Genomic DNA, 55668 nt, shown 5'->3' with positions numbered 1-55668 from the left:
GACCGACGCGGCAGCCGCATCGAAGAACGACGCGAGGAACGCCGGCGCCTGTGCCTTGTTGTCCGGATCGAGCCAGTAGTTCGCTTCGATCTCGTTCACGCGCACCACCGCGTTCGGGAAGGTCATCCTGCCGTTCGTCACGATGCCGCCGACATGATCCTTGTGCAGGTGGGTGAGCAGCACCTCGTCGATCTGCTCCGGCGCATAACCGGCCGCACGCAGGTTCGCGAGCAGCTTGCCGCAGCAATCGCCGTACAGCACGCCGGCCCCCGAATCGACGAGGATCCGCTTCGTGCCGGTATCGACCAGGAACGCGTTGATCGAGCCCTGCACGGGCGGTTCGAGAAACGCGCGGTCGAGATCGCGCCGGATGTCGTCCTTCGAGATGTCGCGGAACACCGTATCGACCGGAAACGGATGCGTGCCGTCGGACAGCGCGACGATCCGCAGGCCGCCGAGCTGCTGCCGATAGAAGCCGGGCGCCTGATCCGCACCGCCCGGTTCGGCGGCACACGCGGCCGATGCGAGGATGCCGAAGCACCATGCGATGACCAGCATGCCGCCGGTACGCCAGTTCAGGTTCCTCATGTCCGCTCCCCGGTTGCGTATCGAGATATCGCGCGCGTTGCCGGCCCGGCCGGTCAGGCGCGCGACACCGAGCTTACCGGCCGGTTTCGCAATAATCCTGAGCACGACATGAATCGTTCTGAAAGCCGGCGCGGCTTACGCGGCCCGATCCCGCACGCGCTGCGCGTCGAGCAACGCGGCGCGAAACACGTCGGCCGGCTGCGCGCCGCTGACGACCGTCGTACCGATGCGCGTCGACGGCACCGACGTGATGCCGTCGCGCACCGCCGCCTCCTCGAGCGCGACCACCGCGTCGAGCCCTTCGCCGGATGCGAGGAAGGCACGCACCGCATCGCCAACCAGGCCGGCGCCGGCCGCGACCTCGACCAGCACGTCCGCATCGCCGATATCGCGGCCGTCGCGGAAATACGCGGCAAACAGCGCATCGACGAGCGCGACCGCGCTGCCGTGCTGCTGCGCGAACCAGACGAGCCGGTGCGCGAGCCGCGTGTTCGGCGTGCGCGCGATCCGTGCGTGGTCGAACACGAGGCCCGCCGCGCGGCCGGCGTCGGCCACGTGCGCATCGAGCGCCTGCGAACGCGCCCAGCTGCCGAACTTCGCGCTCCGGTACGCCTTGCGGTCGATGCCGCCGGCCGGCATCGTCGGGTTCAGCTCGAACGGCACGAACCGCACGTTCACGGCGCCGGCCAGGCCGGCTGCCTCGATCGCCTCCGCGAGCCGGTGCTCCGCGATCCAGCACCACGGGCAGATCAGGTCGTAGGTCACGGTTACTTCGACGGGTTTCATCGTCATCTCCTGTACATTGCAGTCCGGAAGATAACGCTTGCGCGGCGACGTTAGAATGCGAACGGCACGCAATGCATCGTTGCGGCCTGCACAAAGGCACGAAGACTCGAAGAGCACGACATGGACAAATTCTCCGCGCTGCGCGCGTTCGTCGAAGTAGCGGAAGCCGGCGGTTTCTCGAGCGCGGGGCGCCGCCTCGACCTCGCGGCATCGTCGGTGGTACGCGCGGTGGATGCGCTCGAGGCGTCGCTCGGCACCGTGCTGCTGAACCGCACGACGCGCCAGGTCACGCTCTCCGATGCGGGCGCCATGTACTACGCGCGCGCGAAGCAGCTGCTCGAGGAACTCGCGGAAGCCGACGCGCTGGTGTCCGATCGCGGCGACGAGCCGTCCGGGCCGCTGCGCGTGTCGGTGCCGGTCGCGTACGGCGTGCGCCGCATCGCGCCGCACGTCGCGGCGTTCCTCGCGCGCCATCCGAAACTCGACCTCGACCTGCAGCTCACCGACGAACGCGTCGATCTCGTCGCGAGCCGCATCGACGTCGCGATCCGGCTCGGCGAAGCGGCGCCGTCCGCCGAAGTCGTCGCGCGAACGCTCGGCACGTTCCAGCGCTACGTCGTCGCGAGCCACGACTACCTCGCCGCGCACGGCACACCGGCCGCGCCGGGCGAACTCGTCGATCACGCGTGCCTGCGCTTTCACTTCGGCGGCGACCAGCAGGCGTGGTCGTTCGTCGACGCGCACGGCACGGCGCAGGTGCGCGTTGCCGGGCGCCTGAAATCGAACCACAGCGAAGTGCTTCGCGATGCGGCGCTCGACGGCGCCGGCATCGCGCTGCTGCCCGACTGGCTGGTCGAGGCCGACGTCCAGTCGGGCCGCCTGCGCCGCCTCTTCGAGCAATACGACGTGACGCCCGGCACGGCCCGCTCGGTCGTCACCGCGCTCTACCTGCCGACCCAGCGCGGCTCGAAACGCGTGACCGCGTTCATCGATTTCGTCGAAACGCTGGTGCGCGCGGCGCACTGAGCCGTCCGGCGGCGTGCCGCGCGGCGCGCGGCGCCGCGCTACCAGCCGAACTTCGCTTCGACGCCTACGTAGTCGGCATTACGCGCGCCGAGCGCGCGGATCGAATCGGCGATCTGGAAGTGCACGGCCTCGACGGCCAGCGCCATGTTCGGATTGACGAGCCAGTCCACGCGGGCCTGCGCATACATCCCCGTGTACGAACCGCCCTTGCCTGCGGTGCCGGGCACCGCCGACATCCCCTGCCCGTAGATCGCGTCGGCCGTCGTCTCGCGCCACTGGAAACCGACTGCGGTCAGCACCGTCACGCTGCTCGACGGCTTGAACGTCAGCGACGGCTTCACGTGAATCAGGTTGCTGTAGCCGGTGTAGCCCGCGAGCGTGAAGTAATAGCCGTTCGGGAACAGCGGGTTGAAGGTGCCCATGCGTCCGTCGCCGGGATGCTTGTCGCCCGATGCGCCGTCGACCTGGATGCCGACGCGCGGCGTACCCGGCGTCTTCGCGAACGTGTAGCCGCCCAGCGCGCCGAATGCCCACGCGCCGATCGTGTCCTGGCCGATGTGCCCGGTCTGGAGCATCGCCTCGACGTCCCAGTCGAACCCGCTGGACTTGCCCGCGTAGCGCATGTCGAACACGTCGCGCCGCTCGGTGCCGGCCCCCGCGATGTAGCGCGCGTTGTCGCGCGTATAACGCGACCAGTACGCCGACAGGTCGCCGGGGCCCGTGTTGGTGCGCTCGACACGCACGCCGTCGAACCGCAGGTGCCGGTTCGACACGTCGTCGAACGACGCGTCGTTGCGATACTGCACCGGGCGCGTCACATAGCCGATCAGCCGCCACTTGCCGATTTCGTAATCCGCCCACAGCGCGTCGAACGCCTGGCGCACGTTCGGGCCGTCGCGCACCGACACGAACCGCTGCAGGTCATATGCCATCTCCTGCCGGCCGATCCGCGCCTTGAACGTGCCGCCGCCGATCTGGTCGACATACGCGACGAACGCCTGCTCGATGTCGAGCTGATCCTTGTCGACGGGCGACACCGTGTCCTTGCCGAACGGCCGCGCATCGACGAACTGGACGAACGCCTGGACATGCCCGGCGTAACGCAGGTCCGCATGCACCGTCGCACGCTGGATCACGTAGTTGTCGTCGTGCGCAGCGCCGAGCCCGAACAGCGGCGCGTTGTTCAGCTCGAAGCGCTCGCGCAGGTTCGCGCCGAGCGACAGGTAGGTCGACGGGTCGCCGCCGAGCGGGATGTACTTCAGCGCATCGCCCGGCTGGCGCGGCACGCACGGGTTCGCGAGCACCGACCAGTCTTCCTGCCAGCGGTTGAACAACACCGTGGGCCGCTTCGCGGTACACGTCGTGCCGGCGGCCGTGGCCGGCGAAGCTGTCGAAGCCGCCGAAGCGGCATCCTCGGCCCCGGCAGCCGTACCCGCATAACCCGCGACGCCGCCGGCCAGCACGGCGGCCGGCAGCACGCGCCGCCATGCCCGCCCCATCGACCCGCGCTCCATCACTTCGACCGCGCGTGGATTTCGGCGACGTAGCCGCCCGGGAACTGCACGAGCGCCGCGTCGCGCCCGTCCGACGTGAACGTCGGCACCAGCACGGTCACGCCCGCGGCCTGCGCCTGCTTCAGCGTCGCGGCCAGGTCCGGCACTTCGTAGCCCGTCATCTCGCGGCCGAACGGGTAAGGCAGATGGCCGTCGGTGGCGAGCACGGTCATCTTGCCGAAACCCGATTCGATGCGGATGCGGCGATACGTATCGTTCGGCCGGCCGATCTCGATGCCCGGCGCCTTGCGCACGTCGGACACCACCTTGCCGCGCGAGAACGCGACGAAGTCGTGCACCAGCTTGCTCGCGCTTTCCGGCGACACGTACACGCGGTTTTCCGGCACCGTCTGCAGCGGGTCGTATTTCGGCGCCTGCGTGTGCCAGTAGAGCTGCATGTTCACGCCGCCCGGCCAGCGGATGATCGCGTCGCGGCCGATCGGGTCGGGGAACGTGTCGACGACCACGTCCGCGCCGTGCGCACGCGCCGATTTCATCGCGACGTCCATGTCGGTGACGAGGTAACCGGTGCGCTCCTGGCAGAACGGATAAGGGATCGGCGTCTTGAAGCCGAACACCGAGATCGTGCCGGCCGGCGTGAACACGAGCTGCGACATCGTCTGGCTCGGCGTCGGCGTGACCTGGAACACGCCCTGCTGCGATTTCTTGCCGCCGAACGTCGCGACGAAGCTGTCGGTGAAGCGGTCGAAATCTTCCGGCGCGACGCACACGTGCGTCGTGTCGTACTGCGGGCCGACCGCGACGGCCGGCACCTTCGCGGACGACGTGTCGAGCAGGCGCGTCTCGTCGGCATGGGCCGGCGCGGTTGCCAGCAATGCGCCGAGCACGGCCGCCGACGCGGCCGTCAGCCGCCATGCCTGTTGCAATTTCAGTGCGATCATCGGGTTCTCCTTGAAAGTGGCACGCGCGGCCACATGCCGCGCGCGCATTCAGCGTGACGTCGGCCGCTCGTCGGGCCGACCGGATTGATAGGCGAGGAAGCACAGCACCGCGAGCGGCAGCGCGAGCGCCCAGAACGCCGCGAACAGATAAGCCATCGCGCCCGCGCCGGCGCCGAGCGCGAAGCCCGCGACCGGCGGCAGCGTGCGCCGCAGCCGCACGCGCGCGGCTGCGCGTTCGGCCGGCGCGGCGAGCGGCACCAGCCAGTCGAATGCATCGATCACCGCTTGCGTGACGTTGCCCGTCATCACCGTGTTGGCGACGACCGAACGGGCCGTCAGCCGCGCGTGCGCGTTCTGGACGCCCATCGCCGCGGCGCCGAGGAGGCCGCACAGGATCGTTCTCGGCGCGTCGGCATCGGCGATCGGCGAGGCCATCACGCCGGCCAGCATGAACCCGGCCAGCAGCACGGCCTGCAGCGCATACAGCGAACGCGCGCGCACGCCGTGGCCCCGCTGGCGCATCCGGTGGTCGAGCACGCGCGCGACGACGATCCCCGCGATGAAGGCCGGAAACGCGAGCCACTTGATCGCGAGCCCTTGCCCGACGCCGGCCAGGCCCGAGCCGATCAGGATGAAGTTGCCGGTGACGTGCGCTGTGAACAGGCCGAACAGCGCGACGAAGCCGAGCGTGTCGACATATCCCGCGATCGACGCGAGAAACACGTCCTCGCCGCGCACGCGGTCGGGCACGGCGCCCGCGGTTACCGGCTGCGACGGCATGACCGGGTTTCCTGGATGGTGGCGCCGGCCCCCGGCGAGATCTGATAACGCATGTTCCGCTCCGGTTGCGCCGACCGGCCCGGCCTGCCGACTGGCATCCGGCCCGTGCGGCGGTTCGGAAGCCAGACTAGTGAAGGCCGACCTTAATGTCATGGCGCCCGCCTGAATTTTTCTGAATCGGCGGCGGGCTCACGTGGCCGGGGAGCCGGGCCGGCACGACGCGGATTGCGCCCCGCACCGGCCCCGCAGCGCGCCGAAAGCCGCGCCGCGCACGGCATGCGGCGCGTCAATCGTGCTATTTTTCGATCGATAGTTAACGCAGGCGCACCATCGGGAGCCGATGCATGACCGAAAGAAAACGCAGCACGCCGGCCCGCGAGCGCGGGACGGACGCCGACGGCAACGCCGTCACGCCGGGCCGCCGGCTCGCGCCGGAAGCGCGCGAACGGCAGATCGTCGAGAAGGCGATCGAGCACTTCGCGACGCACGGCTTTTCCGGCAGCACGCGCGAGCTCGCGCGGCAGATCGGCGTCACCCAGCCGCTGCTGTACCGGTACTTCCCGAGCAAGGAAGCGCTGATCGACCGCGTGTACGACGAGATCTACACGTGGAACCCCGACTGGGAAAAGCTGATCGCCGACCGCACGGTGTCGCTGCAGGAGCGGCTCGTCGCGTTCTATCGCGACTATGCGCAAACCATCCTGCGGCGCGAATGGATCCGCACGTTCATCTTCGCGGGGCTCAGCCGCGAGGGGTTCAACACGCGTTACCTGTCGCGGCTGCGCGAACGCGTGTTCCTGCCGGTGCTGCGCGAGCTGCGGCACGAATACGACCTCGCGACACCCACCACCGAGGCCCAGCGCAATGCGGAAGTCGAGCTGGTCTGGAGCCTGCACGCGAGCATCTTCTATTTCGGCGTGCGCAAGTGGGTCTACGGCCTGCCGGTGCCCGACGATCTCGACACCGAGATCGAACGGCTGATCGACGCGTTCCTGCACGGCACGCCCGCCGCGCTGAAGCAGCTCACGTCGGACGCACCCGCGCGGCGGCGCCGGCGCGGCTGACACCGGTGGCAGGCATGCCGGACGACGACGGTCGAATCGTCGTCCGTCATGTTCACGCTCGCGCGTCTTCGTCAAGCCCGCACGCGACGGGACGCCACCGGCCGGGCGAATCACACGGGGATCGGGAACCGCCTGCCACGACCGGCCCGTGACCCGGCGGCCCGGTTCCGGCCGTGCGCGCAATCACGCGAATTCAGAACAATTTATCCGGCGCGCCGCACGATTCGCCTATCCTCGAAAGGCATTTGCGGCCGCGCCGGTTTCGCGCGGGCCGAACCGAACAGCGATCGCCCCATGACCCACTCCATGCCTTCGATCACCCATCACACCGTCACCGCGAACGGCATCCGCCAGCACTACATCGACGCCGGCAGCGGGCCTGCCGTCGTGCTGCTGCACGGCTTCCCCGAGACCAGCTTCGCGTGGCGCTTCCAGATTCCCGCGCTCGCGCAGCGCTACCGCGTGATCGCGCCCGACCTGCGCGGTTACGGCGAAACCGACAAGCCGGCCGCCGGTTACGACAAGCGCAACATGGCGCGCGACGTCGCCGGGCTGCTCGACGCGCTCGGCATCGGCCGCATCGCGCTCGTCGGGCACGACCGCGGTGCGCGCGTCGCGACGCGTTTCGCGAAGGACTTCCCCGAGCGCGTCGACCGGCTCGTCGTGATGGACAACGTGCCGACGCGCATCGTCGCGCAGAACATGACCGCGCAAACGGCGCGCGCGTACTGGTTCTTCCTGTTCCACCAGGTGCCGGATCTGCCCGAGGCGCTGATCGCCGGCAAGGAAGCCGAGTGGCTCAGCCACTTCTTCTCCGACTGGTGCTACAACCCGCACGCGATCTCCGGCGACGCGTTCGACACTTACGTGCGCGCGTACCGGCGCCCGGGCGCCGTGCGCGGCGCGCTGGCCGACTACCGCGCGAACGCCGAGGACGTGCAGCAGGATCTCGTCGACGCGGACGTCAAGATCGCATGCCCGACGATGGCGCTCTGGGGCGAGGATTTCTACGCGGTCGGCAAGATGTTCGACATGAAATCCGTGTGGGAAAGCATGGCGACGGACCTGCGCGCCGAGCCGATCGCACAGTGCGGGCACCTGCCGCAGGAGGAGCAGCCGGAGCGCGTGAACGCGCTGCTGCTCGACTTCCTGCAGCACTGGGAAGGCTGATTCGATGCGCGCGCAACGAACCATCGGGAGGCTGGCAGCATGAGCGACGTTTCGGGCCCGCTGGCGATCGTGATCGGCGGATCGGTGGGCGGGCTGTTCACCGCCACTTCACTGCGGGCGGCCGGCTGGCGCGTCAAGGTCTTCGAGCAATCGCCGAACGAGCTCGACAGCCGCGGCGGCGGCATCGTGCTGCAAACGCCGATCGAACGCGCGTTCGCGTTCGGCGGCGTGCCCGTGCCGCACGACGCGGGTGTCGATTCCGGCGACCGGATCTATCTCGACGCGCACGACCGGATCGTGCAACGCATGAACATGCCGCAGACGCAGACCGCGTGGAACGTGATCTATACGGCGCTGAAGCGCGCGCTGCCCGCCGGCGTCGTGCATGGCGGCGTGTCGTTCGAGCGCTTCGAGCAGGACGGCGAACGCGTGATCGCGCACTTCGCGGACGGCCGCGTCGAGCCGGCCGACCTGCTGGTCGGCGCCGACGGCGGCCGCTCGAACGTGCGCGCGCAACTGCTGCCCGATGCGCGGCCCGCGTATGCGGGTTATGTCGCGTGGCGCGGGCTCGTCGACGAGCACCTGCTGCCGGCCCCGGTGCTCGACGTGCTGCGCGACCGCTTCACGTTCCAGCAAGGCGACGCGCACCTGTTCCTCACCTATCTGGTCCCCGGCCGCGACGGCGCGATCGAACCGGGCAAGCGGCGCGTGAACTGGGTCTGGTACCGGCGGCTCGCACCGGCGAGCCTGCCATCGCTGTTTCTTGCGCAGGACGGCACGCAGCGAGACGGTTCGCTGCCGCCCGGCGCGATGCGCGACGACAACCGGCTCGAACTCGTGGACGCGGGCCGCCGGATGCTGGCGCCCACGCTCGCCGCGCTCGTCGACGCGACGCAGGCGCCGTTCGCGCAGGCGATCCTCGATCTCTCTGTCGAGCGCATGGCGTTCGGCCGCGCGGTGCTGCTCGGCGACGCGGCCTGCCTCGTGCGGCCGCATACGGCCGCGGGCGTCGCGAAAGCGGCGGAGAATGCGGTCGGGCTCGCCGAGGCGCTGCGCGGCGTCGTGCACGGCCCCGCGTTCGACGCCGCGCTGGCGGGCTGGGAAAAGCGTCAGCTCGCGACCAACGCGTCGCTGTCCAACCTCGGCATCTCGCTCGGCACGCGGATCATGGGGCGCGCGTGACCGTCCGGCGATGCGCGCCGCTTCGGTCGATCGCGCGTGCGGGCCGGGCCGTCACGCGTGGCGCACGACGATATCCCATGCGGTATGACACGCCTGCCCCGGCAGCGTCAGCGCGCGCAGCACCACCCGGTCGCCCTGCTGCGTCGCGACGCTGAACTTGTGCGGCGCCAGCAGCGCGACCGTCGCGCCGTTGTGCTCCAGTTGCAAGCCCGGCGCCGCAGGCTGGCCGCTCAGATGCGACAGCCAGATGTCCAGCACCAACCGGTCGCGCGTCACCGCGAATTCGACCGTGTGCGCCGCCCACGCATTCAGTGCATGGCCCTGCGGGTTGCGGAACGACGGCCCCGCGGCCAGGCGCGGCACGTTCGCCAGCACGTCCTCGTGCGCGGCCAGCACCGACAACCCGCTCGCGACGAAGCGTTCGGGCTGAAGCAGGCCGGGATCGGCCGGCTGCGCCCGCTTGCCGGCCTCGGGCGCCAGCGCGAACGCCTGCCCGCGCGCGATCGCATGCTCGGCATGACGGGCCAGGTAGCGCCAGTGGTTCAGGAAGCGCACGTCGCCCGTCATGTGCAGGCCACGGATCGGATTGCCCTGATGCTCGAGCACGATGCGGACCGCGTCGAAATCGTGCCGCTCGTGCAGCCCCCATTTCGTGACGAAATTCTGCTCGCAGCCCACGAGCCGCACGTGGCCGAGGCCGCCCCACAGATGCAGGAAGGTCGTGTCCAGCCCGTAGATCGCCACGAAATCCTGGCCGATCCTGCCGGCCTGTTCGCGGACAAACCGCGCGAATCGCGCCCAGGGCTCGCGGCCGCCGACCACGAGCCCCGCCTGCAGCGGCTGCCCCAGCCGCTCGAGCACGTCCTGCACGCACTGGTGGATCAGCGCGTCGCGCCGTTCGCCGATGAGCGGCGTCATCACGAACGCGCAGAAGTGCGCATCCGGCGCGACGTGAAGGGCCTCGTCGTGCGGCACGACGTCGAAGATGTCGAACCGCGGCCCCGGGAACCAGATGTCGGCATCGTAGAGCGCGAGCGTCTGCAACGCCGGATCGGCGTCGAAGATCGCGGCCGCGGAGATGTAGCGGTCCCAGGCAAGGTCGCCGACGCCCGCCGCCGCGTACACCTCGATCCCGTTCGCGCGCAGCCGCTGCTGCTTCTCGTCGGACAACCCGTAGCCGATGACGCCGATGCGCCCCCGGTAGTCCGTCGCGCGCAGCGAGACGATGAACGGGATGACCATTTCGTACCAGGCCTGCGTGTTGTCGTCGATCGCGAACGCGACGAGTTGATGGCGGTCGGCCTCGTTGTGGTCGGACGTGTTCATGCGTGTGGTGAGAGTGGTCAGTCCGTCGTTCCGATCGGTCCGGCTGCCGGTGTGCCTTTACGCGCGACGCCGATTATCGGGAAGCGGTCGAATACCCGTTATCGTCATACGATTGCGAGCGATATCCATTCGGCGGCAGCCCCCGATCGCCGGGGCCGTTCGCCAGAAAATGGATGCACGATTTTTACCACGACGCGATATTCCCGCGCGACCTGAAAATGCGTCGCGATTCCGAACATTTGTTAAATAGCTTGAATGACCGACAACCGGCCGGCAATCTGCCTTAACATCCGGCCGTCATCTCGACTGACGCCGATCACGGTTGACCGACCCTGGACTCCGGCCGTGGCTTTCATTTTCCAGGTGCCTGAACGGGGCGCCGATTTCATCCGGACGCGACGACCGATCATGTTCCAGACCCCGGGAGATTCATTCGTCAACGGCTCGCTGCTGGGCCTGTGCGTCGAGGTGCCGCTCGCCGCGCTGGTGTCGCTCGCCATGCACGGCGTCGACTGGAACGGGCAGCGCATCGCGATGCTGATCGCCACGCCGGTGCTGCTCGCCTGCATTGCGCTGCTGACCCGCCCGGTCGCATTCAGCACGGTGTGGAAGCACAAGCGCTCGCCGTTCGTGCTCGACGACAACGTGCGCGCGTCGATCTACGGCCGGCTCTGCGGGATCGCGCTCGGGCTCGTGTTCGGCATCATGGTCGCGACGACGTTCGCCTGATCCCGCCGGACCGCCGCGCCCGACCAAACCTGCGTCGGGCCTGAAGCCGCCGGCTCACGAGCGAGTCTTCCCGGCGCATCGCATCACGCCGATGCCACCAGCGTGTTGAACGACGTATCCCACAACGGCGCGACATTCGCCGGCCCATCCAGCACGCCGATCCGCGCGAACACATCCGCGACCTGCTGATGCTGCGCCACCACGTCGGGCGTCACCGGCAGCAGCGCATAGTCTTCGCTGCGCTGGTCGAACATCGCGACGAGATCGGCCACCGGCACGCGCGTCTCCTGGTTCTGCACCCGCGCGTAGTCAGCGAAATGCCCGTTCGCCCACGCATACGCGCGCCGGAACCGCAGCAGCAGATCGCCCGTCGCCGCACGACGGCGCGCATCGTCGAGCGTGCGCGGGTTCGCGTACACCGGGAAATTGCCCGACAGATAACCCTTCCCCGTCTTCAGCACGCGCGCGCCGTAGCGATTGCGCGCGAGCTGGCCGTTGTAGCCGTAGATCGCCCACGCGTCGATGTCGCCGCGATCGTAGGCCGACAACCCGTCGGTCGGCGACAGGTTGATCGGCTGGATGTCGTCGAAGCCGAGGCCAGCTTCCGTGAGCTGGCGATACAGGAAGTAGTGCGACGTCGTCGCGCGCACGTAGCCGACGCGCTTGCCCTTCAGGTCCGCGATACTGCGGATCGGCGTGTCCTTGCGTGCGAGCGTGACCTGGTTGTTCAGGTCTTCGCGCACGCGGGTGATGAGCCGGACGCTGGCCTTCTGGCGCGCGGCGAACACGGCCGGAATTTCGCTGCCCGAACCGATATCGAGCGCGTCCGCATTGAGCGCCTCGATGTGCAGCACGCCGTTGTTCAGTTCGCGCCAGTCGATCCGGTAAGGTGTGTCGCCGAGGCCGGCCGCCTGCAGCAGCGCGCGCCAGCCGCCCTTGTAGGTCGCGACGCGCAACGTCGTGCCGGCGAGATCGGCGTTGACGGCCGGCGTGGCGAACGCGGCCTTCGCGGCGAACGGCGCCGCCACGGCCGCGGCGCCGGCAAGAATCAGGCGGCGGCGCGCCGCCGACGTTGACGCCATCGAATCCTCCTGTCGATCGGTTGCGAATTGAGCGGAAGCCCGCGCGGCTGCATCAATGCAGCACCGGGAACCCGTGGCGCTCGGCCAGCAGTTCGAGGATGCGGCGCGCGTCGGTGACGAACCGCACGTCGCCGAGCGTCTGCGCGTCGTCCGGCGCCGGCTGGTCGCGACCGAGCACAAGGACCGGCAAGCCCTGGTGCGCATCGTCGAGCGCCTCGATCACTGCGTGGCGCGGCCGCTCGAAGCCAACGCGCTTCACGTCGATGCGGCCGGCCTGCTCGGGCGCACTCGCCAGCAGCCCCTCGATCGACAGTCCGTGCGGACAGACGAAACGCTGGCCCGGATGCTTCGGATCGGCAAAGCCCGGTTCCAGCAAAAACAGTACATCGCGACTCATGTCAGACGGCTCCCGTGTTCGTTGTTCAGCCGGGACGCGTGCGCACGTCGGCGCCGTCGTGGTCCCGGAGCAGGCCGGCCCCTGGCCGGATGCCCGACTCTACCGTTGCGCGTCGCACCGCCCTACCAACGTTTTGCGAAATCGATATGCCGGCGCGCGTAGCGCATCGATCGTGCGCCGCACAGACGGCCGTTGCGTAAATGCATCGCCCGTTGCATCGCTGACATTGCGGATATCGAACCATTTCATCGATCGATATGACGGCGGCCGCGGGTAGCCGGCGCCCGACGTTCGCCGTTCGAGCGATGCGTTCGCCGCAGCAGGGGTGCCGGACGCGATCGCGACGCACATGCCGGACTTGCAGCAACGCACATTACAAATCGGCCGCGCAGCGATTTACAAACCACGGATCGGCCGTTCGCCGGTTCGACCCGCGTCAATAGCATCGTGCTCCTCACTGTCGTACTCAAAAAAACAGAGGAAAGTCATGATCAAAAAAACGGTAGTCCTGGGTTTGGTTTCGATCGGTTCGGTCAGCGCGCATGCGCAGAGTTCGGTCACGTTGTACGGCGTCGTCGATGCCGGTTTCGCCTATACGAACAACCAGGGCGGCGCGAGCAACATCCAGCAGACGAGCGGCAAGCTGAGCGGCAGCCGCTGGGGCCTGAAAGGCGTCGAAGATCTCGGTGGCGGCCTGCAGGCGGTCTTCACGCTCGAAAGCGGGTTCCGGCCGAGCGACGGCGGGCTCGGCCAGGGCGGCCGGCTGTTCGGCCGTTCCGCGTACGTCGGCCTCGCCAAGTCCGGCATCGGCACGCTGACCTTCGGCCGCCAGTACGAGCCGATCACCGATCTCGTCGCGCAGTACTCGGGGTCCGGCTTCTGGTCGCCGGCCACGCACGTGGGCGACAACGACAACATGAACCAGAGCTTCCGCCTGAACAACGCGGTGAAGTTCCGCAGCGACACGATCGCCGGCTTCACGGCCGACCTGCTCTATGCGTTCAGCAACCAGGCGAACGGCGGCGCCGGCACCGGCTTCTCGAACAACAATGCGTGGGGCGTGTCGGCGAACTACGTGAACGGGCCGCTGTCGGTCGGCGGCGGTTACGTGCGACTCAATCACCCGAATGCGACGTCGAATACGACCGGCGCGGTGGGCGGCGCGACCTCGACCACCGGCAACGACTACAGCGGCGCGTTCTTCTACGGGCTGAACGGCGGCGTGCTCAAGCAGCAGATCGGCGTGGCGGGCGCGAACTACGCGCTCGGCCGCGCGACGCTCGGCTTCGCGTGGAGCCACACGCAGCTCAACTATCTCGACGGCTCGTCGCGCAAGTTCAACAACTACGACGTGAACGCGCGTTACCAGATCACGCCGGCGGCTACGCTGATCGGCGTCTATACGTTCACCGACGGGCGCGCGAGCGGCCTGCCGGGCACCGGCGGCCAGACGCTGAAGCCGCGCTGGCACCAGTTCACGCTCGGGTTCGACTATGCGCTGTCGAAGCGCACCGATATCTACGTGTCGGGCATCTACCAGCTCGCGGCCGGCGATGCGAGCACGGCGACGGCTGGCGGTTATCGCAGGATCGCGGCGATCTCGAACATCGGCAGCGCGTCGTCGACGAACCGCCAGGTCGCGCTCGTCAGCGGGCTGCGCGTGAAGTTCTGACGGCATGCGCAGCGGGTGTGGTGCGATGCGGTGAGGTGCGGCGCGATAAGCAAAGCGGGAATCGTTGTTTGCCGCGCCGTGCCCGGTTGCCGAGAATGGGCGTTTCCCGTGAGTTTCCCGCGTGCTGCCCGCAGGCACGATACGCGTTCGACGATGACCGGCTCCCTCCCCGCGCGCCGCGCAGCAGCCGGTGCGCGGCACTGCGTCGGCTCGCCGGCACGTCGGGCATCGCACCCGGGCGATTCGCCGCCGCACGTACCCGCCGTTGCCGTACGGTGCGTGCCCAACCCGCAAGGAAGCCATCATGAACGCCCCCTCCGTCGCCGCGCCGGTCGCGACGTCACCGTTCGTCGACGTCCGCTCGCCGGCGGATTTCCCCGACAGCCCCGTGTCGCGCGTGCTCGCGCAGCCGCTGATGCTCGGGCTGTTCCTGCCGATCCAGGCCGGCGGCTGGAGCGCATCGACGCTGCCGCGCACGACCGACTGGACGTTCGACTACAACGCCGAGCTGGTCTCGCGCGCGGAAGCGCTCGGCTTCGATCTCGTGTTCGCGCTGTCGCAATGGCTGCCGAAAGGCGGTTACGGCGGCGTGTTCGACGGCCACGCGCTCGACTCGTTCATGACGCTGGCCGCGCTGACCGCACGCACCGAGCGGATCATCCTGGTCGCGACGAGCCATGTGCTGTACGGGCCGTGGCATCCGCTGCATTTCGCGAAGTTCACCGCGACGCTCGATCACATCTCGCGCGGGCGCTGGGGCATCAACGTCGTGACCGGTCATCGCGCCATCGAGCACGAGATGTTTGGCTGGAACCGGATCGAGCACGACCGGCGCTACGAGATGGCCGCCGAGTTCGTCGACGCGGTGCAGCAGTTGTGGGCGCAACCGGAAAATTTCAGCTACACGCCCGCGCTGTCGGGCTGGCGGCTGGGCGGCGCGTTCGTCACGCCGAAACCACGCTACGGCCGCCCGTTGCTGATCAACGCAACCGGCTCCGACGCGGGCATCGAGTTCGCGGCGCGCTATTCGGACATCGTGTTCGTCACGAGCCCGGCCGGCCCCGACGCCGAACGCGCGATCGACGCCCTGCCCGCGCATACCGCGCGCGTGAAGGCGGCCGCCGCCGCGCGCGGCCGGACGATCCGCACGCTGCTCAACCCGCTCGTGATCTGCCGCGAAACGGCAGCCGAAGCGCGCGCGTATCGCGACGCGATCGTCGCGCATGCGGACGAAGGCAGCTTCCACCGTTTCGACAGCGACGCGCATGCGTGGCGAGGCGGCTTCGAACAGCGCGCGCAGGCCGACGCGCGCGCGATCGGCGGCAACATCTCGATCACGGGTTCGCCGGAGGAAGTCGCGGACACCATCGTGCGGCTGCACCGCGCGGGCATCGACGGCATCCAGTTGAGCTTCTACGATTTCAAGCCCGATCTCGACTTCTTCGGCGAGCGCGTGCTGCCGCTGCTGCGCGCCGCCGGCTTGCGGCGCTGACGCGGGCGGCGGACGCATCGCAAGCCGCAGCACTCACGGTTTCGACACGGCCAGGTCAGAACACGCGGCCTTCGGTGAGGTGCGTCGTCACGCCGTTCAGGTCGTAGTCGCCGATCACGCGCGCCTTGTGCAGCAGCGGGTTGTGGCTGAAGATCGTGCGCAGGTTGCGCCAGTGCCGGTCGAGATTGTGTTCGCGCGCCGTCGCCGATGCCCCGCCGACTTCGAACAGCCGCTCGGCCGCGTGCAGCGCGAGCTTGCTGACGACGAGCTGCGTACGCGCGGTTGCGAGCGCGCTGTCGAGCACGCGTGCGTCCGCATCGGCATCGCCCGCCTCGATCGCGTCGGCGGAACGGTCGAGCGCCCGTGCGTTTTCGCGCACGAGCGCGTCGATCGCGTGACTGTGCGCGGACAGCTCGCCGACGACCTGCTGGATGAAGTGATCGTCGCGCGCGGTCGGCGCCGGGCTGTGCAGCACCGGGCGGCCGTGCGCGAGCACATAACGACGCGCATCGGCAACCACGTTGCGCACGATGCCCGCGCCCGTCGCGACGAGATGCAGCTGGCGCAGCGCGCCGCAATGGCGGCCGACGAGCGTCGAGCCGTCGCGCGGGGCCACTTCGTCCGCGAACACCTGCACGTCGTCGAGCAGCAGGCTGCCGCTCGCGGTCATGCGCTGGCCCATGCCGTCCCAGTCGTCGAGCACCTGCACGCCTTCGCGCGCGACGGGAATGATCACGGCGACCGCGTCGCCCTGTTCGTTTTCCACGTTGATGCGCGCGAAATCGGCGAACGCGGTGCCGGTCGAATAGTATTTGCGCCCCGTCACGCGATAGTGCTCGCCGTCCCGGCGCAGCACGGTGGTGTTCTCGCCCGGCCGCGACGTGCCGCGCTCGGTCGACGCACCGCCGAAGATCGCGCCGGCCAGTGCCCGCTCGAGCTGCACGTCGTTGAACGGCGTGCGCGGCGAGAGCCGCAACGTCTCGGTCTGGTCGTAGTGGATCCGCAGCGCGTGCGCGAGGTTCGAATCGGCGGCGGCCAGTGTCGCGATCGTGTCGAACAGATCGACCAGCGTGCCGCCTAGGCCGCCACGCGCGACCGGAATCCGCAGCACGCCCAGCGCCGAGCGGCGGAAAAGTGCGAAGCCGTCGAACGGCAATTCGCGACGCGCCTCGCGTTGCGCGGCATCCTGCCCGATCGCGTTCGCGAGATCGGGCAGTGCGGCGAGCGCGTCGCGCAACGCGTCGCGCGGATCGACGGCATCACGGGCGGTCATTCTGCGGTTCCTTGTACGAGAAGTTCGGGCATGCCGCTGCGCGGTGCGATCGCGACATCCGCGAACCGGCGCACGTACGGCACCGCAAAGTATAGGGACGCCCCCGGTGTGCGTGAAAAGCCGATTTCAGCTTTTGTTATGCGTGTGCAGGGAATGGTCGCGCGCCATTGCACCAATGCACCATCGCACCATTGCGCGATACCCCGGCGCGGCGTGGTCGCGCGTGGCGACCCCGAACCCGGCCGATCGCGACGGTCACGATTCCGTCGACGGGTCGGGTACGCGCACGATGCCCTCCGGATACCGGATGTCGATCAGCCCGTGCTTGTCGCGGATGCGGATCGGCGGCACGACCTCCACGCTCGCACGGTCGACGCCCTCGCACACGGCCAGGTTCGTATTGGTGCGGTAATACACGCGCCGGTCGTCGACCGCAAAGGCCCCGTTCAGAAAGCGCAGGCTTCGTGCGTCGATCCCCGGCAACGGCTTGCGGTAGTTCTTCCCCCACAGCACGTGACCGTCGGCGTCGATCAGCATGTCGTGAAAGACGCCGCGCGCGGTCTCGACGTCGACGCGCCCCGGCTTCGTCACGATCTTGCCGTCGTAAAGGATCTGCGCGCCGAGCCGTGCATACCGGTAGCCGAGGCTCACCACGCGGGCCGGATCGTCGATGCCGCGCTTGCGCACGCCGGCGCAGAACAGGTGTTTCGCATCCCGCGCGTATGCGCCGCCGATATGCGTCAGGCTCGCCACGTCGGCCTTGACGACGGTCAGGTGGCCGGAATCGTAGATGTCACGCTCGAAGTAGTAAGCCTGCCGTGCATCGCGATACCAGCCGCCGCCCAGGGATTCCAGCGTGGCGGCATCGCCGTCGGCAACGAGCCCTTCGCCTGCGTCGTCGTAGCTGAACGCGGCGCCGCCCGCGTAGTAGCGCAACCCCGACGCATCGACGGCAAAGTGGTCGACCAGGTGCCGGAAGCTGCCCAGATCGAAGTTGTTGAGCGCGCGATACTGATGCCCGCTGCCGGTGCGGGCCCAGACGCGTTCGCCATCGCTGTGGAACGGCCCGCCGAGCGGGGCAAGCGGCTCGTTGCGCGTGTCGCGCCGCCGCCGCGCTTCCGCCTCCTCACGGCGCCGTGCCTCCTCGGCGTCGTAGATGGCCTGCTGCTCCGGCGTGACCCGCGCCGCATCCTCGTACTTCTGCATGTGGAGCGCATGCAGCGACTGCACGGTCGCGATGCAGTACACCGAATGCGGAACCGAGCGCAGATACAGCGCCCAGTCCTCGTCGTCGCACCGGTAGAACCAGTGGATCGCCTCGCCGTCCCATCCGGCCGGGTCGGTGCGCGCGAGCAGCGCGGCCTTGACGTCCCGGACCTTGCCGGGCACGACGAAGGAAAGGCTGTAGCCGGTGTCGGCGACGATGTCGAGGCTCTCATCCTCGAACAGGCTTCGCATCAGTTTTTCGAGTTCTTGCAAGGTCATGGGCGCGTGTCGACCCGGTGACGGGCCATGGAATGAACGGACGTGCGGCGGTCATTCTAACCATGGCGACGTGCGCGGCCCCGGCCTTCTTCGGGACATTCCGTCGATCCATCGCGTATCCGCCCGGATACGAACATGTCGACGATCGTCATTTCAGCACATCCGGTTCCCGATCGGGAACGAAATGGATATTCCGTTGCCGGCACGACCAATTCGTTTCCGTTCGGATACGAATGGATGCCTGCGCCAACGAGTTGTGCAATACTGTTCCCGATCAGATACGAAGCACGGAGGACGTCATGCACGAGATCCTGCCCGTCGGCACGATCGGCGCACTCGCCAACCTCATCCGCGCGGCCCGGCTCCAGCAGGGATTCACGCGGGACGAACTCGCGAACGCCACGGGGCTTTCGCCGAAATTCATCAGCCAGGTGGAGGCCGGGAAACCCACCGCGCAGGTCGGCAAGATCCTGCTGCTGCTCGGCGAACTGGGCATCACCCTGCTCGCGCAGTCGTCCATCGAGATTTCGGCGGCAAACGTGCTGAAGGCCGCGCAACGCCGCAGGAGCCGCCATGGCGAGTAGAACGCTGATCGCCTCCGCGAACGGGTTGCGCATGGGCGCGCTGACCGACGACAAAGGCGTCTGGTCGTTCACGTACGACGCGCAGTGGCTGGCATCGCCACGCGCGTACCCGCTGTCCCCCGCTTTCCCGCTGCGCGCCGGCACCTTCACCGACACCTCGACCGATCGCCCGGTCCAGTGGTTCTTCGACAACCTGCTGCCGGAAGAAGGCATGCGCACGTCGCTTGCGCGCGAGGCCAGGGTCGACGCCGCCGACGCGTGGGGCCTGCTCGCGTACTTCGGGCGCGAATCGGCCGGCGCGCTCACGCTGCTCGCGCAAGGCGAGCAGGAAGCGGCCGGCAGCATGCAGCCGCTCCCGCTCGACGAACTCGAACGCCGCATCCAGGCGATGCCCGAGCGCGCGCTGACGGCCACCGCGCCCAAGCGCATGTCGGCGGCCGGCGCGCAGCAGAAGCTGCTGCTGATCCTGCGCGGCGACGCGCCCGACTACGCGCTGTTCGAGCCGGTCGGCAGCGAACCGTCGATGCATCTGCTGAAACCGGACATGCGCGCCGCCGGCTATCCGCATTCGGCGATCAACGAGTTCTTCTGCATGAAGCTCGCGAAGCGGATGGGCCTCGACGTGCCCGACGTGCACTTTCTGCGCGCGCCGTCCGCGTGCTACGTGATCGACCGTTTCGACCGCGATACCGCATCGGAGCCGGCCGCCCGCCTGCATACGATCGATGCGATGCAGTTGCTGAACTACGATCGCGGCTTCAAGTACCAGCGCGCGAACGCGGAAGAACTCGGCCGCGCGATCGGGCAGACCAGCACGCGCGCGCTGGCGCGCCTGTCGGTGTTCCGCTGGACGATCTTCAACGTGGTGGTCGGCAACGGCGACGCGCACCTGAAGAACCTGTCGTTCTTCGTCGACGCGCGCGGCTACCGGCTCGCGCCGTTCTACGACATCGTCAGCACGGTCGTCTATCACACGCCCACGCACCGGCCCGATCATCGCGGCGATCATTGGCCGCACTGCGAACTGACGATGCCGCTCGGCGCGGCGACGCGCTTCGCCGACATCGACCGGGGCGCGCTGGTCGCGTTCGGCAACGCACTCGGGCTCAGGGATAAGGCAGCCGAAAACGAGCTGCGGCGCTTTCTCGAACCGCTCGATCGCAGCGTCGCGCAGACGCTCGACGAAGTGCGCGAGGTCGCGCGCCCCGACGCCGGGGAAATGCGCCTGCTGAACTCGATCGTCTCGATGCCGATCGCGGAGATGGGCCGCGCGCTGCGGCCGGGGCGCGGGTAAGCGGCCGCGTACGGGTTTCGCGCCGGTCGCGCGCCCGATTCCTCGTTTCCCTGCGTGACAACCGCGACGTCGCAATCGTCTCGTTCGTGACATGAACGCTTCTCGCGTGCCGTCCGCTCACCGCGGCCGATGCCTGACGAACCGGCCCCGGCCCATGGTGGATGCCCTTCACCGGCTCGTCACGCTGCGAGCCCGGCCGGCGGCGCAACCGCGACATCCGGATTGAACCGGGTCATGCAGTTCAGGTCGAGTGCGCGTATCTGCTCGGTCATGAAGTCGACGAAGATACGAATGCGCGTCGGAAGATGTTGCCGGCTGAGATAGCAGATGTAGTGGCCGCGATCTTCCGGCACATGCTTCGCCAGCGCGACGACGAGTTCGCTCGAAGCGATATGGTCGCGGATCTGGTAACCCGCCATCTGCGCGATGCCCGACCCGTTCAGGACCGCACGCAGCACCAGGTCCGCGTCGTTGAACGTCAGCCGCGACTTCGGCAGGTATTTCTGCACGCGGCCGTCGACGTTGAACTCCCATTCGAAGATGCGGCCGCTGGCGAAACGAAAGTTGATGCACTCGTGCCGTCCCAGATCCTCCAGACTCTGCGGAAGGCCGTGCCTGGCCACATACGACGGCGACGCGCAGAGCGCCATCTGCATCGGAATCAGTTGCCGGGCGATGATGCTCGAATCCTCGATGCGTCCATTGCGGAACGACACGTCGATTCGTTCGGATACCAGATCGACAGGCCGGTCGTCGAGCAGCAGATCGATGACGATGTCGGGGTAGGCTTTCGCAAACGTTTCCAGCAGCGGCGCAACGATCTTCCGGCCGAAGCCCACCGCCGAGCTGATCCGGATGAGGCCGCGCGGCGGCCCCTCCCGCAGTTCCAGCATGTCGTTCATCGCTTCGACGATCTGCGCCACGCCCTGGCGGCAGTTCTCGAAGAATCGCTGGCCTTCGCAGGTCAGTTCCGTCATGCGCGTGGTCCGCTGGAACAGCCGCGTGCTCAACTGCGCCTCCAGCTTCTGGACGTTGCGGCTCACGGCCGGCCGGCCGACGCCGAGACGTTCGGCGGCCTTGGTGAAGCTCCCCTCGCTCGCCACCGCGACGAACGCAAGGATGCCCGCGTAGCTTGCACCGAAGCTGGCCGACAATGCGTCGGCGCGCCCTGGCAAGTCGCGACGAACGCCGTGCTCCGACGTATCCGATCGATTCATTTCCGCTGCCCCCAGACATCCCGCCCATCCCGACTGCCCGTCGCAGGCGTACGCCTGCACCCCCACCTTCGACACGCGAATCAGCTTCTCGCGAGCCACCGGTCCAGGCCGATGCTGCCGAGTCGCGCTGCCCCGAGCGGCACGAGCGATCGTTCCTCGACACGGCCGCCGTAATAACGGGCATCGCGATCGGTCACCACCGCACGCGTGTCGCCGACCGACTTCAGGTAGCGCGCGACGATCTCCGCGAACGGCGCGCGATCCGGGCCCGCGATCTCGACCGTGCCGTTCAGCGGCCCGGTCAGCGCGATCTGCGCGAGCAGCGCCGCGACGTCTTCCGCGGCAATCGGCTGAAACAGTCCGTCGCCGATGCGCACGGTCCCGTCTTCCGTGCCGAAATCCGCAATGCCGCCGATGAACTCCATGAATTGCGTGGCACGCACGATCGTGTACGGCACGCCGGCCGCCTCGATCGCCTGTTCCTGCGCGACCTTGGCCGCGAAATAGCCGTTCTCCGGCATCCGGTCGCAGCCGACGATCGACAGCGCGACGTGATGGCGCACGCCTGCGGCCACTTCGGCCTTGCCGAGATTGCGGGCCGACGTGCGGAAGAAATCCAGCACCGCCTGCGGTTCCCATGACGGCGCGTTCGCGACGTCCACGACGACGTCGGCGTCCGTCAATGCGTCGGTCAGGCCTTCGCCCGTGATGGAATTGACGCCGGTGCGCGGCGACGCCGCGAGCGCCTGGTGCCCTGCCTCGCCGAGCAACGTGACGACGCGTGAGCCGATCAGGCCCGAACCACCGATGACAACGATCTTCATCGCAAAATCTCCTGACGAAAGGGTTTTCCTGAACGCGTGCGGCACGTGACGCGCGCCGCCTCCGATGAAAACGGTCATGACCGTCGCATCGCATGGCGCAATTGTGGAAGAATCATGTCCTATCCATCAGTGCCAAGAATCGTCGATCGGACTGGTCCATGCCGTTCGCTCCCGCCGCCCACGAGACCGCGATGCCCGCCCCAACGCCCGCCCTGACCATCGAAATCGACCGGCACCATCAGTTGCCGATCTACCTGCAGATCTGCGAGCGATTCAGAACCGCGATCGCGGCAGGCCATCTGCGTCCCGGCGACCGCGTGCCCGCGCTGCGCGGCCTCGCGACGCAGCTGAACACGGCGCGCGGCACCGTCGAGCAGGCGTACACGATCCTGGTCGACGAGGGATATCTGCAGATGCGCGGCGCGGCCGGCACGTTCGTCTCGCCGTCCCTGCCGAAATCGCTGACGCGGCCGACGCCCGCGCGCGGCGACGAACAGGCATGGCGCCCCGACGACGACGCCCTCCGGGTGCCGGGCGTGTCGCGCGAGCACCCGCCTCCGCGCCGGCCACCGCCGATCGCGGTCGCGCTGAGCGGCGAGCCGCGCCCGTTGCAACCGGGGCTCCCCGCACTGGACGCGTTTCCGCGCAAGGTGTGGCACCGGCTCGTGTCTCACCGTGCACGCAGCGCCGAACGCGCGTTGCTCGGCTACCCGAACCCGGCCGGCTACCGGCCGCTACGCGAGCACATCGCCACCTATCTCGGCTTGTCGCGCGGCGTCACCTGCGTACCGGAACAGGTGTTCATCACCGGTGGCTACCGCGCCACGCTGGAACTCGTGCTGCGCAGCCTCGCGCGGCCGAACGATCGCGTATGGTTCGAGGACCCCGGCTACCTGCTGGCCCGCACCTTCCTGTCCGAGACCGGTGTGCAGCTCGTTCCGGTACCGGTGGACGCCGAGGGCATCGACGTCGAGCGCGGCAAACAGCTTGACGCGCACGCGCGCTTCGCGCTGGTGACGCCGTCCCATCAGAGCCCGCTCGGGCACACCCTGTCGCTGGCCCGGCGCATCGCGCTGCTGGACTGGGCGGAAAAGACGTCGGGCTGGATCGTCGAGGACGACTACGACAGCGAGTTTCGCTATCTCGGCCGCCCGCTGCAGGCGCTGAAGAGTCTCGACCGCCGGGATCACGTGATCTATTGCAGTACCTTCAGCAAGGCGATGTATCCCGGTTTGCGGCTCGCCTACGCGGTCGTGCCCGAGCGGGCGATAGAGCGTGTCGACCGCGTCGCATGCAGCATGAATGCCGGCTCGCCGACACTGCTGCAGGCCGCCCTGGCGGATTTCATCGAACAGGGGCACTTTGCCCGGCACCTGAAGCGGATGCGTACGCTGTACGGCGAGCGGCGCACGCTGATCGTGAACGCCTTGCGGCAGGCATTCGGCGAGCGGCTGATCGTCGAGCTGCCGCCCGGCGGAATCCAGTTCGCGGTGCGGTTCCCGGACGGGCCCGACGGGCCGGTCGACGACGTCGCCGTCGCCGCGCGCGCCCGCGAAGCGGGCCTTGCGATCCTGCCGCTCTCGATCTGGTATACGAACAGCCACACGCAGCAGACGCCGCGCGGGCTCGTCATCGGGTTCGCGAACGTCGTCGATGCGGCCGAAGCGCACCGTCACGCGCACACGCTGCGCGCGTGCCTGGACCGCTGACGCACGGAAATTCGCAGCTGCGCCCGTCGCGCCGGGTTCCGGATTGGTGTCCGACGGGAAACAGACAATCGCCCTGAACGGCTATACCGCCGCCATGTGCACGCCTCTAGCATGGACACGTCGTTCTTTCGTGGACGAACCAGGAATCAGGCTGCACCGGGCGATTGCCGTATTCGTCACACGATCGCTCGACACCCACCCTTCGCGGCAGACGCAATTCGCGTGGGGCGTGCAGCCCCCTTCGCAAGACGTTTCGACCGTCGAAGCGCGTCGCTGAACTCGAGCAAGCATCATGGATGACAAGAAGCTGCAGGCCCCCTCGCTGTCTCTCCTCGACAGGTATCGGGGCCGTGACTTTCAACCCCTTTACACGACGACCGTCACCGTTTCCGGCGGCGAGACGGGACACGGGCGCGCATCCGGCGTGGCCCGCTCCGACGACGGCAATCTCGCGGTCGATCTGCGCCTGCCCGCCGAGTTCGGCGGGCCCGGCAACGGGACCAATCCGGAGCAGTTGTTCGCCGCGGGGTTCGCCGCGTGCTTCCACGGCGCGCTCAATCTGCTCGGGAAACGCGCCGAAATGGAGGCCCCCGAGACGGCCGTGGAAGTGCAGGTGTCGTTCGGCCGCGATCCGATGGACGGTGGCTTTGCATTGCTCGTCGACGTTCGGGTGCGGATGCCGGGCGTCGATCGCAGCGTCGCGGAGGAAATGGTTCGCACCGCCGAGCGCCTGTGCCCGTATGCAAAGATGGCGCGGCAAGGCACCGTCAACATCATGACCGTCGTCGACTGAATCGGCGCCTTGCGTGCCGCGGCGGCGTCTTGGTCGCCGACGTCCTTCAACCGCCGCCGCGTGACTGCACGCCCCGCCGCGCATCTCGCGACACGCGCGGGGCGCCGTCCGATCAGCCGAACGATGCCAGCGGATTACCCGCTGCCAGCGCGTCGGTGCGATTCGGCGCCGGCGGGTAGATCCACTGCGTGTTGATCATCTGCTTGCGCGCCTTTCCTTCCGCGCGCGTCAGCTTGATCTGCCGATCCCAGCCTTCCGAGTAGACAGCGCCCCACTCGCCAAGGTCGACGCATGTCGCATAGAACGGCTGGCGGTACGTCAGCATCGGCACACCGATCAGATCCGCGGCCACGTTGTGTCCGCCGAACTGCCCCATCACGATCGCGTGCTGGCACGACATCAATGCATCGTGCCCGTCGTCGTCGCACCGTGCCCGCGCCACGTCTCCCGCCACGAACACGTGCGGTGCGTCGGCGACCCGAAGATCGGCCGTGACCGCGACACGTCCGAGCGCGTCGAGATGCGACGAGACTTGCGCCGCCAGCGGGCTGGCGCGCATTCCGCCTGCCCAGATCACGGTCATCGCTTCGATATGCGTGCCCGATGCGGTGCGAACCCCGTCGGCCGCGATCGACACGACACGCGAACCGAGCACGGCTTCGACGCCCAGCGAATCGAAGGCTTCAGCGACGTGCGGGCGAGGATTGGGCCCGAGATCGGGGCCGATGTCGTCCTGCGCGCCGATCACGACGACACGGCTCTTCGCATCCGGGCCAAACCACTCGCGCAATCGCTTGGGCAACTCGGTGGCGACCTCGATGCCCGTGAAGCCGCAGCCGACCACCGCGACCGTATTGCGTGCCGGCGATTCCGGCAGTTTCGCGAGCGTCGCGAAGTGCGCGTCGAGTGCGACCGCGTCCTCGATGCAATCGACGGAGAATGCGTGTTCCGCGAGCCCGGGCACCGGCGGCCTGCTCAGCTTGCTGCCGCTGGTCAGCAACAGCCGGTCGTATGCGATCTGGCGCTTCTCGCCGTCGGCGCAAGCAACACCGACCGTCTTCTCGCGAACGTCGATCTCCTCGACACTGCCCTCGAGAAATTTCACGCCGACGGCATCGAGCAGCGGCAGCAGCGGCGCGGCCATGTGCTGCGGCCCGCTTTCGTACAACCGCGGCCGGATCTGCAATTCCGGCTTCGGGGAAACCAGCGTGATTTCAACATCACTGCCCGTCACGCCGGCGGCGTCCAGCACGCGAGCCGCGCCCAGTGCGCCCCACACGCCGGCAAAACCGGCCCCCACTATCAGGATTTTCTGCGACATGATCATTGCCCTCGGTTGATGTCGACCGCGGCCATCCGCCGCGCGAAATCATCGTAGGGCGATGCGGACGCGCGCAGTAGATCCGCAACCGTGCTCACGATGTTGCCTGCGCGGCACCAATCGACCGCATGTCACCGGAATCGATCGCAGGCATGATGTGCGGCGAAGTTCGTGCGTTGCTGCCCCCCCTTCGTCACCCACCTGAATCGTCGATGAGGCAAATGAAATGCATCTCGGAAGATCGTACAAGCTATCGGAATTCCTGATCTGGACGCGCTGGAAGATCTACGAGCTGCTCATTTTCGGTTCCGTTCCGGTCGTGCTGTACAAGTTCTTTTCGATCACGTGGCTGTCGATCCCCCTGACGATCGTGGTGCTCCTCGGCACCGCCACGTCGTTCATCGTCGGCTTCAAGAACGTCCAGACGTACAACCGTGCAGCGGATGCGCTGGAAATCTGGACCGGCATCCTGAGCAAGAGCCGCCGCTGGGGACAAATTGCGCGCGACTTCGTCGCGGACGAAGAGGTTGCCCGAAAGCTGGTATACCGCCACCTCGCCTGGCTGACCGCGCTGCGATACGACCTGCGTCGCCCGAGGATCTGGGAAAGCACGACCAGACGCTACAACGCGGAGTACCGCCGCTTCTATCGTGTTCCCGAATGGGAAAAGGACATCGGGGAACTGCTGCCCCAATACCTGTCTCCCGCGGAAACGGCGCAGGCGCTGTCGTCCTCCTCCATCACGACATGCGTGCTGAGCCTTCAAGGTACGTCGCTCAAGACGCTTTACCAGGCCGGCCAGCTGAATTCGGGTTTTTACATGGAGCTTCAAAAGACGATCGGGGACTTCGTCGATCTCCAGTCGAGATCGGAGCGATTCAAGAACTTCCCCTATCCGCGCCAGTACGCGACCGTCAGCTCGCTGTTCGTGCGGTTCTTCTGCCTTTCGCTTCCGTTCGGTCTTCTGAACGAATTCAATCGATTGAACGACGGCGTGAGCGGCTTCATGCACGGCAACATGGTATGGCTGGTCGTGCCGTGCAGCGTCGCCGTCTCGTGGATGTATACGTCGCTCGAACAGGTGGGCGAAAGCACCGAGAACCCGTTTGAAGGCGGTGCGAACGATGTGCCCATTTCAACGCTGTGCAGCACGATCGAGCGCGACCTGAAGGCGATGCTCGGAGAACAAGAAAGCGAAGCGTCGAGCCGCACGATCATTGCGCTTTAGGGCGCTCAGCGCCTTTCCGACGCCGCTCGACGCGACTACACGCTGCACGTGCCGCCGTCGATGCCGTCGTTCGAGCCGCATCGCGCTCCCTGCCTGTTTCCTGCTCCGGGCAATCCACCTTTCGTCGATTGTTGTCGCCGAGACAACATGGTGAGGTCCTTCGCGGCGCTACTGCCGCGCGACTACATCGCCTACGCTTGGCGCTGACGGTGGCCGTACATGCTGCCCGATGCGTTCCGGAGCACAGGGACGACACCGCAAGCGCAACGCGCGAAACCACGCGGCAAATCTACGCCGCGTCGCGTCTTCACGCGTCATTGGTCGCGCCGGCAAACGCCTCAAGGAGAGCATCATGATGTCGCATGAAATGATCGCGCGGTACGGCACATGGGTCGTATTCCTGAACGTGCTCGGGTCTTCGCTCGGCCTCCCGTTGCCTGCCATACCGACGTTGATCACGGTAGGTGCTGGCACCGCGCTCGTCACGCATGTCGGGTCGTCGACGCTGCTGCATTTCCTGACGATACTGGGTGCCGCCGTGATCGGCGGCCTGCTCGGCGATCTGGTCTGGTTCCAGGGAGGCAAACGGTACGGCAAGCGCACGCTTCACACCGTCTGCGGCCTGTCGCCGTCGCGCGAAGCGTGCGTCACGACGACCGAGCGCTTTTTCGGACGCTGGGGCGTTCGCGTACTCGTCGTGGCACGGTTCGTACCCGGCCTTTCGCTCGTTGCCGTTCCGCTCTGCGGTGCGATGGCCGTCCGGGTGCGTGCCTTCGTCCTGCACGATTGCGCCGGCATTGCGCTGTGGGCGTCGATCGGCCTCGCCGTCGGCACGCTGTTCGCGTCGCAGATCGATGCGATCTTCGCGACTGTCGCCCGTCTCGGCTGGCAAGCGCTCGTCGTGATCGGCATCGCCCCGGTGCTGTACTTTCTGTATGGCTACTGCCGCAGGCAGATGATGGCAAATGCGCTCGGGAACGCGCGGATCAGCGCGGCCGAATTGCATGCGCTGCTCGCGAACAAGCCGCGGCCGGCCGTGATCGATATCCGTTCCGCCGAGGGGAGAACGCGCGATCCGTTTGTCATTCCGGGCGCGCTGATCGCCAATGAACACCAGCCCCGCCAGATCATGGAGCGCTATGGAACGAACCGGACGCTGGTCATCTATTGCGCGTGTCCGCACGAAGCGTCTGCCGCATCGGTGGCCAGGCAGTTGCGGCTGTCCGGCGTCAAGCTCGCCTTGCCGCTCACCGGCGGCATCGATGCATGGCGTGTCGCCGGCTTCGACGTGGAACCGATGATCGCGATGAACGACACGGCAATCGGCGTCGCCGGGCAGCAGCTTTTCACGCAGTGACCGCCATGGCGCCCTCATGCGCCGAAGCAGCGCGTATCGCCCGGCTCGTGCGGCGGGCGGCCGGAATCGGCGTCACGACTCTTGCTGCGCCGGCTTCGCGCGTCCTCCCGACCAGATCCCCGACGAACCGGGCATTGCGCTCCCGAGACCGTGCGCCGCTCGACAACTGAGCCGGTACTTTGCTCGGGTACACTCATGCCTCCGCCACACGCGCCGTCACAGCATGGACAGTCAGCTTTGGATCATTTGCGGGCTTACATTCGTCATCCATGTGATCGCGACACTGGCCTATGCGGTGCGGATTGCCGGCGTTCGAACGCGCCGGATCGCCTTGTCGTTCTCCTTGTTCGGGATCATCGCGCTGGTTTCCCGGACGGCCAATTCCTTTCAGGGGCCGTTCATCGCGAAGCGGGTCGAAATGGATATTGCGCATCGGATGGGCAGCGGGTTGCTCACCGATTTTCGACTCTTCCTGCTGAGCGCCACCGTGGCGAGCATTGCCGGCGCCTTCCTGATCCCGACTTTCCAGCGTTATTTCAGCCGCGCCGTCGAACATTTCCAGGTGAACCGTTCGATTCCGCGGCTGCTGGTGGACGCCTGCAGTCGCGCCGGCGTCAACTATCTTCGCGTGGGCGCACGACTGCCTTCCCGCCACAACGTCACGCAACTGACCGCGAGCACCGGCGTGTCCTGGAAAGTCATCGTGCTGAACGTGGCGGCCATGGCGATCTGGACGGTCGGTGTGTTCGCGTCGCTGTATGCGGGTTACCTGAAACCCGACCTGAGGGTGACATGCGCGAACCTGTCGTCCGTCATCAACGGCTTCGCGACCGTGGTGCTGGCCGTCGTCATCGACCCGCAGGTTTCCGTCATGACCGACGATGTCATCGAAGGCCGGATATCGGAAAACAGCTTTCGGCGGGCCATCACGACGCTCGCCGGCGCGCGTGTTCTCGGCACGCTGTGCGCTCAAGCGGCGCTCGTTCCGGCGGCGTGGGTCATCGTCCGTGTTGCGGAAATCATTTAACCAGGAATAGTAGTCTGCGGATGCTGTATCGTAAGCACCCATACAGTCGCGCAGACGGGCCCACGATCTCCGTCGAGATGTTCCAGATGATCCCACTCCACAGCAATCCAGCGTTCTTTCAGCTCCTTGCCGACAGCTACGCTCGGCTGCTTGGCCGCCCCCTGGTGCCTCAGGCCATGCACGTGGACGAAGCTACCGAATGGCTCTATGAGCATGCGCCGTTCGCGGTACTCGCGCACAACACGGATCCCGACCCGGTCTTTATTTACGGCAACAAGGCCGCGCAGCGCCGGTTCGGGTACAACTGGGATGAAATCACCCGACTGCCGTCCCGACTTTCAGCCGAGGCCCCGAATCGCGAGGAGCGGCAGCAATTCCTCGCACGCGTACAGCGGCTCGGCTACGAAGCGGGCTACAAGGGCGTGCGGGTCACCAAGTCAGGCCAGCGCTTCATGATCGAGGAAGCCACGCTGTGGCAACTACTCGACGCCGACGGCACACTGCACGGCCAGGCGGTCGTCATCCCGCGCACGCGGGATATCTGATCGAGCGGCCCGGTTCCTGAGCCAGGGTCTGGCCGCCCTGCACGCTCCCCCCTTCCATCGACTGCATTGGTGCGGAACGGGCAACACCATGCATCCCGAGTCGATCTGGTGCGTCGGCTCGTCTTTGCCTAGCATGCAAGTACGTTTGGTCCATCGACGGGATGGCACTCGTGGGGATTGACTGGCAGGCAAGCGCTGCGCCGTTGCGCTGATTCGCTTCGAAGAACAATGCAGCGCCTCGATACGCAAGGTTCGAGAGACGTTCGCGTTGGCCATACCAGCAACCGGGAGGCATATGGAGAACGAGAGGTTGCAACCTCCGCCGCTGACACTGCTCGACAAATACCGCGGGAAGGAGTTCGCCCCGCTCTACACGACCACGGTCACGGTCTCTGGCGGTACATCCAGGCACGGCCGTGCATCGGGCGTCGCGAAATCCGACGACGGCAGTCTCGCCCTCGATCTGCGCGTACCTGTCGAACTTGGCGGCCCGGGCGGCGGCACCAATCCCGAGCAGCTATTTGCCGCCGGTTACGCCGCATGCTTTCACGGCGCGCTGAGCCTGCTGGCGCAACGCGCGCGGGTCGATATCCGGGAAACGACCGTCGCCGTCGAAGTCTCGTTCGGCCGCGATCCGGTAGATGGCGGATATGCGCTGGTTGCCAACGTCACCGTCCGTATGCCGGGTGTCGAGTTGCCCGTCGCGGAAGGCCTCGTGCGCGACACGGAACGTCTCTGTCCTTATACGAAGATGGCACGACAAGGCATATGTGGCTTCATTGCCGCGTCGGCATGATGAGCGACTGGTGCGGAAGCGGCAACAGAGTGCGCACCTTGCCGGTACTACTGGCCCCCGGGGCGCACGATTACGATGGTTGCCGGGCAGGTGCTGCGGCGAATCGCCATCCGACGCGCCGGCGGCACCGCTTCTACCGATCAGGAGAACAGATCATGACGCAACGTATCAACTACTTTCAGCAATCGCCGGAACTGACCAGGAAGCTCATCGAGCTGGACGGCCTGTTTCAGAAGACGACGATCGAGGCGCCGGTCCGCGAGCTCGTCGAGATCCGTGCATCGCAGCTCAACGGCTGCGCATTCTGCGTCGACATGCACATCAAGATGGCAAAGATTCATGGCGAGCGTGAATTGCGCCTGCACCACGTCGCGATCTGGCTCGAATCGACGCTGTTTTCACCCCGCGAGCGCGCCGCGCTGGAATGGACCGAGGTACTGACCCGCCTCCCCGCGCATGGCGTGCCGGACGACCTCTACGCACGCGTACGGGAACACTATTCCGAGCAGGAATTGTCGGATCTCACCGTCCTCGTGGGCGCCATCAATAGCTGGAACCGGCTGAATGTCGCATTCCGCATCGTGCCGGGATCGTTCGACAAGATGTTCGGGCTCGACAAGGCCAACCTGGAGTGACGACATGAAACGCATCATGCTCGTACTCGCGCCGCTGGTATCGTCGCTGCTGATGGCCGTTCAGCCCGCCGTCGCCGCACCGCACGCGAAGGTCACGCCGCTGACCACGGAGCCGTTGCCCGAGTATCCGGGCAAGGAAGTCCAGATGATCGTCGTGGACTATCCGCCCGGCAGCGTCGACCCCGTTCATCGTCACGACGCGCACGCCTTCGTCTACGTGCTCGACGGCAGCATCGTGATGGGCCTGAACGGCGGCAAGGAGGTCACGCTCCATGCCGGCGACACGTTCCACGAAGGCCCGGAGGACGTCCACACGGTCGGGCGAAATGCCAGCAGCACGAAGCCGGCAAAATTCGTCGTGTTCCTGATCAAGAACAAAGGCGCACCGGTCCTCACCCCCGTGAAGTAGGGTAATCGTCGTCGCGGCCCGGTAACGGCGGGCCGCTTCGCCGGTTTCAATCGCGACAATGCGTCCAACCCGTGTGTTTCGTGTACGGCGACGACTCGATCCACTTCGGATCGGCAAACAGCAGCGGATCGATTCGTGTTTGAGGCCACGTTGAGGCGATCGAGCGACTTGAGCGGATACGCGACGGGCGATCGCCCGATCGGGCGCCGGCGCACCGTGGTGGCGTCGGAACCTGACCCGGTTGACACGGCGGATGCGACCATCGGCCTGATCTTGCTTACCGCCCTCTGACTTATGCACAGTAATCGGCCGCCGTGAACTGCCCCCTCCTGACTGGAATCAATCGCCGTCTCAAGCTTCGCGATCAGCCAACTCGCATCAACCTTCGATGCACTTGTCTCGAACCCCGACTCGCTTTCCGCGATACCGATCGCGGAGATGAGCTGCGCGCTTCGCGCGACGCCTGACTAAATGGCCGCGCGCGGATCTCGCGCCGGCCGCATGCGCTGTCTCCGCCGGTGCCTGTGCCCTCCTTCGTACGCGCCCGGCCGTCAGCGGCTCGCCGCAAAGGCATCGATTCCGGTCAGCTTCGCGGACCACGCCCACAGACGCGCCGCCTCATCCGGATCGATCGCATGCGGCCGCACGCCGAATTCCTCGTGTCCCTGCGTAACGACCGCAACGTCGCAATCCTCGCAATAGATGCCGCCGATCGCCGCAAGGCGCGGCGACGTTGCCGCCCATACCTGGGTTGCGGCACCCTGGGCCGGCGTCTTGAAAGTCGGATCGACCGGCACACCGTGCTCGTCCACCCAGCCCTGCGCCATCATCTCTTCACGTGTCAGATGGCGCTGCAGCGGCGTCGCGATCTTGCCCGGATGCAGCGAATAGGCGCGGACACCGAACGGGGCGCCCAGCGCGTCGAGCTGCACCGCGAACAGCGCGTTGGCGGTCTTCGACTGCCCGTACGCGAGCCATTTGTCGTAGCCGTGTGCGAACTGGACGTCATCCCAACGAATCGGCGACAGCCGGTGCCCGAGCGACGACACTGCGACCACGCGGGCGCCGCCGCCGTGCGCCAGCACGGGCCACAGTCCGTTGACGAGTGCGTAATGGCCAAGATGATTGACGGCCATCTGCGCTTCCCGGCCATCGCCGACGCGCGTCTCCGGGCACGCCATGATGCCCGCGCTGTTGATGACGATGTCCACGTTGCGCCGCGCATCGACGAACCGCGCCGCGAATGCGGCCACGCTCGCGAGATCGGCGAGGTCGAGTGCCGCAATCTCCACACCGTCGATGCCGCGCGTTGCTTCGCGTGCGGCATCGACGTGCCGTGCGCCGACGACAACGGTCGCACCGGCTTGCGCCAGTGCGCGCGTCGTTTCCAGGCCGAGGCCCGAATGGCCGCCCGTGACGATGGCGGTCTTGCCACGAAGGTCGAGACCGGCCAGTACGTCGCTTGCCGTCGATGCTGCGCCGAATCCGGAATGAAGGGGGTGTTGCCTGCTCGTCATCGAAGGCTCCTGGAACGATGCGTGAAGCACGCGCCCGCCTGTCGGTCGCGTCACTGCACGAGGCCATTTTCCGGCGGCGCCCCCGGACTGTGAATGCAATAGAATCCGATTTTTCGTCGAGATCGTCCGGAGCGTGAACGTGGATCCCCTGTCGGAAGTGCTGTCGCTGCTGGAAACGCGCGACTCGTATTTCACCGGCCTGAGAGCGGGCGGCCAGTGGGCGGTTGCCATTCCCCCGCCCGAGGGAATCAAGTTCAATGCGGTTGTCGAGGGAAGTTGCTGGCTGACCGTCGACGGCGCCGGGGCGCCGATCCGGCTGCGCACGGGAGACTGCTTCCTGCTCGCATCGCCGCGGGCATTTTCGCTGGCGAGCGATCCATCTGTGACGCCGGTCCCTGCCGCCGACGTGTACCGGAACGTCGAACACGGCATCGCGCACTATGGCGAACCGGCGAACTGCTTTCTGATCGGCGGCCGCTTCTCGTACGAGGAAGGCATGCCGCTGCTGCTTGGCAGCCTGCCGCCCGTGGTGGTCGTGAGCGGCGACTCCGAACAAGCGGCGGTGTTGCGCTGGGCGCTGCAGCGGCTCGCACATGAGTTCGGCAAACCATCGCCGGGGGCGTCGCTGATGGTTCGGCATCTCGGCCACATGATGCTGGTCGAGATCCTGCGCCGCTACGTGGACGACGGCGCGAACAGCGATGTCGGATGGCTCGCCGGGTTCGCGGATTCCCGGGTGAGCACGGCGCTTGTCGCCATTCATGCGGAGCCCGCGCGACGCTGGACAGTCGACGAACTCGCGACCTGCTGCCACGTATCGCGGTCGACGTTCGCGCTGCACTTCAAGCGGCGGCTGGGATTCGGGCCGCTCGAGTACGTACTGCGCTGGCGCGTGCAGCTCGCAATGCGGGAACTGCGACGCTCGAACGCATCGATATCGGCAATTGCGCAAATGCTCGGCTACGACTCGGATAGCGCGTTCGGACATGCGTTCAAGCGCATCGCGGGTTGCTCTCCCCGTGCCTATCGACATGACATCACGGGCGGGGCGGGCGGCTAGCGTCATCGCCCGCCACGCTACGCCCTCTGCTGGCGCCCCAGAACCCGTTTCAGTCACGCCAGCGACGCTGCCGTCCTCCGATAAGATTCATTCCGATCAACATCGTCGGGATAAGTATTCTTATCACAATAGCATTTTTACCAGATAAAACTCACAATCGACACAACGCGCGACCACGAGCGTCCCCGTCGTGACGACCCTGTCGAAAGTTGGCAGAAGCCTTTGCATAGCCTCCCCCCCCCCGGTGGCAACTTCAGTGCGTGGCGCGTAATCGCGTGAATTCACCGGGGTTCCGCACCTGTCGACCGACGACTGGCGAATTGACATCATTGCTTCGCAAACGGTGACAACCCCATTTTTGTCTACGCCCGCCTGCAGTGGCATGCGCGCGATGTGCCGAATCCCGTTTCGCCGAACGCCAATCGAATGATCGCGCGAGCTTACCGCCCGCATCACGGAACGGCGTGCGTCGGCTGGCGACTGACACTGCCTTCGCATTGACGTCCAGACGCGGGCCCCCTGTCGATTCGACGGCTGTCACAATTTCGGCAAGCAACATCAGGTGCATATCCCCCTGCCCCATGCCGCTAAATGGGGAAAAGTTTCGTTTTCCGTACGAGGCATGAATGGTCAGCGTCGACTGGTTGTCGAGGCAGTTGCCTTGTCGCGGTCGAAATAAGATGGACACCCGCTCGACGATGCGCGTATGATGGTTTCATTCGAGCGCCCGTTTGCTGTTTGCCCGCTCGCCCTCCACCCGCCACCGTGTTGCGTCGCGTACCGCCTCGCTCGCAACGTTTGTCCCTTTCACACCGACCCGCCGCGCCAAGCATCAGGCGATGCTGGCTGAATACGCTCGTCCTTGCGAGTCGCCGCAATCGATCGCCAGGAGTTCATGATGAGCATGCATATTTACCGTGGATTCGAGATCTATCCACTGATTTACCCGCACGTGCCTGCGTTGGATGGCAACCCGCATAACTACGATGCCGGCTTCGACGCAGCGGTCAAGATTTGTCTTCGCGGCACCACCGATACGCTGACGCAGAGCCAGACGTTCAGGCTTCTCGACGACAGTCCGTTCGATACCGCCGGTGACGCACGGCGTGCGTCATTGCGCTATGCCGAGAGTGTCATCGACGAAAATCGCGAAAAGCAGGGCTTCTTTTCGAGCGCCGTCTGACGCGACTCACGATGGCAAAGCAACTTTCCAGCAATTTGGAGGACGAAATGATCGTCGACGAACTTCTTGACCTGATCAGAGGGTGCAAGGTCACGCGGAGCGACGCTGTCCTGCCCGCTGGAATGACCCATTCCGCGCTATGTCATCAACAGGAGCTGCAGATGTTCGCGGCCGTGCGTGCGTTTTCAATCGGAGCCGGGTATTCGGAATTCGAATCCGACGAGATCGCAAGCACCGTCATGACACGACTCGGCTAGATTTCCTGTCGACCGTTTTCAACCAGGAGTTACATGACAACCATCACACTGAAGATCAACGAACCAATCGATGTCGCGCTGCGACGATTCCGGCGCAGTATCGAGAAGACCGGGTTGATTCGGGAGTTGCGCAGTCGTACCAGCTACGAAAAGCCCACGACGGAGCGCAAGCGGAAAAAGGCCAGTGCCGTTGCCAGGCAGCGCTTGCGTACGAAACGCCTGATGCCGCCCCGCAAAATGTTCTAGGAACATCGTGCACGCCGTGCCGGCCAGAGGGCCGCTTGCGTCGCCCTCTCGCCCTCCGGCACGAATTGCAGTGGCCGGACGACGCAGGCCGCAAGCCGGCCGCCTCGCAGCCGCAAGAAGGATGATCAGTACGCCCGTCACGCCGTGCAGCCGTGGTGCTGCCCGACATTGACTCCAGCATCGCCTTAGGCGTGAGCGCACGTGCGCTCGCCGTGCAGCAAGTCAGGGTGAAAATCATAATCAGAAGGCGAAAAACATGAGCGGGTACTGCGACGCGGCACACGAGTTGGCCCATATCAGACGATCGATCGGGCTGCTTGAGCAAGCGCAACACGCGTTCATCAACAGATCGACCGTCAACGATCCAGCGTACTGGAGAGTCAAGCTCAACAAGCTTCGCACGCAATCCGGGCGCAACAAGGTTCTCTCGCTCCAGGTGGACGAACTCCTGGCCCGCCTCGAACGCATTCACGATGCACGCTCCCGAAAGTAAGACCCGACTCCTTCTTCGCCCCCTCTTTTTCCGGGTGCACGCGCATTGCAGGGAGCAATCCCGGGAGCACCATCATGATCGACGCCAACCCAGGCAACACGTTTCGACACCTTCCACTCTCGCCCGAGCAGGACGCGGAAATCCGGCACTATATAAAGAAGAAGGCGCGAAAGGGCGAAGCGTGGGACACCCCTGAGTTGGCGATGATGCTCGGAGACATGCTTTCCCCTCCGCCAGGCGACGACGAGACGCCAGAGGCTACCGTCGAAGAAGTGAAACTGGCCTGCGAATATGCATTGGCCTCGATCGACGAAGCCATGGAGCCCGTATCCGCAAGTGAAGAACGAGTCGCCGCGATGGAAGCCGAGGAAATGAAGCATCCCAGGCGGTAACGCATCCACGATGCCCGAAGCTCGAGCCGCAGTTGCGCCGCCGTCCCTTTGCCTTCAGCCGGATTGAACGGCCCGGCCATCCCTCCGCCCATGACGTCGCGTACGCAATCGCGCCGCCACTCGCCTCGAAAAAACGCGAATTTCCGCGAACGCCCCGCCTGCAACGGGGCGCCCGTCGTTCACCGGCCGATCGGCAACCCCGTCGGCTCGATCCAGCCCAGCTTGTAAGCGATCAGCAGCGACAGGAACAGCGTGACCGACAACCCGACGCGTGCCGCGAGCGACCATGCCATCCGCTTGGACTTGCCGCGATCGTGATTCATGAAATACAGCGCGAAGATCAGGCTCGCGATGATCATCGCGAATGCCACGGAAACCAGCAGAGTTTTCATTGGTGATGCCCTTGAAGATCTGAATCGGCCTGAATCAGTTCGGCCAGTTTTTGCCGCTCGTCGGCGAGCGCGCTGACGCCCGACGCCGGCCAGTCCAGCGCGACGCCGTTGCCCAGCGAATCGCGCACGAGCGTCTGGTAGCGCCGGTCGTTGATCCGGCCGTGGTCCATCGTTTCCGAGATCTCGCGCCGGAACGGCAGCGGGAAACTCGCGTACGCACGCGACAGCGCCGCATATTGTCTCGCATCGATCTCTTTCGACGATGGTATGACTGTCCAGATCACCACGGCCACGATGGCCGTGAACGGGATCGCAGTGTAGCGAAGGATGAACTTGATCGGGGTCATGAAGCGGTGGGCAGAAGTGATCGCGAATGCGGGCGGCACGGCAATGCGGCAGCGAAGACGCGGCCGGCCCGCGCAGCACGACATTGTACTGTCAGCCCCATACGGCTGACAGAGTATGATAATGACATTATCATGTCCATCACATGATTCAAGAGACCCGGCACCCGTACGCATGCGGCGTTCCCGCCCTGCCACCCGGCGCCGGTTTTCATGTCCGTGCCCGCGATCCGCGGCGATTGAGCGAAGCCACCATGCCAGCGCAGTACTTTCGAAACCTGACGGGAAAACACCGCAGCGCGACCGCAAACCGTCAGCTCGGGTTTTCGCTGGCGTTCGTCGCCGGCGCGGCCAATGCCGGCGGCTTCCTCGCGGTCAAGCAATACACGTCGCACATGAGCGGCATCGTATCGGCGATCGCCGACCAGACAGCGCTCGGCGACGTTCGGCTCGCGCTGGCCGGTATCAGCTCGCTGGGGTCGTTCCTGATCGGCGCCAGCTGCTCGGCGATCCTCGTCAACTGGGGCCGCCGTCGCGGCCTGCACAGCCAGTTCATGCTGCCGCTGCTGGTCGAGGCCGCGCTGCTGCTTCTGTTCGGGCTGCTCGGCAGCCATCTCGCGCTGTGGGAAACCTTCTTCGTGCCGGTGACCGTGACGCTGCTGTGCTTCATCATGGGGCTTCAGAACGCGACGATCACGAAGCTGTCGGGCGCGGAGATCCGCACCACACACATGACCGGCATCGTGACCGACCTCGGCATCGAACTCGGGAAGCTGTTCTACTGGAACCGGTCGGCGATCGACGTCGACGCGCATGCGGTGATCGCCAACCGCTCGAAGCTGCGGATTCACGCAACGATGCTTTCGTCGTTCTTCATCGGCGGCCTGGCCGGCGCAATCGGCTTCAAGCATGTCGGCTACGTATCGACCGTGCCGCTCGCCGCGGTGCTCGTCACGCTGGCGATCGTACCGGTGATCGACGACCTGCTCGCGCTGGTCCGCAGCAAGCGCTGAGTGCGCACCCGGCCGCGTTTCCCCACGCTTCCCCGCGTGCCCGGTAGTAGCGCCGAAGGCTCATCGATTATAATTTGATTAACATACCGACCACCCTCGCCCGCAATGGAAACAAAAACCGCCCGCCTGACCGTCCTGATCGATCCCGCGAAGAAGGAAGCATTCGAGATGCTCTGCGCAGAGCAGGATCTCACGCCTTCGCAAGTCGTGCGGCAACTGATCCGCGAGTATCTCGACCGTCACGGCGTGACGTACAAGACCAAGAGCGCGCTCGGCAAGCGCGTGAAGTAAGCGAAGCTCGGCCGCACCGGCCACGCACGCGGCGGCGCATTAATGCCGCTTAATGCCGCTCAACACCGATTACGCGCCGATCTCCCACCGCCCCGGAGGCTGCGTACGCTGCACCAGCCGCTGCGGCTCGATGCACTCCCCGGCCTTCATGCGTCTCGCCGTGGCTCCCAGCTTGAGCTCGCCGGCCTGTGCGCACGCAAGTGCGCGCTCGAGCAGGATGCGGAGTGACGGCAGCCGCTGGCCGCCCTTCCACGCAAACGCGATGTAGTTGTTGTCGTCGCCGCACGGCACCAGCGTATACGACGCACCGAACACCGCTCGCAGTTGCTCGAGATGTTGCGGCAACGCCGGATCGTCGTCCATGAAGTTGATCGCCAGTACGCCGGTATCACTCAGGCGAGCCCGGCACGCAGCGAGGAATGCGGCACCCGTGCACCGGCCACGCATGCCGTCCGCAACGAACGCGTCGTGCAGGATCACGTCCGTCCGGACCTCCGCCCTTTCCAGGTGATCCGCGGCGTCGGCGCACACCACCTTGAACCGGCCGTCATCGGCAGGAATCCTGAATACGTCCCGCAGCGCGATCACGTCCGGGTTGATCTCGACCGCGTCGATCGCCGCACCGGGCAGGTGCCGGTAGCAGTACTTCGCCAGCGAACCGCCGCCGAGCCCGAGCATGCAGATGTGCGCGGGCTCCGGCTGCAGCAGCAGAAAGCCCATCATCACGCGTGTATAGCCGAGCTCGAGCCGGCCCGGATCCCGGAGCGACATGAAGCTCTGCGTGCCGAAATGGTCGAAATGGAGCGAAAGCGCGTGCTGCGTCTCCAGCACGAAAGGCCGGCCGTCGTTCAGCGGCGTCGCCAGGAACCTGACGAACGCATCGTAGGAAAATCGTTCCTCGGCCATGGGGGGAAGTCGATCAAGCAGTCGATTGGCGCGGGTGCACTCAGACCTTCTTCAGGTAGCAGGCCTTCAGCATGAAGCCGCCCATGTCGGTCTTGCAGTCGACCTCGTGATCGCCGCCGACGAGCCGGATGCTCTTGACCTTGGTACCCATCTTCAGCGTGATCGACGAGCCCTTCACGCGCAAGTCCTTGATCAGCACGACCGAATCGCCATCCGACAGCACGTTGCCGTTCGCGTCCTTGACGACGTCGCCGGCCGGCTCGTCACCGGTTTCGGCGCCGGCACCGGCCGACCATTCATGGCCGCAGTCCGCGCATACGGTCAGCGTGCCGTCCGGGTAAGTGTTTTCCATCGCGCATTGCGGGCAGGCGGGGGCGGCGTTCATTGCAGCTTCCATTCGGAATGAGTTGGGTCGTCGATAAAAATGCCGGGCGCGCTGGCAGCGTCGCCCGGCCGGCCTGACGGCACGCGCCGACGGATCGGCGGACCGCCGTCGGCGCACACGGCATTATAATGCAATTCACATATCTTGATCGCTGTATTATAATCGGCGTTTTCGTGCCGTTCGCCGGATTTGCAACCTGTTTCCCCGAGAATGCCGGCACATCCACGCAGGATGCACACCCCCCGGCCTCGCCGCCGGCTTCTCCGGGTTCCGCGGGAAAGCGTGTTTCACGCGCGCCAGGCGCAGCGCCGGCCCGGCACCGCACACCGATTCCCCGTTCTGAGGCTTTCCGACATCGTGGCAACCGTCGTGTACGTTGAAATCGGCCCCGCGTGGAACCGCAACCGCGGCGGCGCCGCACGAAAAGCAGCCGTCGACGCGGCGCGCGGCTTCGACAGCGACATCCTGCTGATCGCGAACGGGATCAGCAGCAACGCAAAGGACAGCGCCGCCGTCGCAGCGCTGCAGGTGCACGGCGGCACGTCCGCGCAAGTGCTGGCCACCGGCCCCGACGAGGAGGCGGCGCTGCAAGCGCTGCTGCCCGTGCTGCAAGCGCGCTGATTCGCGCACTACCCGGCGTCACGGCATCCCGCCCACCCCGAATCCCCTTTTCACGAGGAAGCGATGAGCGACAACTTCACGTCCAACACCCCGAACCTGTCGGCCTCCGCCATCTGGGCGCTCGAGCGCCTCGCCGACGTCCGCTACGGGCGCGATGCGCCCGCGCTCGGCTGGTCGATCGCGCGGGAACTCGTCAGCGCGGGCTTCGTCAGCCATTCCGCACACGGCCGCTCCGGCGCGTCGATCACGGCCGAAGGGCGGACCTTCCTGAAAAGCCGGAAGTAGACCGCCGGCGGCGGCGAATCGACTTGATCCTTTTGAGCATCACAATGGCAATTTTGCGCCTTATGAGGATCGCCCTGCGCTTCTAAAGTGGAGTCACCCCGAACGAACGGGCGTCAACTTTCCGATCAAGGAGCCAGTCATGAGCCGCATCGCCATCCCCGCCATCGAAACCGCCACCGGCGCAACCGCCGACGTGTACGCACAAGTCCGCAAGGTCGCCGGCGGCACAGTCCCCAACCTGTTCGCCGCCGTCGGCCATCTCGCGCCGAACGCGCTCGCGGCCGTGCTCGACGCCGAAGGCGTGCTCGCCGGCGGCACGCTGACCCGGCAGGATCTCGAAACGATCAAGCTGCTCGTCAGCGCCGATACCGGGTGTGACTACTGCGTCGCCGCGCACAACCTGCTCGGCAAGATGAGCGGCCTGTCGGCCGACGCACTGCGCGCGATCCGTTCGCGCGAGCCGAACACCGGCGACGCGAAGCGCGACGCACTGATCCGTTTCGTGCTGAACCTGCAACGGACGAGCGGCACGATCACCGACGACGAATTCGCCGCGATCCGCGAAGCCGGCTACACGGACATGCAACTCGCGGAAATCTCGCTCGCGATCGCGCTGACGATCTTCACCAACACGTTCAACCGCATCAACGACACGGTCGTCGATTTCCCGCCTGTGAAGTAAGTCGCGCGGCTGCAAGAACATCGGGACGGCATGCGCTGCCGCTGCCGTTTCGATCGCGCCCGTCGCCGGCTCCATTGCCGCGGCGGGCGTGACGCCTGGATGACGGCCACGGCGCGGCCTGGGGGATCGGAATATCCGAGGTGCCGCGCTGTTCGTCGAGTGGTTCGTCGGGCCGGACAATCGTAGCGATGGGCCCGGCATCGAACCGTGCGCCGACATCTGGCTGATCCGCCTGCGATTGCATCGAACCGCAGCAGGCGCCGCCTCCTTCGCGTTTACTCCGCATCGCCGGCCACGCCGTCGTCCGATGCCGCCGCATCGCGCGGACCACCGAACGACTGGCGCCGCCATTCACCTGGCGTCATCCCCGCCCAGCGGGTGAACACGCGGCGAAACGCAGCCACCGACTGATAACCGACGTCGGCCGACACGGCCTCCGCGCTGGCCGACGGCCGGCGCAGCGCATTCGCGGCGAGGCTCATCCGGATATCCGTCAGCAGATCGGCGGCCGAGTGCCCGAGTTTCGACTGGAAATGACGCATGAAGGTCGCGCGCGACATGCTGCACAGCGCGGCCAGATCGGGCAGCGTCCACGGCCTTGCCGGATCGTCGAGCATCGCGACGATCGCGGGCGCGAGGCGCGGCTGGCCGGCCAGCGCCAGCAGGCCGGTCGGCGCCTGCCCCGATTCGCTGATCGCGCGCAGCGCGAGCGCGAACAGCGCCGCCGACAGCGCGTCGAGGATCGCGAGACCGCCGAGTTGCTGCTCGAGCGATTCCGCGCGCATCAGTTCCACGAGGGCGGTCAGCCGCGCGGTGGCGGCCAGCGCGTCCGCCGTGCGACTGTCCGCCACCGCGCGCACGACGAGATCGGCCGGCAGGTGGCGCCGGATCAGCCGGTCGTGCGGCGGCGCGACCACGAAACGCCCGCACAGCATGTCCAGCCGCTCGCCGGTGCCCGCGTTCTCGCCGATGAAGACGTGACCGCCGGGCCGCTTGACCGCCGGCACCGGCGGCAACCCGCTGCCGTCGTGGAGCACATGCGGGGAACCGTGCGGCAACAGCACGAGATCGCCGCCGCCGAGTTCGCGCACGGAGCCGTCGTCGGGATTCTCGAGGATCGCGCGGCCGCGCAGCACCACGTGATACGGAATCTCGCACGCAGGCGATCGTTCATACGTGACCGCCCACGGCGCGCCGAACGCGCAGCGGATTTCGAGCTTCCCGGTGACCGTGACGAGCGCCATGAAGCGGCTCAGCCAGTCGGATTCGAGTGTCATGTCGAGGGGTGAACGCACATCGGAAGTGCGGCGTGCGCCGCATGAAAGTCCGATTATCGCGCGGTCTGCCGCTGCAATCGCGCACGTTTCCGGTTCGACGCCGTCGATGCACCGGCGTCACTCGCGGCCGGCGGAGGCCGCCGGATGCGACGCCCGCCGCGACAAGGGTTTTGCTATCATTCCCGCGCCCTGTCTTGCCGAAATGGACCTGCCCGCTCGCAGCGTGCCGCGCTCGCGTACCGCCGATCACACGCCGCCGCTCACCGACCAACACCGCCGCCCGACCTGCCGGCGAGCGCGTGAACGGGCCCCGACCAGCGCGGCATCGACGTGCCGACGGCCCGGCCGTCCCATGCGCCCCCTTCTTTCCGGAAACCACGATGCCGCCTGTCTCTTCCCCGCCCGTTCTCGACACGCCGCGCCTCATCCTCGAAGGCCATCCGCTCGGCGACTTCGATGCGCTCGCCACGATGTGGGCCGAGCCCAAGGTCGTCGAGCACATCTTCAACGGCGAGCCGTCCGCGCCGCGCGACTCGTGGATGCGCATGCTCGCGTATCGCGGGCTGTGGCCGCTGCTGGGTTATGGCTACTGGGCGATTCGCGAGAAGGCGTCGGGCCGCTATGTCGGCGACCTCGGCTTCGCCGATTTCCACCGGCTCATCGAGCCGTCGATTCGCGGCGTGCCGGAAGCCGGCTGGGCCCTCGCGACGTGGGCGCACGGCAAGGGCTACGCGACCGAGGCGCTCGCGGCCGCGCTTGCGTGGCTCGACGGGCAGCAGCGGTTCGAGCGCAGCGTATGCGTGATCAAGCCGACCAACGTTGCGTCGATTCGCGTCGCGGAGAAAGCGGGTTATGGCGAGCCGCAGCGTATCCGCTTCAACGACGCCGATTCGTTGCTGTTTTCGCGCATGCGCCGTTAGGCGAGCGTGGTCCGTCGGTCACGTCAGTCCACGGCCGGTTCGTAAAAGCGCAGGAAGAGGCCGTTGTCCATCGGCCAGCAGTTCCCGCTTTCGTCGAGCAGAATCCAGTCGCCCGGCTTCACCGGACGCCAGCCTTCCGGCGTCGCGACTGCCCACGTGTCGTGGCGCCGCGCCACCCGGTCATGGTCGCCATCGACGAACCATCGTGTGGCATCGACGTAGGCGGTACGTTTTCTGAATCTCATCCTGCCACCCAAGAAAGCGGATATCTGCATCGCGCTCAATGACGGAGCGCGAATCGCGTGTCGGCGCGGGACGCACATCGCGATGCCGCAGCGTCCGCATCGAGCACGCGCTGCCCGGCCTTCAACGCATGCGTCGCCGCCCGCGTTTCGTGCAACGCCGCCCAGCCCTCGGCGACGAGCGCCTGCAACGTTTCGCGTGCGACGATGGAGATCCGGACATCGGTCTCCTGCATTCTCCCGAGCGCCGACACGACCTCGTCCGGCTGATCGGGCGCCAGCGCAAGCACGAACCGCGAACGCGTCTCGGCGGCGCGGACGGCCTCGGCCCAGTCGGCCCGCGCCACCGCGGCTTCGATCGCGTTCGTGAGCGCTTCGAGACTCTGCACGACTTGCCACGGCATCATGTCGCCTTCCCGTCAGTTGCCTGTCACCGTCCGCATGACGGACGAAATCGCGGCGCATCATGCGCGCGCATCAGGAAGCGAAATTGTAGGGAACGATACGCGGCGACATCGGTAATATTTTGTAATGAAATGTCGAGTAACCTTGTCTGGCGGGGAAATCGACTCGTACAGGCGGCGTTCGAGACGGTGGAATTCCGCAAACGGTTTCGCCGGAAGCATGTTCGACGGCCCCCGCTCAGCAGCGCCGCTGCCGGACATCGCGTCGAAGCGCTTCGGCCGCACGCGCGCGCTGGATGCCGCCCGCTTCGCGCGTTCCGCCCGGCAGCGGCGACTTCCCGATAGCTGCGTGTCATACCCGGATTCAGATTTCGCCACATTTCGGCGAAATTCTGCACCGTAGCATCCGCGTCGCTTCTGCGACGACGCGGTACCGACATCATGGTGACCGCGTCTGACGAACGACTCGTCAGGACCATCCGCTCCGACGGTCATCCGGCCGACAGGCACGGTAACGCCGCGCGCTTGCCGCTATCGCTCTGACGCCGTGTCCCTGCCCAAAGCCGCGGCCGTGCTGGCCGGCCATCCTCCACCCAGCGCCTTGTACAACGCGACGAGATCGGTCGTGGTCTGCAATGCGCCCTGCTCCGCCTGCTGGCGCCCCTCCGACCACTGTCGCTCGGCGTCGAGCACGTCGAGGAACGGCGACAATCCCTTGCGGTAACGGTCGCGTGCCAGTTCGAGCGCGCCCTGTTCGGCCTTCGCCGCATCGTCGAGCGCGGCCGCGCGCGCCTGGTCGGTGCGATACACGGCCAGCGCGTTGTCGACGTCGCGCAGCGCAACCAGCACGGCTTGCCGGTAAGCCAGGGCCGCTTCGGCCTCGCGCGCTTGCGACAGCCGCAGGTTCGACACGAGCGCACCACCGGAAAATACCGGCAGCGACACGGCAGGCCCGAACGCATAAAACAGATGCGACCAGTGAGCAAGTTCACGCACGTGCGACGCGCGCAGGCCCACCTGCCCGGTCAACGAGATGTCCGGATAGAACTGCGCGACCGCGACGCCGACATCGGCGGTGGCCGCATGCAGGTCGGCCTCCGCGCGGCGAATATCGGGGCGTCGCCGCGCCAGCGTCGACGGCAGGCCGACCGGCACGGTCGGCGGCACGCCCGGCAACGCCCTCGGAGCGGCCAGCCAGTCGTCGAGCGCGCCAGGCGCACCGCCGACGAGGTACGCGAGACCATTGCGCAGCAGCACGATCTGCTGGTCGAATTGCGGCAGCTGCGCGCGAATCTGTGCGAGCCGCGCGTCGGCACTGCGCACGTCGAGATCGCTCGCCAGCCCGTGCGCTGCCCGCTCGCGCGTGAGATCGAGCAGGTCGTGCTGCGTACGTTGCAGGTCGTCGGCAAGCGCGCGCTGTGCCTCGGCACCGCGCAGTTGCAGATAGGTCTGCGCGACTTCGGCCTCGAGCGACAGCAGCGCGTCGTCGCGGCTCGCGACCGCTGAACGCGCCTGCGCATCGGCCGATTCGACCGAGCGGCGCACGCGCCCGAACAGGTCGAGTTCCCACGATGCGTCGAATCCGGCCTGCCACAGGTTGACCGGCGCCTCGAGGGCATCGAGCGCGTCTTGCGCACCTCGCCGCGCGCTCGCGCCGGTACCCGGCCCGAACCGGTCGAGCGGCGAGCCCGGTGCGCCGAGCTGGTCGACGCGGCGGTCGATGCCCTGCTCCTCGACGATGCCTTTCAGGCCGAGCTGTTCACGCTGATAGCTCGCGTTCGCGCGCACGTCGGGCAAACCCTGCGCGGCGGCCGCGCGAACCTGCGCCCGCGCCTGTGCGATACGCAGCACGGCAGCCTGCACGCCGAGATTGTCTTGTGCCGCGCGCTCGACGAGCCGGTCGAGCAGCGGATCGCCGAACGCCTGCCACCAGCGCGGATCAGGATCGACGTCGGTCACGGGCGACGACCGCATGGCGGTGTCCGGGGCCGCCTGCGCATCGGCATGCATCGCATGCCAGGTGTCAGGCATGTCGGCGTGCGGCGGCTTGTAATCGGGGCCGACGGTACAACCCGATAACGTTGCGTATGCAACCAGTGCAATCGCCGTGCCGCGCGCGAGGCACTCCCGGCGGCTACGATCGTGTCGGCGCATGCGCATCTCAATGCCCTCCCGCACCGCGCGCCGCTTTCACCGGCGAGAACAGGAACGTCAACGGAATGCTGAACGCGCAGAACACCGCGAGCAAGGCGAACACGTCGATATAGGCGAGGATCGTCGCCTGCAGCACGAAGGTTTCATACAGCCGCCCCGTGGCCGTTTGCAGCGCGACCGACGGCGGTCCGCCGGTCAGCTCGCCGATCGCGCGCGCGTTGTCCTGCAGCGCGGCCTGGAAGTTCTGCGACAGCGGCGACATGTGCCCGGACAGATGCGCCATCCGCGCCTGGGTACGCTCGCGGATCAGCGCGGTCGATAGCGAAATGCCGATCGAACCCGCGACGTTGCGGAACATCGTGAACAGCGCGGACGCATCATCGTTGAGCCGTCGCGGCACGGTCAGGTACGCGAGCGTCGTGATCGGCACGAACATGAAGCCGATCGCGAGCGACTGCGCGCACCGGATCATCACGAGATGCCGGTAGTCGATGTCGGGCACCAGCATGCGCGAATAGGCGAGCGCGCCGCACAGCAGCACGAAGCCGGACCCGACGAGATAGCGTGTCTGCACATGCGGCATCAGCCGGCTCACGAACGGAATTTCGAGCGTGATCAGCAGCGCGCCCGGCGACAGCACGAGCCCCGCAAGCGTCGCCGTATAGCCGAGATGTTGCTGCGCGAGCTGCGGCACGATCACCGCGCTGCCGTACAGCACAGCCGCGAACGTCGCGATCGTCACGCAGCCGAGCGCGAAATTGCGATCGCGCAGGCACGACAGGTCGACCACCGGCTTTTTCGCGCGCAACAGCCACAGCGTCGCGCCGACGAGACCCAGTGCCGACAGCACCGCGAATATCCGGATTAGCGGCGAGCCGAACCAGTCCTCGTCCTCGCCGCGATCGAGCATCACCTGCAGGCAACCGAGCCCGATCGCGATCAGCCCGATGCCGATGTAGTCGACGGAGATCCCGCGTTCGGCGCCGCGCCGCCAGGGCGGGTCCTCGACGAGCTGCATCACCGCCAGCACGGTCAGCGCACCGATCGGCACGTTGAGCAGGAACACCCAGCGCCACGAAAAGTGATCGGTGATCCAGCCGCCGAGCGTCGGCCCGAGCACCGGCGCGACGACGATCGCGACCGCCGAGATCGAGAACGCGCGATTGCGCTCTTCGGGCGGGAACGTGTCAAGAATGATCGACTGCTGGTTCGGCTGCAGGCCGCCGCCGAACAGCCCCTGCAGCACGCGAAACACGATCAGTTCGCCGAGATTGGTCGCCACGCCGCACAGGAACGAGCACACCGTGAAAGCGGCGATGCACAGCACGAAGTAGCGCTTGCGGCCGAGCAGGCGTCCAAGGAAACCCGAGATCGGCAACACGATGCCGTTCGCGACGAGGTACGACGTGAGCGTCCAGGTCGCTTCGTCGTAGCTCGCCGACATCGTGCCCGCGATATGCGGCAGCGCGACGTTGACGATCGTCGTGTCGAGCACTTCCATGAATGCGGCGAGCGTGACGACGATCGCGACGAGCCACGGGTTCGCGGCCGGACGCCATGCGTCGCCCGGCTCACCGTTTCGGTCGGACGGCCGGTTCATCGGCGGGGTCCGCGAAGCGGGAACGGCATGCGAGTGTCGGGCATCGGAACGCTCCGGTCGGGGCCGGCCGCCGTATGCCGGCGCAACATGCGGCGGCTGTTCATTTCAAATGCACGGTCGGCTCGACCGACAGACCGAGACCGAGCGGCGGACGGTTCGGCAGCGGACCGTCGAGCACGATCTTCACCGGTACGCGCTGCACGATCTTCACGAAATTGCCGGTGGCGTTCTCGGCCGGAAACGCGGAAAAGCGCGCACCGCTGCCGAGCTGAATACTGTCGACGTGGCCGTGCAGGTCGAGGCTGGGGTACGCGTCGACGGACACGTCGACGCGATCGCCGACGCGCATCCGTTCCAGCTGCGATTCCTTGAAGTTCGCGGTGATCCATACGCGCGGCGCGACGAGCAGGAAAATCGACGTGCCCGGCTGCAGGAACGAGCCGAGCTGGACATTGCGCCGTGTCACCCACCCGTCCGACGGCGCACGCAATTCGCAGTACGACAGGTTCAACGCGGCGGTATCGAGCTGCGCGCGCGCCTGCAACACTTGCTGGCGCTGCTCCTCGACAGCCGTCTCCGCCTGGCGGATCTGCTGCGGCACGAGGCTCGCGGTGCGCGCCTGCGCCTGAGCCATCGCGACGTTCGCATCGGCGCTCGTGCGTTGCGCGTCGGCGGCGTCGATCGCCTGCTGCGACGTCGCGCGGGCATCGACCGCGCGCTGCCGCTCCTGCGCGGCGAGCGCCTGTCGATAGGCGGCTTCCGCCGATTCGATCTGCGCACGTGCCTGCCGGTACTGGGCTGGATACTGCACGTGCGCGATGTCGAGCTGCACGCGCGCCGCATCGAGCCGGGCCTGCGCGAGGCCGAGCTGCGCCTGCGCTGCGTCGACCTGCGCGCGGTAGTCGCGCGGATCGATCTCGACGAGCACGTCACCGCGTCGCACGAACGTGTTGTCGTCGACCGCGAGCCGTGTCACGTAACCGGACACGTGCGGCGCCACCGCGACCGCGTTGCCGTCGGTGTACGCGTCGTCCGTGCTTTCCTGGTCGCGCGTCGCGAGCCACCAGACCAGGCCCGCGACGAGCAGCACGCACAGCATCGCGCCGAAGACGAGGAGCGGCTTCTTGCCGGGACGTTTGCGTTTGCGTTCGCCTTCGCCGTGGCCGCCGTCTCCATCGCCACCGGTGCGTCCGCCGCGATCGTCGTGCGGATGGCCGTCGCCTCCGCCGCCACCCGGGGCATCGGTCGAACGTTCGTCGTCGCGGCGCGGTGCCGGGCCGTCGCCGTTGCCGCCGGGCCGATCGCCGTCGCCCGCACGCGCGACGGCGGCCGGTGCCAGACCGTCACCGTTCCGGCCGGCCGGTTCGCCGGATTTCCCCGCCACGCGCGCCCGGCCCTCACGCCATCCGGAGATCGGTGCACGCGGCGCGAAGCCGAATCGCTCGGGTATGGACAACGGACACGGAATGGCATCGGGCATCAAATGGCGCTCCTGGCGGCGGCCGCGTACGTCATTGCACGCGCCGGCCGCGTCGCACGTCATCCAGCAAACGTCGGGCCCGGGCGCAGCAGACGAAGCACCGGGCCGCCGATACGGCCGAAAAACGCCGGGGCATCGTCACGTACCAGTCGCCTTCCCGCCGGACGCTGTGACGGGCGCCTCCGGATCGCGCGCCAGCCCTTGCGCGAACACCTTCAGGCCTTCGAGCAACGGCGTCAGCGCGGCCCACAGCGCTTCATCGTGCAGCAGCCGGTACGCGCCGCGCACGCCGGGCGCGACATGCTCGTGCTGCGCCGGCTGCCATGCGCCGACGTGATGCAGCGCATCCGCGGCCGCGAACACGGCCTTGCCGAACTGCTCCGGCGGAATGCGCGACAGCGCCATCAACAGCACCGCGAGATTCTGCATCCCGCTCTGCATGCCCGGCTTGTCGAGTGCATCGACGAACGTATCGGCCAGCCGCGCGTTCGCGCCGACGACCTCGCTCGCCAGATGCAGGAATCCATGCCGGTGCAGGCTGCCGAGCAGGTGCTCGAGCGCTTCGTGCGCACCGGGCTCCGTGTGCGGCGGCGTCGAGTCGCCGGACGGACGTTCGATCATCGGCTGTGCTCCAGGTGAGGCGCGCGGCAGCCGCCGCTCGAGCGACTCCGCATGCGCCGGGTTCGTAGTTCGTGCGTTGCGCGGCTCACCGCATCGCCGGCAAACGCCACTGTCAGCGCGAGTGGCCGGGCGGCACCTTGTACTCGCTGCGCGCGCCCATCGCGTCCTCGACTGTCTCCACGCCACGCAGCGCGGCCACACCGTCGACGACGGTTCGCCGCTCGGCCTCGTCGATCTGCCCGCTGAGCCGCACATGCCCGTGTTCGACGATCGCTTCGACGTCGCGTGGATGGCCGGCCAGCCGGCCGAGTGCCGAACGCACGCGCTCGGCTACCTGGGCGTCGCCTGCATCGCCCGCAAGCCAGTCCGCACGCAGGCCTGCGATCGCGCCCCGCGCATGGTCGGCCACCCGCCTCGCCTGCGCATTCGCATAATCGGTCACGCCGTGCCGGCCCGAGGCCGCCTTGTCGCGCAGGTACGCACGCCGCCGCCGGCCCGATGCCGGATCGAGGAAGTACATCGCGGCCGCGCCGCACGCAACGGCTACCGCAAGATTCAACAACGGGTACGAAGGAGGTCTGGCGTTCATGGCAGCACCGTAGGCAACCCCCGGAACGACCGGGGTTTCGTCGCGACGTGCAGCACGTGCCGTTCCCTGTGCGCCCTGCACCCGCCGGAAGACGGCGCGCCGCCATGCGTTCATCGCGCGGATGCCCTGCATGCCGGGGTGCATGGACAGAAATGACAAGCGGTTGAAAAATCGTCCGCGGGTCGCGCCCCGATCGCGCGCAGCCCTGCAGCGCCACGTCGGTCATGATTCCGGCGAAGGTTCGGCCGGTTCGCGGTCGCAATCGGTATCCGGATCGGCGTCCCGGGCGGCTACCCGCTTCGCTTTGTCGAGGTAGGTCTGCGCCATTGCGCGCAACTCTTCCTCCGATGCGTCCTCGATCCCGATCAGCCGGTCGCTCGCCGCGTGCGTGACGGCCACGAGTTCGTCGAGCTTCAAGTGCATCGCGACACTGTCGCGGTTCTGGTTGCGCTGCAGCAGGAACACCATCAGGAATGTGATGATCGTCGTTCCGGTATTGATGACGAGTTGCCATGCATCCGAATAGTGGAAGAGCGGGCCGGTGACGAGCCACAGCGCCGTGACGGCGACCGCGCTGCCGAACGCGACCGGCGAGCCGGCCCACACGGTCACGCGCGACGCGAAACGTTCGAACGCGCGCGTGACGGGGTGCCTGACCGTGACCGCCCGGGGATCGGTCGCAGCCTGTCCGTCCGGGCCCGTCCGGACACTGGATGGATCGCTCGATTCACGCATGGCGCCTCCCGGATACAAATGTCGAGATCGGCGCACACGCGGGCCCGCGACACGCAACGGCACGCGGTTCCGTGCCCGCAGGCGGGCGCCGTCCAAAGGCGGAGCAACGTGCGTGCCCGCGCCGCACGGCCGCTCACGGCGCCTTGCCGTGCATCTTTTGCCAGCGCTCCATCAGCGCGATCTCGTCGCGTTGCGCCGCGACGATCCGGCTCGCGAGCTGCCGCAGCGTCGGGTCGTTTCCGTATTTCAGCTCGACCTGCGCCATGTCGATCGCGCCCTGATGATGCGGTGCCATGTGGGCGACGAAATCGCGGTCGGCGTCGCCCGTGTACCGCGCGGCCTCCATCGCGTCCATCATTTTTTGGTCGGCGCGCTTGTACGCCTGCGTAGATGAATCGGGCACGCTGGCCGGTTCGGCGGGGCGCAACTGGCCCGCCGCCGGCAGCGCCGACGCGCACGCCGCGAGCACTGCACCGGCGACGCACCGGCGCACGGACAAGCAAAGGAATGCTGGCATGGGGTAAGTCCTCGATAAAGGATTGAAACGGGTCACACGCGATCGTCCCTGTCGTGCTCGAGCATCGCCAGGCACGTCGGCGCGTGGTTCACCGCCACCGGGCACGCGCATGCGCGTCGCCGCGCGCGACCAGCGTACGGATTCGATCGGCGGTGCGGCACGCGATCGCCTGAATCGTCAGCGACGGATTCACGCCGCCGACGGTCGGAAACACCGAGCCGTCGCACACCCACAGATTCGGAATGTCCCAGCTGCGGCAGTCTGCATCGACGACGCTCGTCACCGGATCGCTGCCCATCCGCGCGGTCCCGGCGAGATGGCAGGTATCGTCCTCCTCGTGCCAGACGTCGCGTGCGCCGGCCGCTTCGAGCGCGCGCCCCATCTGCGCAAGCGCGTGGCGGATCATCCGCCGGTCGTTGTCGTCGTATGCATAAGTCACGCGCGCGACCGGCAGCCCGAACGCGTCGCGCTCGTCGGCGAGCGTCACGCGGTTGTCCGCGCGCGGCAGCGTCTCGCCGACGATCTTCAGCCCGGCCTGGAAGTTGTAGCGCGCCATCTCGCGCTTCAGCGCGTCGCCCCACAACCCGCGCGCGGCCAGCTTTCTCGCCCATTCGATCGGCAGCGGCCCCTGGCTCATCCAGCAGTAGCCGCCGAAGAAATCCTTGCCGTCGTCCGCGTAGTTCCAGTGCTCGGTCAGCGACAGCGACGGCGGCCCCTTGTACCAGCGCACTTCGTCGTCCATCGTCCCCCACGACGCCTGGTTGAGCTGCGCCATCATGAAGCGACCGACAAGGCCCGAGCTGTTCGCGAGCCCCTGCGGATGCCGCCCGGTCGCGGACAGCAGCAGCAAGCGCGGCGTCTCGATCGCGTAGCCGGCGACGACGACGTTGCGCGCGCGCTGGAAACGTATACGCCCGTCGCGGGCGTAGTGCACGCCGGTCACGCGATCCCGTTGCGCTTCGATCCGCAGCACCATCGCGAGATCGCGCACTTCGGCGCCGGCCGCGACGGCGCGCGGAATCCACGTGACGAGCGCACTCTGCTTCGCGTTGGTCGCGCAGCCGGCAATGCAGAAGCCGCGATACACGCACGGGTGCGCGCGACCGCGCGGTGCGGACAGCGTCGCCAGCGGAGTCGGTGTCCAGCCGATGCCGAGAGCGTCCGCGCCGCGCGCGAGCACCAGCGCGGCCGCATTCAGTTCATGCGCGCGATACGGATAGCGCGGGCGGGGCGGTCCCCACGGGTAACGCACGGGCCCGCTGATCTTCAGCGCCTGTTCGACCTCGCCGTAGTAGCGCCACATCTCGCGCCAGTCGAGCGGCCAGTCGACGCCGTAGCCGAGCGCGGTACGCGAGCGAAACCACTCGGGCCGGAAACGCAGCGAGACCATCGCGAAATGCACGGTGCTCCCGCCGATCGCACGGCCGCTGTTGTTGGTGCCGAGCGTGAGCGGATCGGCGCCGTCACAGATCCGCTCGTCGGTCCAGAACAGCTTGTGCTGGTGCGTCTCGTCGGACGCAAATTCCTCGAGCGGCCGCCACCACGCGCCTGCGTCGAGCGCGACGACCGAGAACCCGTATTCGGCGAGCTTGCACGCGAGCGTGGCGCCGCCCGCGCCGGTGCCGACGATCACGAAGTCGACTTCGTCGTGGTCGCCGAACATGCGCATCGGCGACCAGCCGCCGACGCGCAACGGATCGGGCGCGCGGCCATCGCGGCCGCGCGGCGTCTCGGGAAACGGCGATGTGTCAATGGCCATCGCGGTCGCCCTCGTCCACGCGTGCTTCAGCTTCCCAGGGGTCACGCCGGTTGAATCCCATCCGCACGTAGCCGCGCGGGCTCGCGGGGCCACCGAAGCCGATCTCGTTCCAAGCGAACGGGTGGCTGTAGTACGCACCGCAGATATCCATCAGCACTCGCTTCGCGAAGAACGTACGCGGATCCATGCCCCCCCAGACCGGCGCGACGCTTCGATCGATTTCGCCGTGCTGCACCGCATGCAGCAGCACGTCGGCGTCGTTCGCGCCGAGCGAAGCGAATGCGCGGCCGTGCGCATGGTGCGCCATCGCGTCGAGCGCGGCGAGGCCGGTCTGCCACGCATCCCGCAGCGGCGGGAGCCGCGCATCGCGGTAGCCGTCACCCTCATCAGCCGCGAGTCGCGCGTCGAGCAGTGCCGCCGTCGGGACCACGCCGGCATCGCCCGGCTCCTGCGGCACGATGCGCGCGCACAGCGCATCGAGCGTCGCGAATCGTTCGGCATCCAGATGACGCGGCGCGGCGGCCTCCACCCGCAGCCGCGCATCGATCGCGCGACGCGTTGCGTCGTTCCATGACGGCGTGTCACGCTTGGCAAGGACGTCGTAACCCGCATAGCGCGGCAGCGCGACCGCCGTGATGCCACGCACACCGCTCATTGCCCTTCCCCTTCGGCGAGTGCGGTGGCGGCGAGCCCCGCGATCGCGAGTGCGGTGAAGCCCGGCGGCGCCGGCAGCGGCGGGCCGGACAGTACGTTCTGCGCCGCATTGCCCCAACCGCCCATCTGCCGCGCGACGCCGCGCGCATGGAACGCGACGCCGACGGTCCCGAGTACCGCCGTCGCGCGCAGCCACACGCGGCAGAACCGCAAGTCCGCGCTCCGGCGCGACAGCGCGAGCTGCGCGGTCGCGAGCGCGGCAATCGGCGGTACGACGAGCGGCGCGAACATCGCGCGATGCTGGAACGCACCGCGAAAATGCAGCAGCCCGACTTCGCCGAGCGTGCCGACGAGCCCCGCCGCGACCAGCGCGGCCAGTGCGCGCCCGGCCGGCAGGCCGGCC

60 protein-coding genes and 1 pseudogene (1 of these 61 only partly in view) are annotated in these 55668 nt (G+C 67.1%); 30 read left to right on the top strand and 31 right to left on the bottom strand.

The features are described 5' to 3' along the window. A protein-coding gene (locus L810_RS09900) for an MBL fold metallo-hydrolase (protein ID WP_372585848.1) crosses the window boundary here: on the bottom strand, positions 1–588 show its 5' portion. The gene continues 384 nt to the left of window position 1, outside the view; the window shows 588 of its 972 coding nt (coding positions 1–588); the start codon lies at positions 586–588; the stop codon falls past the left edge of the window. Between the two features lie 135 nt (positions 589–723). Further along, positions 724–1374, bottom strand: coding sequence for a DsbA family oxidoreductase (locus L810_RS09895; RefSeq protein ID WP_021158252.1), 651 nt, complete (start codon positions 1372–1374; stop codon positions 724–726). A 120-nt stretch (positions 1375–1494) separates the two neighbouring features. Here L810_RS09895 and L810_RS09890 point away from each other — a divergent pair, with 120 nt between their 5' ends. Next, positions 1495–2400, top strand: coding sequence for a LysR family transcriptional regulator (locus L810_RS09890; RefSeq protein ID WP_021158251.1), 906 nt, complete (start codon positions 1495–1497; stop codon positions 2398–2400). A 38-nt stretch (positions 2401–2438) separates the two neighbouring features. Here the strand turns inward: L810_RS09890 and L810_RS09885 are convergent, their stop codons facing one another. The 3 genes from L810_RS09885 to L810_RS09875 are packed head-to-tail and all read right to left on the bottom strand — an operon-like array spanning position 2439 to position 5635. After that, positions 2439–3899, bottom strand: a complete 1461-nt coding sequence (locus L810_RS09885; protein WP_021158250.1) for an alginate export family protein — start codon at positions 3897–3899, stop codon at positions 2439–2441. A gap of 14 nt (positions 3900–3913) precedes the next feature. Next, positions 3914–4855: a hypothetical protein gene (locus tag L810_RS09880; RefSeq protein ID WP_021158249.1), complete on the bottom strand. Its 942-nt coding sequence runs from the start codon at positions 4853–4855 to the stop codon at positions 3914–3916. A gap of 48 nt (positions 4856–4903) precedes the next feature. Further along, a complete protein-coding gene (locus L810_RS09875; protein WP_021158248.1) occupies positions 4904–5635 on the bottom strand; it encodes a YoaK family protein in 732 nt (243 codons plus the stop codon). Between the two features lie 344 nt (positions 5636–5979). On the opposite strand from L810_RS09875, the gene L810_RS09870 reads away from it, so the two are divergent. The 3 genes from L810_RS09870 (at position 5980) to L810_RS09860 (ending at position 9051) form a co-directional block, all read left to right on the top strand. Next, on the top strand, positions 5980–6699 hold the full coding sequence (locus tag L810_RS09870) for a TetR/AcrR family transcriptional regulator (RefSeq protein WP_021158247.1): 720 nt from the start codon (positions 5980–5982) through the stop codon (positions 6697–6699). A gap of 294 nt (positions 6700–6993) precedes the next feature. Continuing rightward, a complete protein-coding gene (locus L810_RS09865; protein WP_042973926.1) occupies positions 6994–7869 on the top strand; it encodes an alpha/beta fold hydrolase in 876 nt (291 codons plus the stop codon). Between the two features lie 39 nt (positions 7870–7908). After that, positions 7909–9051, top strand: coding sequence for an FAD binding domain-containing protein (locus tag L810_RS09860; RefSeq protein WP_021158245.1), 1143 nt, complete (start codon positions 7909–7911; stop codon positions 9049–9051). A gap of 51 nt (positions 9052–9102) precedes the next feature. Here L810_RS09860 and L810_RS09855 read toward each other — a convergent pair whose 3' ends face one another. After that, positions 9103–10377, bottom strand: a complete 1275-nt coding sequence (locus L810_RS09855; RefSeq protein WP_021158244.1) for a hypothetical protein — start codon at positions 10375–10377, stop codon at positions 9103–9105. 408 nt (positions 10378–10785) lie between these two features. Here L810_RS09855 and L810_RS09850 point away from each other — a divergent pair, with 408 nt between their 5' ends. Then, positions 10786–11106: a hypothetical protein gene (locus L810_RS09850; RefSeq protein ID WP_027792604.1), complete on the top strand. Its 321-nt coding sequence runs from the start codon at positions 10786–10788 to the stop codon at positions 11104–11106. Between the two features lie 83 nt (positions 11107–11189). Here L810_RS09850 and L810_RS09845 read toward each other — a convergent pair whose 3' ends face one another. Then, positions 11190–12188 (bottom strand): ABC transporter substrate-binding protein, encoded by a 999-nt coding sequence (locus tag L810_RS09845; protein ID WP_021158241.1) that lies wholly within the window; start codon positions 12186–12188, stop codon positions 11190–11192. A gap of 52 nt (positions 12189–12240) precedes the next feature. Then, entirely contained in the window at positions 12241–12585 is a 345-nt protein-coding gene (locus tag L810_RS09840) for a DUF3088 domain-containing protein (protein ID WP_021158240.1), read from the bottom strand. A 487-nt stretch (positions 12586–13072) separates the two neighbouring features. On the opposite strand from L810_RS09840, the gene L810_RS09830 reads away from it, so the two are divergent. Further along, the gene (locus L810_RS09830; protein WP_021158238.1) at positions 13073–14257 is read left to right on the top strand and encodes a porin; all 1185 of its coding nucleotides are present in this window, start codon (positions 13073–13075) and stop codon (positions 14255–14257) included. A 304-nt stretch (positions 14258–14561) separates the two neighbouring features. Further along, positions 14562–15749: an LLM class flavin-dependent oxidoreductase gene (locus tag L810_RS09825; RefSeq protein WP_021158236.1), complete on the top strand. Its 1188-nt coding sequence runs from the start codon at positions 14562–14564 to the stop codon at positions 15747–15749. 55 nt (positions 15750–15804) lie between these two features. Here L810_RS09825 and L810_RS09820 read toward each other — a convergent pair whose 3' ends face one another. Continuing rightward, entirely contained in the window at positions 15805–17022 is a 1218-nt protein-coding gene (locus L810_RS09820; protein WP_021158235.1) for an acyl-CoA dehydrogenase family protein, read from the bottom strand. A 255-nt stretch (positions 17023–17277) separates the two neighbouring features. Next, positions 17278–18507: a DKNYY domain-containing protein gene (locus L810_RS43900; protein ID WP_021158234.1), complete on the bottom strand. Its 1230-nt coding sequence runs from the start codon at positions 18505–18507 to the stop codon at positions 17278–17280. Positions 18508–18806: 299 nt separating this feature from the next. Here L810_RS43900 and L810_RS09810 point away from each other — a divergent pair, with 299 nt between their 5' ends. Further along, positions 18807–19091 (top strand): helix-turn-helix domain-containing protein, encoded by a 285-nt coding sequence (locus tag L810_RS09810; protein WP_021158233.1) that lies wholly within the window; start codon positions 18807–18809, stop codon positions 19089–19091. Then, the gene (locus tag L810_RS09805; protein WP_021158232.1) at positions 19081–20385 is read left to right on the top strand and encodes a HipA domain-containing protein; all 1305 of its coding nucleotides are present in this window, start codon (positions 19081–19083) and stop codon (positions 20383–20385) included. Before L810_RS09810 ends, L810_RS09805 begins: the two co-directional genes overlap by 11 nt. Positions 20386–20564: 179 nt before the next feature. Here the strand turns inward: L810_RS09805 and L810_RS09800 are convergent, their stop codons facing one another. Both L810_RS09800 and L810_RS09795 read right to left on the bottom strand, forming a co-directional pair. Then, entirely contained in the window at positions 20565–21602 is a 1038-nt protein-coding gene (locus L810_RS09800; protein WP_042973922.1) for a LysR family transcriptional regulator, read from the bottom strand. An 80-nt stretch (positions 21603–21682) separates the two neighbouring features. After that, on the bottom strand, positions 21683–22426 hold the full coding sequence (locus L810_RS09795) for an SDR family oxidoreductase (RefSeq protein ID WP_042973921.1): 744 nt from the start codon (positions 22424–22426) through the stop codon (positions 21683–21685). A 191-nt stretch (positions 22427–22617) separates the two neighbouring features. Between L810_RS09795 and pdxR the strand changes: the two genes are divergently transcribed. Together pdxR and L810_RS09785 are read left to right on the top strand one after the other, a co-directional pair. Further along, positions 22618–24135 (top strand): MocR-like pyridoxine biosynthesis transcription factor PdxR, encoded by a 1518-nt coding sequence (gene pdxR, locus L810_RS09790; protein ID WP_042973957.1) that lies wholly within the window; start codon positions 22618–22620, stop codon positions 24133–24135. A gap of 292 nt (positions 24136–24427) precedes the next feature. Further along, a complete protein-coding gene (locus tag L810_RS09785) occupies positions 24428–24928 on the top strand; it encodes an Ohr family peroxiredoxin (protein ID WP_021158227.1) in 501 nt (166 codons plus the stop codon). Positions 24929–25040: 112 nt separating this feature from the next. Here L810_RS09785 and L810_RS09780 read toward each other — a convergent pair whose 3' ends face one another. Continuing rightward, complete coding sequence (locus L810_RS09780) at positions 25041–26249, bottom strand: NAD(P)/FAD-dependent oxidoreductase (RefSeq protein WP_042973955.1); 1209 nt, start codon at positions 26247–26249, stop codon at positions 25041–25043. A 226-nt stretch (positions 26250–26475) separates the two neighbouring features. On the opposite strand from L810_RS09780, the gene L810_RS09775 reads away from it, so the two are divergent. The 7 genes from L810_RS09775 (at position 26476) to L810_RS09745 (ending at position 32246) form a co-directional block, all read left to right on the top strand. Next, the gene (locus L810_RS09775; protein WP_021158225.1) at positions 26476–27477 is read left to right on the top strand and encodes a bestrophin family protein; all 1002 of its coding nucleotides are present in this window, start codon (positions 26476–26478) and stop codon (positions 27475–27477) included. Positions 27478–27829: 352 nt separating this feature from the next. Beyond that, positions 27830–28834: a DedA family protein/thiosulfate sulfurtransferase GlpE gene (locus tag L810_RS09770; RefSeq protein WP_021158224.1), complete on the top strand. Its 1005-nt coding sequence runs from the start codon at positions 27830–27832 to the stop codon at positions 28832–28834. 223 nt (positions 28835–29057) lie between these two features. Next, a complete protein-coding gene (locus L810_RS09765) occupies positions 29058–29861 on the top strand; it encodes a lipid II flippase Amj family protein (RefSeq protein ID WP_021158223.1) in 804 nt (267 codons plus the stop codon). A gap of 86 nt (positions 29862–29947) precedes the next feature. Beyond that, positions 29948–30406, top strand: a complete 459-nt coding sequence (locus L810_RS09760; RefSeq protein ID WP_042973952.1) for an MEKHLA domain-containing protein — start codon at positions 29948–29950, stop codon at positions 30404–30406. 295 nt (positions 30407–30701) lie between these two features. Further along, positions 30702–31202, top strand: coding sequence for an Ohr family peroxiredoxin (locus L810_RS09755; RefSeq protein WP_021158221.1), 501 nt, complete (start codon positions 30702–30704; stop codon positions 31200–31202). A 155-nt stretch (positions 31203–31357) separates the two neighbouring features. Further along, positions 31358–31837 carry a carboxymuconolactone decarboxylase family protein gene (locus L810_RS09750; protein WP_021158220.1) on the top strand — a complete coding sequence of 160 codons (480 nt, stop codon included), beginning with the start codon at positions 31358–31360 and terminating at the stop codon, positions 31835–31837. A gap of 4 nt (positions 31838–31841) precedes the next feature. Next, positions 31842–32246 (top strand): cupin domain-containing protein, encoded by a 405-nt coding sequence (locus L810_RS09745; protein WP_021158219.1) that lies wholly within the window; start codon positions 31842–31844, stop codon positions 32244–32246. 551 nt (positions 32247–32797) lie between these two features. Here L810_RS09745 and L810_RS09740 read toward each other — a convergent pair. Further along, a complete protein-coding gene (locus L810_RS09740) occupies positions 32798–33763 on the bottom strand; it encodes an SDR family NAD(P)-dependent oxidoreductase (RefSeq protein WP_021158218.1) in 966 nt (321 codons plus the stop codon). Positions 33764–33902: 139 nt separating this feature from the next. Between L810_RS09740 and L810_RS09735 the strand changes: the two genes are divergently transcribed. From L810_RS09735 to L810_RS09710, 6 genes are all read left to right on the top strand, one after another. Further along, positions 33903–34823, top strand: a complete 921-nt coding sequence (locus tag L810_RS09735; protein WP_021158217.1) for an AraC family transcriptional regulator — start codon at positions 33903–33905, stop codon at positions 34821–34823. 898 nt (positions 34824–35721) lie between these two features. Next, a complete protein-coding gene (locus tag L810_RS09730; RefSeq protein WP_027792578.1) occupies positions 35722–36006 on the top strand; it encodes a hypothetical protein in 285 nt (94 codons plus the stop codon). Positions 36007–36053: 47 nt separating this feature from the next. After that, positions 36054–36263: a hypothetical protein gene (locus tag L810_RS09725; RefSeq protein ID WP_042973949.1), complete on the top strand. Its 210-nt coding sequence runs from the start codon at positions 36054–36056 to the stop codon at positions 36261–36263. 33 nt (positions 36264–36296) lie between these two features. Continuing rightward, entirely contained in the window at positions 36297–36509 is a 213-nt protein-coding gene (rpsU, locus tag L810_RS09720) for a 30S ribosomal protein S21 (protein WP_021158214.1), read from the top strand. Positions 36510–36765: 256 nt separating this feature from the next. Continuing rightward, positions 36766–37002: a hypothetical protein gene (locus L810_RS09715; RefSeq protein ID WP_021158213.1), complete on the top strand. Its 237-nt coding sequence runs from the start codon at positions 36766–36768 to the stop codon at positions 37000–37002. Between the two features lie 74 nt (positions 37003–37076). Then, complete coding sequence (locus L810_RS09710; protein WP_021158212.1) at positions 37077–37394, top strand: hypothetical protein; 318 nt, start codon at positions 37077–37079, stop codon at positions 37392–37394. 179 nt (positions 37395–37573) lie between these two features. Here L810_RS09710 and L810_RS09705 read toward each other — a convergent pair whose 3' ends face one another. Together L810_RS09705 and L810_RS09700 are read right to left on the bottom strand one after the other, a co-directional pair. Further along, a complete protein-coding gene (locus tag L810_RS09705) occupies positions 37574–37786 on the bottom strand; it encodes a twin transmembrane helix small protein (protein ID WP_006489184.1) in 213 nt (70 codons plus the stop codon). Further along, a complete protein-coding gene (locus L810_RS09700; protein WP_042973920.1) occupies positions 37783–38133 on the bottom strand; it encodes a hypothetical protein in 351 nt (116 codons plus the stop codon). The genes L810_RS09705 and L810_RS09700 overlap by 4 nt, the downstream gene beginning before the upstream one ends. A gap of 251 nt (positions 38134–38384) precedes the next feature. Between L810_RS09700 and L810_RS09695 the strand changes: the two genes are divergently transcribed. Continuing rightward, complete coding sequence (locus L810_RS09695) at positions 38385–39143, top strand: YoaK family protein (RefSeq protein WP_021158210.1); 759 nt, start codon at positions 38385–38387, stop codon at positions 39141–39143. Positions 39144–39248: 105 nt separating this feature from the next. Continuing rightward, complete coding sequence (locus L810_RS09690; protein WP_021158209.1) at positions 39249–39434, top strand: ribbon-helix-helix protein, CopG family; 186 nt, start codon at positions 39249–39251, stop codon at positions 39432–39434. A 69-nt stretch (positions 39435–39503) separates the two neighbouring features. On the opposite strand, the gene L810_RS09685 is transcribed toward L810_RS09690, so the two are convergent. Together L810_RS09685 and L810_RS09680 are read right to left on the bottom strand one after the other, a co-directional pair. Continuing rightward, a complete protein-coding gene (locus L810_RS09685) occupies positions 39504–40340 on the bottom strand; it encodes a spermidine synthase-like protein (RefSeq protein WP_021158208.1) in 837 nt (278 codons plus the stop codon). Positions 40341–40380: 40 nt separating this feature from the next. Further along, positions 40381–40725: a zinc ribbon domain-containing protein YjdM gene (locus tag L810_RS09680; protein ID WP_021158207.1), complete on the bottom strand. Its 345-nt coding sequence runs from the start codon at positions 40723–40725 to the stop codon at positions 40381–40383. Between the two features lie 357 nt (positions 40726–41082). Between L810_RS09680 and L810_RS09675 the strand changes: the two genes are divergently transcribed. From L810_RS09675 to L810_RS09665, 3 genes are all read left to right on the top strand, one after another. Further along, entirely contained in the window at positions 41083–41346 is a 264-nt protein-coding gene (locus L810_RS09675; RefSeq protein ID WP_042973918.1) for an HPr family phosphocarrier protein, read from the top strand. Positions 41347–41409: 63 nt separating this feature from the next. Then, positions 41410–41631, top strand: a complete 222-nt coding sequence (locus tag L810_RS09670) for a hypothetical protein (protein ID WP_021158205.1) — start codon at positions 41410–41412, stop codon at positions 41629–41631. 139 nt (positions 41632–41770) lie between these two features. Next, positions 41771–42313 carry a carboxymuconolactone decarboxylase family protein gene (locus tag L810_RS09665; protein ID WP_021158204.1) on the top strand — a complete coding sequence of 181 codons (543 nt, stop codon included), beginning with the start codon at positions 41771–41773 and terminating at the stop codon, positions 42311–42313. Between the two features lie 275 nt (positions 42314–42588). Here the strand turns inward: L810_RS09665 and L810_RS09660 are convergent, their stop codons facing one another. Continuing rightward, positions 42589–43590: an AraC family transcriptional regulator gene (locus L810_RS09660; protein ID WP_021158203.1), complete on the bottom strand. Its 1002-nt coding sequence runs from the start codon at positions 43588–43590 to the stop codon at positions 42589–42591. 380 nt (positions 43591–43970) lie between these two features. Between L810_RS09660 and L810_RS09655 the strand changes: the two genes are divergently transcribed. Further along, positions 43971–44510: a GNAT family N-acetyltransferase gene (locus tag L810_RS09655; RefSeq protein ID WP_021158202.1), complete on the top strand. Its 540-nt coding sequence runs from the start codon at positions 43971–43973 to the stop codon at positions 44508–44510. 23 nt (positions 44511–44533) lie between these two features. On the opposite strand, the gene L810_RS09650 is transcribed toward L810_RS09655, so the two are convergent. From L810_RS09650 to L810_RS09595, 12 genes and pseudogenes are all read right to left on the bottom strand, one after another. After that, positions 44534–44755, bottom strand: coding sequence for a hypothetical protein (locus L810_RS09650; RefSeq protein WP_021158201.1), 222 nt, complete (start codon positions 44753–44755; stop codon positions 44534–44536). Between the two features lie 35 nt (positions 44756–44790). Then, entirely contained in the window at positions 44791–45159 is a 369-nt protein-coding gene (locus tag L810_RS09645; protein WP_051392206.1) for a hypothetical protein, read from the bottom strand. Positions 45160–45687: 528 nt separating this feature from the next. Continuing rightward, positions 45688–47316 (bottom strand): efflux transporter outer membrane subunit, encoded by a 1629-nt coding sequence (locus tag L810_RS09640; RefSeq protein WP_155836153.1) that lies wholly within the window; start codon positions 47314–47316, stop codon positions 45688–45690. Position 47317: 1 nt separating this feature from the next. Then, positions 47318–48910 (bottom strand): DHA2 family efflux MFS transporter permease subunit, encoded by a 1593-nt coding sequence (locus L810_RS09635; RefSeq protein WP_021158197.1) that lies wholly within the window; start codon positions 48908–48910, stop codon positions 47318–47320. A 100-nt stretch (positions 48911–49010) separates the two neighbouring features. After that, the gene (locus tag L810_RS09630; RefSeq protein WP_021158196.1) at positions 49011–50390 is read right to left on the bottom strand and encodes an HlyD family secretion protein; all 1380 of its coding nucleotides are present in this window, start codon (positions 50388–50390) and stop codon (positions 49011–49013) included. Positions 50391–50528: 138 nt separating this feature from the next. After that, complete coding sequence (locus L810_RS09625; protein ID WP_021158195.1) at positions 50529–51011, bottom strand: DUF1641 domain-containing protein; 483 nt, start codon at positions 51009–51011, stop codon at positions 50529–50531. 112 nt (positions 51012–51123) lie between these two features. Then, entirely contained in the window at positions 51124–51600 is a 477-nt protein-coding gene (locus L810_RS09620; RefSeq protein ID WP_042973945.1) for a BON domain-containing protein, read from the bottom strand. A 222-nt stretch (positions 51601–51822) separates the two neighbouring features. Further along, complete coding sequence (locus tag L810_RS09615; RefSeq protein ID WP_021158193.1) at positions 51823–52335, bottom strand: low affinity iron permease family protein; 513 nt, start codon at positions 52333–52335, stop codon at positions 51823–51825. A gap of 133 nt (positions 52336–52468) precedes the next feature. Then, a complete protein-coding gene (gene copM / locus L810_RS09610) occupies positions 52469–52852 on the bottom strand; it encodes a CopM family metallochaperone (RefSeq protein ID WP_021158192.1) in 384 nt (127 codons plus the stop codon). 88 nt (positions 52853–52940) lie between these two features. Continuing rightward, positions 52941–54611: a GMC family oxidoreductase gene (locus tag L810_RS09605; protein WP_021158191.1), complete on the bottom strand. Its 1671-nt coding sequence runs from the start codon at positions 54609–54611 to the stop codon at positions 52941–52943. Further along, positions 54601–55266 (bottom strand): gluconate 2-dehydrogenase subunit 3 family protein, encoded by a 666-nt coding sequence (locus L810_RS09600; protein ID WP_021158190.1) that lies wholly within the window; start codon positions 55264–55266, stop codon positions 54601–54603. The genes L810_RS09605 and L810_RS09600 overlap by 11 nt, the downstream gene beginning before the upstream one ends. Beyond that, a pseudogene (locus tag L810_RS09595) lies at positions 55263–55668 on the bottom strand (hypothetical protein); the annotation flags it as partial. The gene L810_RS09600 and the pseudogene L810_RS09595, both read right to left, overlap by 4 nt.

The sequence above is a fragment of the Burkholderia sp. AU4i genome (genome assembly GCF_000466765.1).
Taxonomy (GTDB): domain Bacteria; phylum Pseudomonadota; class Gammaproteobacteria; order Burkholderiales; family Burkholderiaceae; genus Burkholderia; species Burkholderia cepacia.
This window is presented reverse-complemented; position numbering and strand designations above follow the sequence as displayed.

Coding starts and splice junctions, on each gene's coding strand:
- L810_RS09895 (WP_021158252.1), bottom strand. CDS start 1,374: ATGAAACCCGTCGAAGTAACCGTGACCTACGACCTGATCTGCCCGTGG.
- L810_RS09890 (WP_021158251.1), top strand. CDS start 1,495: ATGGACAAATTCTCCGCGCTGCGCGCGTTCGTCGAAGTAGCGGAAGCC.
- L810_RS09885 (WP_021158250.1), bottom strand. CDS start 3,899: ATGGGGCGGGCATGGCGGCGCGTGCTGCCGGCCGCCGTGCTGGCCGGC.
- L810_RS09880 (WP_021158249.1), bottom strand. CDS start 4,855: ATGATCGCACTGAAATTGCAACAGGCATGGCGGCTGACGGCCGCGTCG.
- L810_RS09875 (WP_021158248.1), bottom strand. CDS start 5,635: ATGCCGTCGCAGCCGGTAACCGCGGGCGCCGTGCCCGACCGCGTGCGC.
- L810_RS09870 (WP_021158247.1), top strand. CDS start 5,980: ATGACCGAAAGAAAACGCAGCACGCCGGCCCGCGAGCGCGGGACGGAC.
- L810_RS09865 (WP_042973926.1), top strand. CDS start 6,994: ATGACCCACTCCATGCCTTCGATCACCCATCACACCGTCACCGCGAAC.
- L810_RS09860 (WP_021158245.1), top strand. CDS start 7,909: ATGAGCGACGTTTCGGGCCCGCTGGCGATCGTGATCGGCGGATCGGTG.
- L810_RS09855 (WP_021158244.1), bottom strand. CDS start 10,377: ATGAACACGTCCGACCACAACGAGGCCGACCGCCATCAACTCGTCGCG.
- L810_RS09850 (WP_027792604.1), top strand. CDS start 10,786: ATGTTCCAGACCCCGGGAGATTCATTCGTCAACGGCTCGCTGCTGGGC.
- L810_RS09845 (WP_021158241.1), bottom strand. CDS start 12,188: ATGGCGTCAACGTCGGCGGCGCGCCGCCGCCTGATTCTTGCCGGCGCC.
- L810_RS09840 (WP_021158240.1), bottom strand. CDS start 12,585: ATGAGTCGCGATGTACTGTTTTTGCTGGAACCGGGCTTTGCCGATCCG.
- L810_RS09830 (WP_021158238.1), top strand. CDS start 13,073: ATGATCAAAAAAACGGTAGTCCTGGGTTTGGTTTCGATCGGTTCGGTC.
- L810_RS09825 (WP_021158236.1), top strand. CDS start 14,562: ATGAACGCCCCCTCCGTCGCCGCGCCGGTCGCGACGTCACCGTTCGTC.
- L810_RS09820 (WP_021158235.1), bottom strand. CDS start 17,022: ATGACCGCCCGTGATGCCGTCGATCCGCGCGACGCGTTGCGCGACGCG.
- L810_RS43900 (WP_021158234.1), bottom strand. CDS start 18,507: ATGACCTTGCAAGAACTCGAAAAACTGATGCGAAGCCTGTTCGAGGAT.
- L810_RS09810 (WP_021158233.1), top strand. CDS start 18,807: ATGCACGAGATCCTGCCCGTCGGCACGATCGGCGCACTCGCCAACCTC.
- L810_RS09805 (WP_021158232.1), top strand. CDS start 19,081: ATGGCGAGTAGAACGCTGATCGCCTCCGCGAACGGGTTGCGCATGGGC.
- L810_RS09800 (WP_042973922.1), bottom strand. CDS start 21,602: ATGAATCGATCGGATACGTCGGAGCACGGCGTTCGTCGCGACTTGCCA.
- L810_RS09795 (WP_042973921.1), bottom strand. CDS start 22,426: ATGAAGATCGTTGTCATCGGTGGTTCGGGCCTGATCGGCTCACGCGTC.
- pdxR (WP_042973957.1), top strand. CDS start 22,618: ATGCCCGCCCCAACGCCCGCCCTGACCATCGAAATCGACCGGCACCAT.
- L810_RS09785 (WP_021158227.1), top strand. CDS start 24,428: ATGGATGACAAGAAGCTGCAGGCCCCCTCGCTGTCTCTCCTCGACAGG.
- L810_RS09780 (WP_042973955.1), bottom strand. CDS start 26,249: ATGTCGCAGAAAATCCTGATAGTGGGGGCCGGTTTTGCCGGCGTGTGG.
- L810_RS09775 (WP_021158225.1), top strand. CDS start 26,476: ATGCATCTCGGAAGATCGTACAAGCTATCGGAATTCCTGATCTGGACG.
- L810_RS09770 (WP_021158224.1), top strand. CDS start 27,830: ATGATGTCGCATGAAATGATCGCGCGGTACGGCACATGGGTCGTATTC.
- L810_RS09765 (WP_021158223.1), top strand. CDS start 29,058: ATGGACAGTCAGCTTTGGATCATTTGCGGGCTTACATTCGTCATCCAT.
- L810_RS09760 (WP_042973952.1), top strand. CDS start 29,948: ATGATCCCACTCCACAGCAATCCAGCGTTCTTTCAGCTCCTTGCCGAC.
- L810_RS09755 (WP_021158221.1), top strand. CDS start 30,702: ATGGAGAACGAGAGGTTGCAACCTCCGCCGCTGACACTGCTCGACAAA.
- L810_RS09750 (WP_021158220.1), top strand. CDS start 31,358: ATGACGCAACGTATCAACTACTTTCAGCAATCGCCGGAACTGACCAGG.
- L810_RS09745 (WP_021158219.1), top strand. CDS start 31,842: ATGAAACGCATCATGCTCGTACTCGCGCCGCTGGTATCGTCGCTGCTG.
- L810_RS09740 (WP_021158218.1), bottom strand. CDS start 33,763: ATGACGAGCAGGCAACACCCCCTTCATTCCGGATTCGGCGCAGCATCG.
- L810_RS09730 (WP_027792578.1), top strand. CDS start 35,722: ATGAGCATGCATATTTACCGTGGATTCGAGATCTATCCACTGATTTAC.
- L810_RS09725 (WP_042973949.1), top strand. CDS start 36,054: ATGATCGTCGACGAACTTCTTGACCTGATCAGAGGGTGCAAGGTCACG.
- rpsU (WP_021158214.1), top strand. CDS start 36,297: ATGACAACCATCACACTGAAGATCAACGAACCAATCGATGTCGCGCTG.
- L810_RS09715 (WP_021158213.1), top strand. CDS start 36,766: ATGAGCGGGTACTGCGACGCGGCACACGAGTTGGCCCATATCAGACGA.
- L810_RS09710 (WP_021158212.1), top strand. CDS start 37,077: ATGATCGACGCCAACCCAGGCAACACGTTTCGACACCTTCCACTCTCG.
- L810_RS09705 (WP_006489184.1), bottom strand. CDS start 37,786: ATGAAAACTCTGCTGGTTTCCGTGGCATTCGCGATGATCATCGCGAGC.
- L810_RS09700 (WP_042973920.1), bottom strand. CDS start 38,133: ATGACCCCGATCAAGTTCATCCTTCGCTACACTGCGATCCCGTTCACG.
- L810_RS09695 (WP_021158210.1), top strand. CDS start 38,385: ATGCCAGCGCAGTACTTTCGAAACCTGACGGGAAAACACCGCAGCGCG.
- L810_RS09690 (WP_021158209.1), top strand. CDS start 39,249: ATGGAAACAAAAACCGCCCGCCTGACCGTCCTGATCGATCCCGCGAAG.
- L810_RS09685 (WP_021158208.1), bottom strand. CDS start 40,340: ATGGCCGAGGAACGATTTTCCTACGATGCGTTCGTCAGGTTCCTGGCG.
- L810_RS09680 (WP_021158207.1), bottom strand. CDS start 40,725: ATGAACGCCGCCCCCGCCTGCCCGCAATGCGCGATGGAAAACACTTAC.
- L810_RS09670 (WP_021158205.1), top strand. CDS start 41,410: ATGAGCGACAACTTCACGTCCAACACCCCGAACCTGTCGGCCTCCGCC.
- L810_RS09665 (WP_021158204.1), top strand. CDS start 41,771: ATGAGCCGCATCGCCATCCCCGCCATCGAAACCGCCACCGGCGCAACC.
- L810_RS09660 (WP_021158203.1), bottom strand. CDS start 43,590: ATGACACTCGAATCCGACTGGCTGAGCCGCTTCATGGCGCTCGTCACG.
- L810_RS09655 (WP_021158202.1), top strand. CDS start 43,971: ATGCCGCCTGTCTCTTCCCCGCCCGTTCTCGACACGCCGCGCCTCATC.
- L810_RS09650 (WP_021158201.1), bottom strand. CDS start 44,755: ATGAGATTCAGAAAACGTACCGCCTACGTCGATGCCACACGATGGTTC.
- L810_RS09645 (WP_051392206.1), bottom strand. CDS start 45,159: ATGATGCCGTGGCAAGTCGTGCAGAGTCTCGAAGCGCTCACGAACGCG.
- L810_RS09640 (WP_155836153.1), bottom strand. CDS start 47,316: ATGCGCATGCGCCGACACGATCGTAGCCGCCGGGAGTGCCTCGCGCGC.
- L810_RS09635 (WP_021158197.1), bottom strand. CDS start 48,910: ATGAACCGGCCGTCCGACCGAAACGGTGAGCCGGGCGACGCATGGCGT.
- L810_RS09630 (WP_021158196.1), bottom strand. CDS start 50,390: ATGCCCGATGCCATTCCGTGTCCGTTGTCCATACCCGAGCGATTCGGC.
- L810_RS09625 (WP_021158195.1), bottom strand. CDS start 51,011: ATGATCGAACGTCCGTCCGGCGACTCGACGCCGCCGCACACGGAGCCC.
- L810_RS09620 (WP_042973945.1), bottom strand. CDS start 51,600: ATGAACGCCAGACCTCCTTCGTACCCGTTGTTGAATCTTGCGGTAGCC.
- L810_RS09615 (WP_021158193.1), bottom strand. CDS start 52,335: ATGCGTGAATCGAGCGATCCATCCAGTGTCCGGACGGGCCCGGACGGA.
- copM (WP_021158192.1), bottom strand. CDS start 52,852: ATGCCAGCATTCCTTTGCTTGTCCGTGCGCCGGTGCGTCGCCGGTGCA.
- L810_RS09605 (WP_021158191.1), bottom strand. CDS start 54,611: ATGGCCATTGACACATCGCCGTTTCCCGAGACGCCGCGCGGCCGCGAT.
- L810_RS09600 (WP_021158190.1), bottom strand. CDS start 55,266: ATGAGCGGTGTGCGTGGCATCACGGCGGTCGCGCTGCCGCGCTATGCG.